This is a genomic window from Halomonas sp. BL6, assembly GCF_006228115.1.
In the GTDB taxonomy this organism is placed as follows: Bacteria; Pseudomonadota; Gammaproteobacteria; order Pseudomonadales; family Halomonadaceae; genus Vreelandella; species Vreelandella piezotolerans.
In genome coordinates, this window is the sequence record NZ_VDGL01000006.1 from 168,064 (window position 1) to 225,734 (window position 57,671).

The 57,671-nt window shown below is 59.3% G+C and carries 51 protein-coding genes, 1 tRNA gene and 1 other RNA gene (2 of these 53 only partly in view); 37 read left to right on the top strand and 16 right to left on the bottom strand.

Features of this window, described 5'->3' with window-relative positions; translation table 11 throughout:
- From FHJ80_RS13835 to FHJ80_RS17520, 8 genes are all read left to right on the top strand, one after another.
- Positions 1-892 carry the 3' portion of a tripartite tricarboxylate transporter substrate binding protein gene (locus FHJ80_RS13835; RefSeq protein ID WP_139527913.1) on the top strand. Its footprint begins 92 nt before the window's first position, so 892 of the gene's 984 nt are visible here — the last part of the coding sequence; its start codon lies beyond the left edge, outside the window; its stop codon occupies positions 890-892.
- Positions 893-925: 33 nt separating this feature from the next.
- Positions 926-4,417 carry a bifunctional diguanylate cyclase/phosphodiesterase gene (locus FHJ80_RS13840; protein ID WP_139527914.1) on the top strand — a complete coding sequence of 1,164 codons (3,492 nt, stop codon included), beginning with the start codon at positions 926-928 and terminating at the stop codon, positions 4,415-4,417.
- A gap of 6 nt (positions 4,418-4,423) precedes the next feature.
- Complete coding sequence (locus FHJ80_RS13845; RefSeq protein ID WP_139527915.1) at positions 4,424-4,702, top strand: GIY-YIG nuclease family protein; 279 nt, start codon at positions 4,424-4,426, stop codon at positions 4,700-4,702.
- Positions 4,703-4,711: 9 nt separating this feature from the next.
- Complete coding sequence (locus FHJ80_RS13850) at positions 4,712-5,755, top strand: histone deacetylase family protein (RefSeq protein ID WP_139527916.1); 1,044 nt, start codon at positions 4,712-4,714, stop codon at positions 5,753-5,755.
- Between the two features lie 110 nt (positions 5,756-5,865).
- A complete protein-coding gene (locus FHJ80_RS13855) occupies positions 5,866-6,222 on the top strand; it encodes a hypothetical protein (RefSeq protein ID WP_139527917.1) in 357 nt (118 codons plus the stop codon).
- A gap of 32 nt (positions 6,223-6,254) precedes the next feature.
- The gene (locus FHJ80_RS13860) at positions 6,255-7,934 is read left to right on the top strand and encodes a VRR-NUC domain-containing protein (protein WP_139527918.1); all 1,680 of its coding nucleotides are present in this window, start codon (positions 6,255-6,257) and stop codon (positions 7,932-7,934) included.
- On the top strand, positions 7,931-10,192 hold the full coding sequence (locus tag FHJ80_RS13865) for an ATP-dependent DNA helicase (RefSeq protein ID WP_139527919.1): 2,262 nt from the start codon (positions 7,931-7,933) through the stop codon (positions 10,190-10,192). Before FHJ80_RS13860 ends, FHJ80_RS13865 begins: the two co-directional genes overlap by 4 nt.
- Positions 10,193-10,490: 298 nt before the next feature.
- Positions 10,491-12,164: a methyl-accepting chemotaxis protein gene (locus FHJ80_RS17520; protein ID WP_304363361.1), complete on the top strand. Its 1,674-nt coding sequence runs from the start codon at positions 10,491-10,493 to the stop codon at positions 12,162-12,164.
- A 99-nt stretch (positions 12,165-12,263) separates the two neighbouring features.
- Here the strand turns inward: FHJ80_RS17520 and FHJ80_RS13875 are convergent.
- Together FHJ80_RS13875 and ispB are read right to left on the bottom strand one after the other, a co-directional pair.
- Positions 12,264-12,340, bottom strand: a tRNA-Pro gene (locus tag FHJ80_RS13875).
- 104 nt (positions 12,341-12,444) lie between these two features.
- Entirely contained in the window at positions 12,445-13,449 is a 1,005-nt protein-coding gene (gene ispB / locus FHJ80_RS13880) for an octaprenyl diphosphate synthase (protein WP_139527920.1), read from the bottom strand.
- Positions 13,450-13,733: 284 nt separating this feature from the next.
- Between ispB and rplU the strand changes: the two genes are divergently transcribed.
- From rplU to proB, 4 genes are all read left to right on the top strand, one after another.
- The gene (rplU, locus tag FHJ80_RS13885; RefSeq protein WP_139527921.1) at positions 13,734-14,045 is read left to right on the top strand and encodes a 50S ribosomal protein L21; all 312 of its coding nucleotides are present in this window, start codon (positions 13,734-13,736) and stop codon (positions 14,043-14,045) included.
- 30 nt (positions 14,046-14,075) lie between these two features.
- On the top strand, positions 14,076-14,333 hold the full coding sequence (gene rpmA / locus FHJ80_RS13890; protein WP_139527922.1) for a 50S ribosomal protein L27: 258 nt from the start codon (positions 14,076-14,078) through the stop codon (positions 14,331-14,333).
- Positions 14,334-14,507: 174 nt separating this feature from the next.
- Complete coding sequence (gene cgtA / locus FHJ80_RS13895; protein WP_139527923.1) at positions 14,508-15,698, top strand: Obg family GTPase CgtA; 1,191 nt, start codon at positions 14,508-14,510, stop codon at positions 15,696-15,698.
- Between the two features lie 39 nt (positions 15,699-15,737).
- Complete coding sequence (gene proB / locus FHJ80_RS13900) at positions 15,738-16,898, top strand: glutamate 5-kinase (RefSeq protein ID WP_231125607.1); 1,161 nt, start codon at positions 15,738-15,740, stop codon at positions 16,896-16,898.
- Between the two features lie 8 nt (positions 16,899-16,906).
- Here proB and FHJ80_RS13905 read toward each other — a convergent pair whose 3' ends face one another.
- A complete protein-coding gene (locus tag FHJ80_RS13905; RefSeq protein WP_369692954.1) occupies positions 16,907-17,902 on the bottom strand; it encodes a DUF1853 family protein in 996 nt (331 codons plus the stop codon).
- Positions 17,903-18,015: 113 nt separating this feature from the next.
- Between FHJ80_RS13905 and FHJ80_RS13910 the strand changes: the two genes are divergently transcribed.
- On the top strand, positions 18,016-19,365 hold the full coding sequence (locus FHJ80_RS13910) for a Glu/Leu/Phe/Val dehydrogenase (protein WP_139527924.1): 1,350 nt from the start codon (positions 18,016-18,018) through the stop codon (positions 19,363-19,365).
- Between the two features lie 103 nt (positions 19,366-19,468).
- Here the strand turns inward: FHJ80_RS13910 and FHJ80_RS13915 are convergent, their stop codons facing one another.
- A complete protein-coding gene (locus FHJ80_RS13915) occupies positions 19,469-19,945 on the bottom strand; it encodes a PepSY domain-containing protein (RefSeq protein WP_139527925.1) in 477 nt (158 codons plus the stop codon).
- 195 nt (positions 19,946-20,140) lie between these two features.
- On the opposite strand from FHJ80_RS13915, the gene FHJ80_RS13920 reads away from it, so the two are divergent.
- From FHJ80_RS13920 to FHJ80_RS13980, 13 genes are all read left to right on the top strand, one after another.
- Positions 20,141-20,467 carry a PepSY domain-containing protein gene (locus FHJ80_RS13920; protein WP_231125601.1) on the top strand — a complete coding sequence of 109 codons (327 nt, stop codon included), beginning with the start codon at positions 20,141-20,143 and terminating at the stop codon, positions 20,465-20,467.
- A gap of 26 nt (positions 20,468-20,493) precedes the next feature.
- The gene (locus FHJ80_RS13925) at positions 20,494-21,168 is read left to right on the top strand and encodes a response regulator transcription factor (protein WP_139527927.1); all 675 of its coding nucleotides are present in this window, start codon (positions 20,494-20,496) and stop codon (positions 21,166-21,168) included.
- Complete coding sequence (locus FHJ80_RS13930) at positions 21,165-22,529, top strand: HAMP domain-containing sensor histidine kinase (protein WP_139527928.1); 1,365 nt, start codon at positions 21,165-21,167, stop codon at positions 22,527-22,529. The genes FHJ80_RS13925 and FHJ80_RS13930 overlap by 4 nt, the downstream gene beginning before the upstream one ends.
- Positions 22,530-22,576: 47 nt before the next feature.
- Positions 22,577-24,499, top strand: a complete 1,923-nt coding sequence (locus FHJ80_RS13935) for an alkaline phosphatase D family protein (RefSeq protein ID WP_139527929.1) — start codon at positions 22,577-22,579, stop codon at positions 24,497-24,499.
- 119 nt (positions 24,500-24,618) lie between these two features.
- Positions 24,619-26,373: a bifunctional diguanylate cyclase/phosphodiesterase gene (locus FHJ80_RS13940; protein WP_139527930.1), complete on the top strand. Its 1,755-nt coding sequence runs from the start codon at positions 24,619-24,621 to the stop codon at positions 26,371-26,373.
- 109 nt (positions 26,374-26,482) lie between these two features.
- Positions 26,483-27,448 (top strand): phosphate/phosphite/phosphonate ABC transporter substrate-binding protein, encoded by a 966-nt coding sequence (phnD, locus tag FHJ80_RS13945; RefSeq protein ID WP_139528008.1) that lies wholly within the window; start codon positions 26,483-26,485, stop codon positions 27,446-27,448.
- 125 nt (positions 27,449-27,573) lie between these two features.
- Positions 27,574-28,449, top strand: coding sequence for a phosphonate ABC transporter ATP-binding protein (gene phnC / locus FHJ80_RS13950; RefSeq protein ID WP_239296783.1), 876 nt, complete (start codon positions 27,574-27,576; stop codon positions 28,447-28,449).
- Positions 28,446-29,273, top strand: a complete 828-nt coding sequence (phnE, locus tag FHJ80_RS13955; RefSeq protein ID WP_139527931.1) for a phosphonate ABC transporter, permease protein PhnE — start codon at positions 28,446-28,448, stop codon at positions 29,271-29,273. The genes phnC and phnE (FHJ80_RS13955) overlap by 4 nt, the downstream gene beginning before the upstream one ends.
- A 60-nt stretch (positions 29,274-29,333) precedes the next feature.
- Positions 29,334-30,149, top strand: a complete 816-nt coding sequence (phnE, locus tag FHJ80_RS13960; protein WP_139527932.1) for a phosphonate ABC transporter, permease protein PhnE — start codon at positions 29,334-29,336, stop codon at positions 30,147-30,149.
- 24 nt (positions 30,150-30,173) lie between these two features.
- Positions 30,174-30,803: a histidine phosphatase family protein gene (locus FHJ80_RS13965; protein WP_139527933.1), complete on the top strand. Its 630-nt coding sequence runs from the start codon at positions 30,174-30,176 to the stop codon at positions 30,801-30,803.
- A gap of 74 nt (positions 30,804-30,877) precedes the next feature.
- Entirely contained in the window at positions 30,878-31,357 is a 480-nt protein-coding gene (locus FHJ80_RS13970) for a C40 family peptidase (protein WP_139527934.1), read from the top strand.
- Between the two features lie 196 nt (positions 31,358-31,553).
- Positions 31,554-33,500: a methyl-accepting chemotaxis protein gene (locus FHJ80_RS13975; protein WP_176558248.1), complete on the top strand. Its 1,947-nt coding sequence runs from the start codon at positions 31,554-31,556 to the stop codon at positions 33,498-33,500.
- 191 nt (positions 33,501-33,691) lie between these two features.
- Entirely contained in the window at positions 33,692-35,494 is a 1,803-nt protein-coding gene (locus FHJ80_RS13980; protein ID WP_139527935.1) for a bifunctional diguanylate cyclase/phosphodiesterase, read from the top strand.
- Positions 35,495-35,506: 12 nt separating this feature from the next.
- Here the strand turns inward: FHJ80_RS13980 and FHJ80_RS13985 are convergent, their stop codons facing one another.
- Positions 35,507-36,142, bottom strand: a complete 636-nt coding sequence (locus tag FHJ80_RS13985; protein WP_139527936.1) for a putative metalloprotease CJM1_0395 family protein — start codon at positions 36,140-36,142, stop codon at positions 35,507-35,509.
- 73 nt (positions 36,143-36,215) lie between these two features.
- On the opposite strand from FHJ80_RS13985, the gene FHJ80_RS13990 reads away from it, so the two are divergent.
- The 5 genes from FHJ80_RS13990 (at position 36,216) to FHJ80_RS14010 (ending at position 41,053) form a co-directional block, all read left to right on the top strand.
- Complete coding sequence (locus FHJ80_RS13990) at positions 36,216-36,443, top strand: DUF2835 family protein (RefSeq protein WP_139527937.1); 228 nt, start codon at positions 36,216-36,218, stop codon at positions 36,441-36,443.
- Positions 36,444-36,473: 30 nt separating this feature from the next.
- Positions 36,474-36,836 carry a hypothetical protein gene (locus FHJ80_RS13995; RefSeq protein ID WP_255303964.1) on the top strand — a complete coding sequence of 121 codons (363 nt, stop codon included), beginning with the start codon at positions 36,474-36,476 and terminating at the stop codon, positions 36,834-36,836.
- Between the two features lie 114 nt (positions 36,837-36,950).
- Positions 36,951-37,529: an antibiotic biosynthesis monooxygenase gene (locus FHJ80_RS14000; protein WP_139527939.1), complete on the top strand. Its 579-nt coding sequence runs from the start codon at positions 36,951-36,953 to the stop codon at positions 37,527-37,529.
- A gap of 240 nt (positions 37,530-37,769) precedes the next feature.
- Positions 37,770-38,441 (top strand): glutathione S-transferase, encoded by a 672-nt coding sequence (locus FHJ80_RS14005; protein WP_139527940.1) that lies wholly within the window; start codon positions 37,770-37,772, stop codon positions 38,439-38,441.
- Between the two features lie 92 nt (positions 38,442-38,533).
- Positions 38,534-41,053, top strand: coding sequence for an EAL domain-containing protein (locus FHJ80_RS14010; RefSeq protein ID WP_139528010.1), 2,520 nt, complete (start codon positions 38,534-38,536; stop codon positions 41,051-41,053).
- 90 nt (positions 41,054-41,143) lie between these two features.
- Here FHJ80_RS14010 and nhaD read toward each other — a convergent pair whose 3' ends face one another.
- The 6 genes from nhaD to FHJ80_RS14040 form a co-directional block, all read right to left on the bottom strand.
- Positions 41,144-42,622, bottom strand: a complete 1,479-nt coding sequence (gene nhaD / locus FHJ80_RS14015) for a sodium:proton antiporter NhaD (protein ID WP_139527941.1) — start codon at positions 42,620-42,622, stop codon at positions 41,144-41,146.
- Positions 42,623-42,894: 272 nt separating this feature from the next.
- Positions 42,895-44,514: an ABC transporter ATP-binding protein gene (locus FHJ80_RS14020; protein ID WP_139527942.1), complete on the bottom strand. Its 1,620-nt coding sequence runs from the start codon at positions 44,512-44,514 to the stop codon at positions 42,895-42,897.
- Positions 44,507-45,346, bottom strand: coding sequence for an ABC transporter permease (locus FHJ80_RS14025; protein WP_139527943.1), 840 nt, complete (start codon positions 45,344-45,346; stop codon positions 44,507-44,509). The genes FHJ80_RS14020 and FHJ80_RS14025 overlap by 8 nt, the downstream gene beginning before the upstream one ends.
- A gap of 37 nt (positions 45,347-45,383) precedes the next feature.
- Positions 45,384-46,343: an ABC transporter permease gene (locus FHJ80_RS14030; protein ID WP_139527944.1), complete on the bottom strand. Its 960-nt coding sequence runs from the start codon at positions 46,341-46,343 to the stop codon at positions 45,384-45,386.
- A gap of 13 nt (positions 46,344-46,356) precedes the next feature.
- A complete protein-coding gene (locus FHJ80_RS14035) occupies positions 46,357-47,985 on the bottom strand; it encodes an ABC transporter substrate-binding protein (RefSeq protein ID WP_255303965.1) in 1,629 nt (542 codons plus the stop codon).
- A gap of 21 nt (positions 47,986-48,006) precedes the next feature.
- Positions 48,007-48,786: an HAD family phosphatase gene (locus FHJ80_RS14040; protein WP_176558249.1), complete on the bottom strand. Its 780-nt coding sequence runs from the start codon at positions 48,784-48,786 to the stop codon at positions 48,007-48,009.
- 303 nt (positions 48,787-49,089) lie between these two features.
- Between FHJ80_RS14040 and FHJ80_RS14045 the strand changes: the two genes are divergently transcribed.
- On the top strand, positions 49,090-50,067 hold the full coding sequence (locus tag FHJ80_RS14045) for a TAXI family TRAP transporter solute-binding subunit (protein WP_139527946.1): 978 nt from the start codon (positions 49,090-49,092) through the stop codon (positions 50,065-50,067).
- Here the strand turns inward: FHJ80_RS14045 and FHJ80_RS14050 are convergent.
- Complete coding sequence (locus FHJ80_RS14050; protein ID WP_139527947.1) at positions 50,064-51,020, bottom strand: calcium/sodium antiporter; 957 nt, start codon at positions 51,018-51,020, stop codon at positions 50,064-50,066. The two genes, FHJ80_RS14045 and FHJ80_RS14050, sit on opposite strands and share 4 nt — an antisense overlap.
- A gap of 316 nt (positions 51,021-51,336) precedes the next feature.
- Here FHJ80_RS14050 and FHJ80_RS14055 point away from each other — a divergent pair, with 316 nt between their 5' ends.
- Entirely contained in the window at positions 51,337-52,278 is a 942-nt protein-coding gene (locus FHJ80_RS14055; RefSeq protein ID WP_139527948.1) for a sodium-dependent bicarbonate transport family permease, read from the top strand.
- 82 nt (positions 52,279-52,360) lie between these two features.
- On the opposite strand, the gene ssrA is transcribed toward FHJ80_RS14055, so the two are convergent.
- Together ssrA and smpB are read right to left on the bottom strand one after the other, a co-directional pair.
- Positions 52,361-52,740, bottom strand: a transfer-messenger RNA (tmRNA) gene (gene ssrA / locus FHJ80_RS14060).
- 44 nt (positions 52,741-52,784) lie between these two features.
- A complete protein-coding gene (smpB, locus tag FHJ80_RS14065; RefSeq protein ID WP_139527949.1) occupies positions 52,785-53,276 on the bottom strand; it encodes an SsrA-binding protein SmpB in 492 nt (163 codons plus the stop codon).
- Between the two features lie 125 nt (positions 53,277-53,401).
- Between smpB and FHJ80_RS14070 the strand changes: the two genes are divergently transcribed.
- Both FHJ80_RS14070 and FHJ80_RS14075 read left to right on the top strand, forming a co-directional pair.
- On the top strand, positions 53,402-53,836 hold the full coding sequence (locus FHJ80_RS14070) for a type II toxin-antitoxin system RatA family toxin (RefSeq protein WP_139527950.1): 435 nt from the start codon (positions 53,402-53,404) through the stop codon (positions 53,834-53,836).
- Entirely contained in the window at positions 53,826-54,137 is a 312-nt protein-coding gene (locus tag FHJ80_RS14075) for an RnfH family protein (protein ID WP_139527951.1), read from the top strand. The genes FHJ80_RS14070 and FHJ80_RS14075 overlap by 11 nt, the downstream gene beginning before the upstream one ends.
- Positions 54,138-54,144: 7 nt before the next feature.
- Here FHJ80_RS14075 and bamE read toward each other — a convergent pair whose 3' ends face one another.
- Entirely contained in the window at positions 54,145-54,609 is a 465-nt protein-coding gene (bamE, locus tag FHJ80_RS14080) for an outer membrane protein assembly factor BamE (RefSeq protein ID WP_139527952.1), read from the bottom strand.
- A 72-nt stretch (positions 54,610-54,681) separates the two neighbouring features.
- On the opposite strand from bamE, the gene fur reads away from it, so the two are divergent.
- Entirely contained in the window at positions 54,682-55,134 is a 453-nt protein-coding gene (gene fur / locus FHJ80_RS14085; RefSeq protein ID WP_016915905.1) for a ferric iron uptake transcriptional regulator, read from the top strand.
- A gap of 130 nt (positions 55,135-55,264) precedes the next feature.
- Here fur and recN read toward each other — a convergent pair whose 3' ends face one another.
- A complete protein-coding gene (gene recN, locus FHJ80_RS14090; RefSeq protein WP_139527953.1) occupies positions 55,265-56,938 on the bottom strand; it encodes a DNA repair protein RecN in 1,674 nt (557 codons plus the stop codon).
- A gap of 199 nt (positions 56,939-57,137) precedes the next feature.
- On the opposite strand from recN, the gene grpE reads away from it, so the two are divergent.
- A protein-coding gene (gene grpE, locus FHJ80_RS14095) for a nucleotide exchange factor GrpE (RefSeq protein ID WP_139527954.1) crosses the window boundary here: on the top strand, positions 57,138-57,671 show its 5' portion. Its footprint extends 96 nt past the window's final position; only the first 534 of its 630 coding nucleotides appear in the window; its start codon is at positions 57,138-57,140; its stop codon lies off the right edge, out of view.

A 57,671-nucleotide genomic window follows, 5' to 3' on the forward strand; every position in this document is an offset into this window, starting at 1 on the left:
CTTTCCGTCATCGGACATCGCTTTGGTGGTGCCTTTTGGGCGGGGCGGCGCCACCGATACGCTATTTCGTGTGATTGCCGAGCAAGCGCAACGCCATTTGAACACGTCCATCATAACGATGAATATGGCAGGTAACGGTGCCACCCTAGGTTCGCAGTTCGTGAAGCAGGCCGACCCCGATGGCTATACGCTGCTGGGCAGTCATCAAACCATTGATCTTGCCTATATCGCCGGGCTGTCCGATTACTCACACGATGCATTCGCGCCCATCGCTCTGTTGACCCGTACCGTCAACATTCCGGCCACCACGCCTGGCCATACGCTGACCCAGGCCAGTGACATCGCGGCGTACGTCGAGCAGCATCCCGGTGAATTGCTGGTGGGCATTATCCCCAGCTCGACGGATCACTTTTTCTGGCTGCACTTTTTTGAACAGGCGGGTATTGCGCCTGCCAACATACAGTTCGTGCGCTACCCCGATACCGGCGCCCAAGTCGTTGCACTCCTGGGCGGCGAATTGGATCTTGCGATGCTGAATTTACCCTCTGCTGGGACGCTGTTCGAGCGTGGAGCACTGGTGCCCCTTGGCGTCGCCAACGATACGCGGCTATCGGCGTTGCCGGAAGTGCCGACACTCCGCGAGCAGGGTATCGCGCTCATCAATACGACGGATCGAGGCCTCTTTGCGCCGCGAGACACACCTCCCGAGCGGCTGGAGCGATTGGCCCAGGCATTCGAGCAGGCGCTCCAGCAGCCTGCGCTGGTGGAGACGCTGCAGCATGCCCATGGTTCCTACGTCGATTTCATGCCCCGCGAAGCGTATGGCCGCTATCTCGATGATCGGTACGACCAGCTACAGCGGCTGGCTGACACCATGGGGTTTGAGCGGTAGGCCAGGGGGCATAGGACGCAAAGGAGAGAGCGTGTGCCGTTAAATACTCGTGATCTTGCAGCCGAAACGCTGCTATTAATTGCCTCGGCCACGCTGCTGCTGATGGGAGGCGCTGGCCTGCTGGTAGGTCTTTGGCTGCCCGAAACACTGTTTGGTCCCATGCTGGTGCCTGATGCATCGCTAGCGACACTGTTGATTGGCATCAGCTTGCTGGCCACGCTCTGCCAGGTGCACTGGCTGCGGCGGCTGAGTGCCGCCGGGCTGGGTGCGCTGCTGCTCTACACGCTGGTGCATAACGCAGTGGATGGCGGCGTGGCGCCATCTTGGGTAACACACGAAGAGCGCATGACGAGTGTGGCGTCGTGGATGCTCGTCTGGATGACTCTCTGCCTGTGGATGGGCGTCGGTAGCAGGTGGCGCCGCTTGTTCTGGCGCGTCGCTGGCGTTGGCCTGCTACTGTTTGGTGGATTGGTGGTGGCCCGTTTATGGTCGAGCGATGTCGGTGGTCGAGCGCTCTTCAGCTCGTCGCCCATTGCCGTGCTGGCTTTTATCGTGCTACTTGGGATCGCGCTGCTGGTTGCGGGCTGGCGGCATCGTGCCGAGCGCTTGAGCCCGGGTAAGCTGACGGTCGCAGTAGGGCTGGCAGGGGTGCTGGTGAGCAGTCTCGCTTGGTTGTTACTAAGCATGAATCAGCGCGCCACCATCGAACAGCAGGCCAGTTATCTGTTGGATAACGTGCAACTCAACGCAGAGCAGGCCATGGCGGCACGCCTGCAGCTCATGCAACGCATGGCAGAGCGCCTCGGTACCTTGCCCGACGACCAGCGCCCGGCGCTACTGCAACAAGATACGCTGAGCTATTTCCGCGATACCTTGAGCTTGAATGCCATCACCCTCGTCGATGCTCAAGAGGGCGTGGTATGGAGCCAGGGGCGTCAGTTGGGGCGGGATAGCTGGCTAGAAGAGCAGTTGGATAAACCCAGTGTTCGGGCATGGCTAGCGGTGCCCTTTGGTCGCCCGCGGCTGCTGCTGCCCGACAGCGATCAGCGCAGCATGATGGTGATGGCGCTGCCCGTTCCCAACCGTACTCAGCAGCTCTTGGCAGCCGTCGATTTGGGGACGCTGCTCAATCATGAACTAAGCTTGGCGCTGGGGCCTTTTCAGGTAGGGGTGAGCCGGGGTGAGCAACGGCTGATGATGCTGCACCCATCAGGGTTCGCTGCGGAGAACGTAGAGTCACCCAGCAACGCCCTGGCAGCACGGCTTACCGGGCTACCGGGTGGTGTGAATTTAATGCTGCGTGCTTACCCAGGGCAGCACTACAACTGGTATCTGCTAGGGCTCATGCCTATCAGTGTCGCGATGGGCGGGTTGGTCATGAGTTGGCTGCTGGCCTTTAGTGTGGGTGTCGTAGGCGCCACCATTGCGCGCACACGAGAACTGGCGGCGGCCCGCCATTCGCTGGAAGAGAACGAGCAGCGCTACCGCTCGCTATTCGTGCATCACCCAGACGCCGTTTTTTCTCTGGACCAACACGGCTATTTTCAAACGGCCAATACGACCTGTGCCGATGTCACTGGCTATCCGCTAGACGAGGTCGTGGGGCGACACTTCAGCGATTTTATTGCGCCGCCTGAGCGAGAGCGTATCAAAGCGCACTTCAAGCATGTGCTGCAGGGGGGCATCAGTCGTTACGAGGTGACCATGACCGACCGAGAGGCACAGCACCGTATTCTAGACTTGATTAGCCTGCCCGTCTCGGTCAACGGTAGTATCGAAGGGGTCTACTGCATTGCGCAAGACGTCACCGACAAGCGGCGTCAGCAGACGCGGCTGCGCACTCTAGAGCGCAGCGTAGAGGCGAGCGTCAACGGCGTGCTAATTGCAGACGCGCGCCAGCCTGACCTACCCATCATCTATGCCAACCAGGCGTTCAGCACGATGACGGGCTATACGCAGAGCGACGTGATTGGGCAGAACTGCCGTTTCCTACAAGGGCCCGAGAGCGATCCTGCCATGATTGCCAAACTACGCCACGGTATTCAGGCGCAGCGCGAAACCCACGTTACGCTGTGCAATTACCGTAAAGATGGTACGCCGTTCTGGAACGATCTCCATATCGCCCCCGTGCGCGATAGCAAAGGACTCGTGACGCATTTCGTGGGGGTTCAGCACGATATCTCGCAGCATAAAGCCTATGAAGCGCGGCTCGCCTATCACGCGACCCACGACGACCTCACCCGCCTGCCCAATCGCATGATGTTCGAAGAGACGCTGCACAAGCAGTTTGCAGCGGCCCAGGGCAGCGGTGAACGAATCAGTGTACTGTTCGTCGACTTGGACGACTTCAAACCCATCAATGATACGTTAGGGCACGCCATAGGCGATCAGGTACTGATCGAAGTGGCGTCGCGGCTGCGCGCCGGGCTGCGCCAGGAAGATACGGTCGCCCGTCTAGGAGGCGATGAGTTCGTGCTGTTGATTACCGATATCGAGCAGGGCCAACAGGTCATCGACGTGGTCGAGCGGCTGCTCCCTGCACTGGCAAAGCCGTACTGTCTAGAAGGGCACGAGCTGTACTTGACCGCCAGTGTGGGCATTGCCATGAGCCAACCCGATACGCTGCTGCCACAAACGCTGATTCAGCAGGCCGATATGGCCATGTACAAGGCCAAGCAGCAGGGGCGCAATGCCTACGCTTGGTTCAGTAGCGACATCAATGACCTAGCCAGCGAAAGGGTAAGCCTGCGTAACGATCTGCAAGAAGCGATTGACCACCAAGGCTTCGAGCTTCACTACCAGCCGCTGATGGACCGGCATGACAAGATTGCCAGTGTGGAGGCGCTGCTACGCTGGCCGCACCCTAGCAAAGGCTATATTTCGCCAGCACGTTTCATTCCCCTGGCGGAAGCCACTGGGCAAATCATGCCGATCAGCGAATGGGTGCTGCAGCGTGCTTGCCAAGACATGCTGGCGCTACAGCGCGGCGGCTTTGGTACGCTGCGTGTGGCGGTCAACCTCTCGCCGCTACAGTTCCACCGAGACAACTTTTTGGCCACGCTTCGCCAAACACTCGCCGAGACTGGTCTACCCGCCGAGCAGTTGTCACTGGAGCTGACCGAGGGCATTTTGATGGATAACACAGCGTCCGCCATCGAGATATTACATGCCCTGCGCAACATGCGGGTCAGTGTCTCCATCGATGACTTTGGCACTGGCTACTCGAGCTTGAGTTACCTTAAACATCTACCTATCAGTACGGTAAAAATCGACCGCAGTTTCATTCACGAACTGACCAACAGCAGTGACGATGCCGCCATCGTGCAAGGGATCATCTCCATGGCCCACCACCTGGGGCTAAGCGTCGTGGCCGAGGGCGTCGAGACCCACGAGCAGCACCAGCGGCTGTTAAGCTATCACTGCGATGGTTTCCAAGGCTTTGGATTGGCCAAGCCCATGCCACTTGCCGAGCTCGAACGCTTGCTGGCTGCCCAGGAAAGGGCCACCACGCCCGTCAACCAATGAGTCGCCATGGATAAGAGTTCATCGCCGCAATGGTATCTCTACTTGCTAGAGTGTCAGCGTGGTACCTACGTAGGCATCACTAACGACCTCGCCAAGCGCTACCGCGCCCATGCCACGGGTAAGGGAGCGCGCTATACCCGAGCGAATCCGCCGCTGGCGCTGCTTGGCGCGCAGCCGTTTGCCGATCGGGCAGCGGCAAGCCAGGCAGAGTACCGGTTGAAGCAGCAGTCGCCGGACCAAAAACGCCGCTGGGCGGCGAAGTGGCCAGTGACGTATGAAGAGTAAGGAGCCCTGATGCTGACGTTTTTCTCCGAAGGTAGCCGCCTGCGCCAAGCGCAAAGCGAGCTGCACGATGGTGCCTTGGTCACCCCCTTTGAGTGCCCGGAACGCATCGACTTGGTGCTGGCCGCCCTGCGCCAAGCCGCGTTCGATGTCCGCGCGCCTAGCAATTACGGCTTGGCGCCCGTGCTGGCGGTGCACGATGCCGACTACGTCGCGTTCTTGGAACGCTGCTGGCCGGCGTGGCAAGCGGCGGGCCACGCTGGCGAGGCGATTCCCAACATTTGGCCCGCCCGAACGATGCGCGGCAATCGTATTCCCCAGTCGGTGAGCGGCCAGTTGGGCTACTACGCTCTGGCCGCCGAAACATCGATTACGGCAGGCACCTTTGCCGCGGCTCTGGCGAGTAAGGATACGGCCCTGGCAGCGGTCGATCACACCCTGGCGTCGGGCGAGCCGACCTTTGGACTGTGCCGCCCGCCAGGCCACCACGCGGCGATAGATCAGTTTGGCGGCTACTGCTTTTTCAACAATGCCGGCATCGCCGCCCAACGTGCGCTGGACGCTGGCAAGCGCCGCGTGGCAATTCTGGATGTGGACTTTCACCACGGTAACGGCACCCAACAGATCTTCTATCGCCGTGACGATGTGCTGTTCGCTTCCCTGCACGGCGATCCTGACGTGACCTTCCCCTACTTCTCTGGCTACGCCGATGAAACCGGTGAGGGAGCAGGCGACGGCTTCACGATCAATTACCCGTTGCCGCCGGGCACTTCCGTTGCCACCTGGATGGCCGCGTTGGATGAAGCGTTGGCGCGCATCCATCAAGCGGAGTGCGAGCTGCTGGTGGTGTCGCTGGGCGTGGACATTTTCGAAGGTGACCCGATCAGTGCCTTTACCTTTCAGCACGCCGACTTCATCGCCCTCGGTCAACGTCTCGCGGCCGCTGGCCTACCCTGCGTATTTCTAATGGAAGGGGGGTATGCCGTCGAAGATATCGGGATTAACGTGGTGAACGTATTGCAGGGTTTTGAAGAGGTCGCCCAGAGAGTGAAATGAGGCAGTAAAGTGACAGTTGCACGAAATTCGGGCAGTCTTATGCCTTTTTGGCCTATGCTATAGGTCGACATCTATTTTTTTAATTTGATCGTTCAAAGCGGGAGCGGCACGTGGCAGTTTACGGCGGTATTCAGGCACATGAAGTGGAGCGTTGGCTCAATGCCCTCACCAACGCGGCCTACGACCGACGCTGCCCGCTCTCCAAGGTGCACGGCGGTAATGCCCGTGCACGGACTGCCCGTCAGGATTTACTGCACTTTGCGACAGTGTTTCGCGGCGGCGAGTGTCCCCGGGAAGCCGTGGCCGATGGCCTCAGCCGCTGGTGCCAGCACTATCTCACGGAAGCGGAGTGGTACGTGTTGGTCGGCGGGCGCAGGCCGCAAGTGCCGCCCAATGAGACGGCATCCATCGATGAACAAGCCGCTGACGAGGCATTAGCAGTGCTTTACCAGCATCGCGTGGGTTAACCCACGACCGCTCGCACTGTTATAATGAATGAATGAACAGTGCTTCTGCCGCCCCGGCGACCGCCTCTCTCGATGATCCCTTCTACTACTTAGCGAATTTTCGCTTCGTGGTCGCGTGGGTGCAGGCGCGCCACGGTGATCTACTCAGCGCCGATGAGCACCACGCGCTCGAGCAGTGGTCGCAGTTGCCACGCGCTTCTCAAGCGCTGCTGGTACGCATGGTGATGCGTAAAGGCGAGCTGTTTCGCTTGGATAAGCTCAGCTATCCTGAAATTGGCGATACGCATCAGGCGTTGGCGCCACTGTTAGCCCTTGGCTGGGTGAGTGACGCACCGCTGTTAACCATTGAGGAGTTGTTTCGGCTGCTGCGCTTGAGCGAGCTACGCGACGCCTTGAGAGCCTCTATTCGTTCCGCCGGTCTGGCGTCTAATGCCACTAAAACCGCACTTCAGACGGCGTTAACGCCGGTACTCACCGATGCACTGCCGCTGCGCCAGTGGTGGCCAGAAGCGTCGACGCGTATCGTGCGACTCAACGTCATGGCGCTATGCGACCGCCTGCGGCTGATGTTCTTTGGCAACGTGCGCCAAGATTGGGCTGAGTTCGTGCTCACTGAGCTGGGCCTACAGCGTTTTGAACAGGTTCCGCTGACCGCAGAGTCTCGCGCGTTTCAGCGCCGGGAAGAGGTGGACACCTACCTCACGCTGCACCGCCTGCGCGAGCGTCTGGAAAATGGCGAATCTCCCGAGCAGCTGGCTGCAGAGGTGCCCGCCGCCTTTGGTAACCGCTGGCTAGACGCCCGCCGTTCGCGGCTGCTGTTGACCCTGGGCCGCACGGCAGAGCGCAGTGGCAACGTTGAGCAGGCGTTGTCGCTTTACGCCGAAGCGAATAACAGCGAGGCGCGTATACGTAGGCTGCGCGTACTGGAGCGCATTGGCCGTTACTCGGAAGCTTATGAACTCGCCCAGGTCGCGCTGGAGCAGGCAGGGGAGGGTGAGGCCCAAGCGCTGAGTCGCTTGCTACCGCGCTTGGCACGCAAGCTGGCGTTGCCCTCCCCACAGGCCGTCAAGGCGGCCGAGGCGCCGACCTATGTGTTGGAGCTTGCTGGTCCGCAACCAGTAGAACGCGCCGTTGCCGAGCACTTATCCACCGCCACTGCCCCGGTGTTCTATGTGGAAAATGGACTAATCACCGGGCTGTTTGGTCTGCTGCTCTGGCCTGTGATGTTCAAACCGCTACCGGGCGCGTTTTTTCATCCGTTCCACAGCGGCCCTGCGGATTTATACCGCGAGGATTTCGTCGTCCAGCGCCAAGCCGAGATCGACGCCTGCTTGGCGCAGTTAGACGACGGGCGTTACCGCGAGACGATTTGGGCCACCTGGCACGCCAAACAGGGCATTACCTCGCCCTTCGTGCACTGGGGACTCCTGAACGAGCCGCTGCTAACGGCGGCACTTGACTGTCTGCCCGCTGAACACCTGCGGGCCTGCTTTATCCGCTTGTTGAGTGATCTAAAGCACAACCGAGCGGGCCTGCCCGATCTCATTCAACTGATACCCGATGCGCCCGATGGGGAGCTTCGCTATCGCATGATCGAAGTGAAAGGCCCCGGCGACCGGCTACAGGATAACCAGCGCCGCTGGATCGACTTCTTCTGCCGCCACGACATACCCGTCGAAGTGTGCCACGTGCGCTGGCAGCCCGTGCCATGAGCCGCTATCGGGTGGCGGTGCGCACGCTGTGCGACTTCACCGCGCGCGAGGGTGATCTCGACCACCGCTTCACTCCCTCGCCCAGCGCCCAAGCGGGTATCGAGGGGCACGCTCTGGTGGCCAAACGGCGGGAAAACATAGCGGGTTACGAGGCCGAACTTCCTCTCTCCGGTGAGTATCAGGGGCTACACGTGTCTGGCCGCGCCGATGGTTTCGATGTGGCGGCCAACTGTGTCGAAGAGGTCAAGACCCATCGCGGTAGCCTAACGCGCATGGCCGATAACCAGCGGTCGCTCCACTGGGCGCAGGTAAAGATGTACGGGGCGCTGCTTTGCGCGGAGCGGGATTTGCCGCACATTACGTTGGCGCTGGTATACCTGAATATCGACAGTGGCCAGGAAACGCGGCTGACGCTCGAGGCTAGCAACGAGGAATTAACAGCGTTTTTTGTCGACCAGTGCCAACGCTTTTTAGCCTGGGCCGAGCAGGAGGCCGCCCACCGTGAGCGTCGCGATGGGTGGCTCACCACGCTGACCTTTCCTCACGCGGATTTTCGCCCCGGCCAGCGGGCACTGGCCGAGGATGTCTTCAAAGCCGCCAGCACCGGGCGCTGCCTGCTGGCCCAGGCGCCCACTGGTATCGGCAAAACCCTGGGCACGCTGTTCCCTATGCTCTCCGCGATGCCCCGTCAGCGGCTCGACCGCATCGCCTTTCTCACCATGAAAACCCCAGGCCGCCGCTTGGCGTTGGATGCTTTGGCGTGCTTGGATGCTCCCACGCAGCCGCTGCGTGTGCTGGAACTGGTAGCCCGTGAAAAAGCGTGTGAGTACCCGGGTACCGCCTGCCAGGGCGATACCTGCCCGTTGGCCAGGGGGTTTTACGATCGCTTGTCTGCCGCTCGCCAAGTCGCGGTAGAGAAAAGCTGGCTAGACCGCGAAGCACTGCGCGAGGTAGCGCTGGCACATCACGTCTGCCCCTACTATTTGGGCCAGGAGCTGGCCCGCTGGGCCGATGTGGTCGTGGGGGATGTCAATCACTGGTTCGATAGCCATGCGCTTCTGCACGGGCTTGCCCAGGCCAACGACTGGCGGGTGGGCCTACTGGTGGATGAGGCGCATAACCTGGTAGAGCGCGCTCGTGGCATGTACAGCGCCGCCCTCACCCAGCAGCGCTTGAGCTATCTGCGCCGCCAATCCCCACCCGCCTTAGCCAAGCCGTTGGCCCGAGTGGGCAGGCAGTGGCAGGCGCTCAACAAAGAGACGGCCGAGCACGCACCAGAGCGCCGCTACCATGTGTTGGAGGCGCTGCCCACCAAGCTGGTGGGGGCGCTGCATGCCTTGGCCGGGGCCATCACGGACTATCTCGTGGAGCATCCCGACGAAGTGAATCAGGCGCTTCAGGAACTGCTGTTCGAAGCACTGGCGTTCTGTCGCTTAGCGGAATCGTTCGGCGACCACTCGCTGTGCGATTTAGAGATTCAAGGTAAGGGACGTTCGGTGCTTGGGCTGCGCAATGTGATACCGGCGGATTTTCTTGCCCCCCGTTTTGAGCGTGCCCACTGTGCGGTGCTGTTTTCGGCCACGCTGACGCCTTTTCACTACTACCGGAACCTGCTGGGTCTTCCCGAACAGAGTGTTTGGCGTGAGGTAGACTCGCCGTTCGTGGCGTGCCAACTAGAGGTGCAGTTACGCACCGACATTTCCACGCGCTATCACCATCGTGTGGCGTCGGTAACGCCGATCGTGGCTACCCTGGCAGCGCAGTACCGGCGCACGCCGGGCCACTATTTGGCCTTTTTAAGCAGTTTTGCATACCTAGAACAGGTGATGCGTGCGTTCGAGTTGGCGCACCCTGAGATTCCGGCTTGGGCGCAAACACGCAGTATGCAGGAACCCGAGCGTGATGCGTTTCTAGCTCGCTTTGCACCGGGTGGGAAAGGGATTGGCTTTGCCGTATTGGGCGGCGCCTTTGCGGAGGGAATCGATTTGCCCGGTGACCGATTGATTGGTGCCTTTGTGGCGACGCTCGGCTTACCCCCCTTCAACGACTTCAACGAAGCGCTCAAGGCACGGCTGCAGGCGCGGTTCGGTCAAGGTGATGACTATACCTATCATATCCCCGGTATGATCAAAGTGGTGCAAGCCGCCGGGCGCGTGATCCGCAGCCCTGAAGATGAGGGGGTTGTTGTGTTAATGGATGATCGCTTCGCTCAGAACAAAGTGCGCGCCTTACTGCCGCGTTGGTGGCAGTTAAGCTGATCGTTACCTAAAGCACCATCAGGTTGCCTGATACGCTAATGAGCTAACCTATCATTAAATCGATAGAATATTGTTATTTATAATAAACGTGTATTGGGGCGTCGTGTGCGCCCGGCAATAAATATTGATCTATATCAATGTTTCGACACTTGCTCTAGCAATCTCTAAACGTCCAAGCGGGAGTGCCGATAAACACGTTAGTCACCCTATCGTCAGAACGCCCTTCTACTGATAGCAAGACATCTATCTAGGTCGCGCTTGTGGCCTGTTGTTCCGTACTCACGTGGAAGACGCTAACGTGCTGAAAAACATATCGATCAAGGCAAGTCTGATCACCATCTTAGGACTCTTCGCGGCTTTTATACTGCTGGTGGCCGGGCTGGGCTACCTCAGTAGTTCTAAAGCATCCGACGCACTCGAAGAGCTCAATAGAATCAACGTTAAACAGCTGAACGCGCTTAATCGAGCGCAGGTCAACGTGGCCGACACCCAGCTGTTTTTCTTGAATCATCTCGATGCCTTGAGCGAAGGAGAGACCGCGCTTGCCAGCGCCCACCTAGAAAAAGCCAATCAAACGCTTCAGATGGCTAAACAGTATTTCGAAGATTTCTTGGCCGTGCCGAAATCAGCACAGGGCCAACCCTATGCCGATGCTATCGAGGCAGCGTTTACACAGCTCGTTGCCAATGGTTTGGAGCCGCAATATACCGGACTCGACAATCGTAATGAAGCTGCGTTTCGTGCCGCTAAAACGACCGGCGATCAGCTCAACCTAGCGTACATGGCCGCAAATGAAGCCTTTATCGCCTATGCTCGTCAGCGCGGCCAGAACCTCATGGATGATTATCAACAGAGCAGAACCATCAATACGTATGTGGAGATCGCTGTGCTGCTGTTTGTGGCGCTGTGTATCGCGCTGGTGCTCATGGGCATGATGCGTGTCGTCCTGCGTCCGCTCAAAGAGGCGGGGCAGCATTTCGAGCGCATTGCGCAAGGCGATCTATCGCACAGCATTGCCGACCGTGGCCGTAACGAAATTGGCCAACTCTTTTCGGCGATGCGACACATGCAAACGGGACTGTCGCAAACGGTCTCTTCCGTACGTGATAGCAGTGGCTCGATCCACATTGGCGCACGCGAAATTGCCGGGGGTAACGCTGATCTGTCTTCCCGCACTGAGCAGCAGGCCGCTTCCCTCGAGGAGACCGCTGCCAGCATGGAGCAGCTAACGGCGACGGTGAAGCAAAACTCCGACAATGCGCGTCAAGGCAGTACGTTGGCAAGCGAAGCGTCGGCGACGGCTGCCCAGGGTGGCGAGGCCGTCGAGCAAGTGGTCGTGACCATGCACGGCATTGCCGACAGCTCCCGAAAAATCAGCGATATCATTGGCGTCATTGACTCTATTGCGTTCCAAACCAATATTTTGGCGCTCAATGCGTCGGTGGAAGCGGCGCGCGCAGGGGAGCAAGGCAGGGGGTTCGCGGTGGTCGCGACCGAAGTGCGTAATCTTGCCAGCCGCAGTGCCGATGCTGCCAAAGAGATCAGAGCACTGATCGAAACATCGGTAGGGCAGGTGGAGCAAGGGTCGCAGCTGGTAGAGGGCGCCGGGCAGACCATGGAGGCCATTATGGCGTCCGTGAAGCGCGTCGCCGATATCATGGACGAAATTTCCGCGGCCTCGACCGAACAAAGTGACGGCATCGAGCAGGTGAACCAAGCCATCGCACAAATGGATGAAGTCACCCAGCAAAACGCGGCGTTGGTTCAAGAGTCCGCCTCAGCGGCAGCGTCTTTAGAAGAGCAAGCTGCCCATTTGGAGCGCGCAGTCGCTACGTTCAAACTATCGGCCCACGAAGCTCGTCACCCGCTTCCCATCGCGCGCGCGCCAGCGCAGGCTCCGGCAAAGCCCACCGCTTCACCGGCCAAGAAAAACCGTGCCGATGTGGCCGAACCGGAGTGGGAGGCGTTCTAAGCACGCGCCTGCCGTCCCCCCTATCCGCGTGGCTGGGGGGATGCCAACAAAAACGGCCACTTGCTTAGAGAGCGAAGTGGCCGTTTTCATTGAATTCTTTGGTCGGAATAGCAGGATTCGAACCTACGACCTCTGCCTCCCGAAGGCAGCGCTCTACCAAGCTGAGCTATATTCCGAAGGTTGCTAAGACATGCTCAACAACGGGACGAATCATACGCAGGGAAGGGGCTTTTTTCAAGCCCCTTTTGCGTGGTTTGTGCCGTGAGGCCGATCTCGACGGTTAGGCTTGGCGGTCGACGGCCAAGCGGGCAAGCTGCGCCATACTATCGCGGTAGGCGCTGGGGGGTAAGGCGTCGAGCTCTGCTAGCGCTTTGTCCGCCATCTCTTCGGCCCGGGCGCGAGTATATTCGAGGGCGCCGGTGGCGTGAATGATCGCCAGCACCTCGTCCAGTTGCTCCAGGCCGCCTTTACGGATCACCTGGCGAATCAGCTTGGCTTGCTCAGGGGTGCCGCGCTCCATGGCATGAATGAGGGGCAGGGTAGGTTTACCTTCGGCGAGGTCGTCTCCCACGTTCTTGCCCATGGCATCAGCGTCGCCCTGGTAATCCAGCAGGTCGTCGATCAATTGGAAAGCGAGGCCCAGATAGCGGCCGTAGTGCTGCAGGGCGCGCTCTTGCTCGGACGTGGCGTCGGCGAGCACGGCGCCGCTATGAGAAGCGGCTTCAAACAGCATCGCGGTTTTGCCTTGTATCGTCTCGAAGTAGTCCGTCTCGGAAATGCTGGGATTACCGATGTTGGTCAACTGCAGCACCTCGCCTTCCGCGATGACGCAGGTCGCGCCCGATAGAATCGCCATGATGCGCATGGAACCGACGTCGACCATCATTTGAAACGAGCGGGAGTAGAGAAAGTCGCCTACCAGGACCGAGGGCGCATTACCCCAGGCGTCGTTGGCGGTTTTTTTGCCTCGACGCATGTGCGACTCATCCACCACGTCGTCATGCAGTAGCGTCGAGGTATGCATGAACTCGATGAGGGTGGCGAGGGTAATGTGTTTGTCACCCTCATAGCCTAACGCACGTGCCGCCAGCAGGACCAACAGCGGACGCAGGCGCTTGCCGCCGCTGTCGATGATGTACTGGCCGATGGTTTCGACCAGCGGCACTTTAGAGTTGAGCTGCGCCACGATGGTGCGGTTGACGGCATCAAAGTCATCCGCCACCACGGCGTGCAGCGGTGAAGGCGAAGGGCTGGCAGGCGAGGTGGGGGAGACGTTGGCTGTCATGGGTTCCGTTCATTGCGGCGGGTAAAAGGTTGAAGCCATGCTATGGGGCTGCCTGTAAGGCGTCAAGGCATAGCGCGGCGGGGAGGGCGCATGAGCGATTGACAAACCCCAGTGGCCTTGTGGTATGCAGCGATAGTCGTTATAATCCGCGACCCACTCATCATGCTCCCTGTCAGATGGTTGCCAAAAGGGGCGCCACTCGCAGCAGGTCGATAAGAGCGGAAGGCGATGAGCGTTGGTTACGCGGGGCGTAACCGGCATTAACGACAAGTCCGGAGAGCGACATGTACGCAGTTATCAAAAGCGGTGGCAAACAGTACCGCGTTCAAGAAGGTCAGACCCTCAAACTCGAGAAAATCGAAGTCGCTACCGGCGAAACGATTGAGTTTGATGAAGTGCTGCTGGTTGCAGACGGCGACGACGTCAACGTTGGCGCTCCGCTGGTAAGCGGTGCCAAGGTGTCCGCCGAAGTCGTTTCCCACGGCCGTGGCGACAAAGTCACCATCATCAAGTTCCGCCGCCGGAAGCACCACATGAAGCGTCAGGGCCACCGTCAGTGGTTCACTGAAGTCAAAATTACCGGAATTTCTGCGTAAGCAGTCACTTCCCTTTAGGAGGATTTTGCAATGGCACATAAAAAGGCAGCCGGCTCCACGCGTAACGGTCGCGATTCCGAATCCAAACGCCTTGGTGTGAAACTGTACGGTGGCCAAGCGGCAACCGCCGGTAACATCATCGTTCGTCAGCGCGGCACGCGTTTCCATGCTGGCACGGGCGTTGGCGTTGGTCGCGACTACACGCTGTTCGCGCTGAACGATGGCGTCGTGAAGTTCGAGACCAAAGGTCCGAAGAACCGTAAATTCGTCAGCATCGTGTCTGCCTAAGCAGCTACGATCGCGGTGTGTAAGTTATCTTGGGTAATTTACGCAGTGTGAAGATGACGAAAAAAAGCCCCGCCATGGCGGGGCTTTTTTGTCTTTTCGATCCCTTTGGCCCGCATGAAGCGGGAGGGATAGTGTAGTGGTAGTCAGGGCGGCGGAAGCGGCCGGGAGAATCCAATGCAGTTCGTCGATGAAGCCTCGATCATTGTTGAGGCAGGTAAAGGCGGCAATGGCTGTCTGAGCTTTCGCCGCGAGAAATATGTGCCCAAAGGGGGCCCTGATGGTGGCGATGGCGGCCACGGAGGCAGCGTCTATCTGATTGGTGATGATGCGCTCAACACCTTGATTGATTTCAAGTTTCAGCGTTTCTACAAAGCTGAAAACGGTCAGGGCGGTATGGGTCGCCAGATGAGCGGTAAAGCCGGGGAAGATCTGCACGTCAAAGTGCCGGTGGGCACCACGGTGATCGATGAAGATACCCTCGAGGTGATTGCCGACGTGACGGAAATCGGTCAGGTCGTGCTGGTGGCCGAAGGTGGTCGCCGTGGGTTGGGTAACATTCACTTCAAGTCTTCTACCAATCGCGCACCGCGTCGTACCACGCCAGGCACCGAAGGTGATCGCCGCAATTTGCGCCTGGAAATGAAGGTAATGGCGGACGTGGGCCTGCTCGGCATGCCCAACGCCGGTAAGTCGACGCTGATTCGGTCGGTGTCGGCGGCCAAGCCGAAGGTGGCCAACTACCCGTTCACCACGCTGGTGCCGAACCTGGGCGTGGTCAAGCTGGGGATGCACGAGCACTTCGTGATGGCCGACGTTCCGGGACTGATCGAAGGAGCTTCCGATGGCGCGGGTCTGGGGCTGCGCTTCTTGAAGCACCTGACCCGTACGCGGCTGCTGTTCCACGTGGTGGATGTGGCGCCGTTCGACGAGTCCGATCCGGTCGAGGCTGCCCAGGCCATCGTGCACGAGCTGGGCCAGTTCTCCCCGGCGCTCTCCGAGCGGCCGCGCTGGCTGGTGTTGAACAAGTTCGACCTGCTGCCGGAAGAGGAGCGCGAAGCGCGGGCCCAGGCGATCATCGAGGCGTTGAACTGGGACGGTCCGGTGTTCCGTATTTCGGCGATCAGCAGCGAAGGCACTGACAAGCTGGTGCAGGCGGCGTACCGCTGGCTCACCGAGCAGCAGCGTCTGGAAAACGAAGACGAAGAGGCCCATGCCCGCGAGCAGGAGATGCGTCGCCGCATGGAAGAGGAGTCGGTGGCCCGCACCGAAGCTCGCCTTGGCCGTCGCCGCAAGCGCGATGACGACGAAGACGATGACGATTTCGACGACGATGATTACGATGTCGAAGTAGAGTACGCCCCGTAAACGGCAGGCATGCCGACCAGGATGAATCGCGTGAGCGCAATGGCGTGGGAGAGTCGCGACGTGGAACACAACGAGCAGTTGCCGGGCCGTGAGGCGCTGAGTAGTGCCCGCCGGATAGTGGTCAAGATTGGCAGCGCGCTGCTCACCAACGATGGCCGCGGGCTGGACGAAGCGGCCATCGGCGGGTGGGTGGATCAAATTGCTGCCTTGCATCAGCAGGGTATCGATGTGGTGTTGGTCTCTTCGGGAGCCGTGGCGGCAGGCATGGTGCGCCTAGGCTGGCAGGCGCGCCCCAGCGCCGTGCACGAGCTTCAGGCGGCGGCAGCCGTAGGGCAGAACGGGCTCACCCAGTGCTACGAGCAGCACTTTGCTCGCCACGGCATGCTCACTGCGCAAATTCTGCTTACCCACGACGATCTCTCTAACCGTAAGCGCTATCTCAATGCGCTCTCGGCGCTGCGTACCCTGGTGGAGATGCGCGTGGTGCCGGTGATCAACGAAAACGATACCGTCGTCACCGACGAGATCCGCTTCGGCGATAACGACACACTGGGCGCGCTAGTGGCCAACCTCCTGGAGGCCGATGCGCTGCTGCTACTCACCGACCAGGAAGGCCTGTTCGATGCCGACCCGCGCCATGATCCGTCGGCCACGCTGATTGCCGAAGGGCGAGCCGACGACCCGCGTTTGGCCGCCGTCGCGGGCAGCGGTGGCGCGCTGGGGCGCGGGGGAATGAGCACCAAGGTGCGTGCAGCGCAGCTCGCGGCGCGCTCCGGCGCGGTGACCGTGATTGCCAGCGGCCGCCAGCCAGACGTCATCACCCGCCTCATGGGCGGCGAAGCGTTGGGTACGCTGCTGCGCCCGGATCAGGCGCCGATGGCCGCGCGTAAGCGCTGGCTAGCAGGGCAGCTACAGGTGCGCGGTACTCTGGTGCTGGATGCGGGCGCGGTCAACGTGCTGCGCGACAAAGGCTCCAGTCTGCTAGCCGTGGGTGTACGGGACGTTCAGGGCAGTTTCAAGCGTGGCGACATGGTGCTCTGTGTGGATGAACAAGGTGCCCGCGTGGCCAAGGGCTTGATCAACTACGGTGCCGATGAGGCGCGCCAGCTAGCAGGCCAACCCAGCCATCAGATCGAAGCCATTCTCGGCTACGTGGAAGCCCACGAGCTCATCCATCGCGACAATCTCGTGGTGATCTAAACGTTAGGTTAACCGCGCCGTTTGGGCGGCAGCGGTATTTGGTGCGGCCAGTCGTCGGGCACCACCATCAGCCGCGTTAGCGGCCTCTCTTCGTAATGCGCTCCCTCCTGCTCTTTCTGCGGATCGTACAGCATCACTTGCTGCGGTCCGTAGCGGTCGACCTGTGCCATCACGTCTGGCATCCGCTGTTTGGCAGCGCCAAAGGCGTCAAGGGGGGGAGGGGCTAACCAGTGGGGCTTGGTAAGTCTGGCGAGCTGCAGCGCCGTGCTGTAATGCTCGGCGACACTGGGCCAAGCATGCTGATGGCACCACCATCCACGCCGATGCTCGGCCGTGGCGCCCGCGGGGGGCGGCAGCGTTGCGTGCCAGGGGTAAAACAGCACGCCAGGAAGGGCTAGCCGTTGAGTGAGCCGTGCGCTGAGCGTTGTCGGCTCTGCGATGTCACGGGGCGCTAGCCAGTGCGCCATGGCAGCCTTTGCCTGAGGCGTACGGGAGAGCGGTAGCTGATGATGTAAAAGATGGCTGTACTTCAGTGCTAAGCTGTCCAAGCCCCCGGGGCCAATCCAACGACTTTGGCACGCGGCGTCTCCTGGCCCTTCAGGCAGGCCGAGATAGAACTTGATCGCCACTTCCAAATGCACCGGAGCCGGGTTTTCCCGAGTACGGTAGAGCATGTCCAGCTCACCCAGGGTGTTTCGTCGATGGGTAATGCGCAGGTTGCGGGCCAGCAGGCGAGTGTTGGGCGCGTTATCCAGCAGCAAATGCCAAAGCCGCTCATGGTAGTGCCCCATGCGGGTGGCGAGCTGGCCATCGAGCGCGGCGACGTTGGGCGCTAGTGTTTGCAACCACGCCTGCTGCCCGCCATCGAGACCCAATGTGGCATTGCTGGGGCGGCCGGGGTAGTTGCCCAGCGCCACGAGGTCCGGTGTTGCCAGCAGCCACGCCATATCGCGCAGTACGGCGTGGTGAATCCTATCGCTGACACCTTCGGCAGAGGTCGTCAAACGTCTCTCCTATCAAGGGGGCTCGAGAGGCGACTGAGTCAGCCGCTTGCTGCTACGCTAAACACAATACCTCGTGATGCCAATAAAATCCCTACCGAGCAAAGGAGTGTTGCATGGGCAGTCGCAAGTCGAAAAAGAAAACGTCTAAAACGCACAAGTCCTCGGCGATAACGTCCGCCAATCATGCGCCACAGCAGCTAACCCCTGAGACGGGCGCCGCGCTATTCGAGGATGCTCGCTCGCGGCTTGAAACGGTGTTTGAAGCGCTGGAAATTCATCCCGATGCCCAGGCCCGGCTGATGCAGCCTAGCCTCTCGCTGCAAGTGAGCGTGCCGGTCCGTATGGACGACGGTAGCTTGAAGGCGTTTCCCGCTTGGCGGGTGCAGTACGACACCAGCCTCGGCCCGGCCAAGGGCGGCGTGCGCTTCCACCCGGATGTGAATCAGCATGAAGTGACTACGCTGAGCTTTTGGATGGCCGTCAAGTGCGCCGTAGTGGGGCTGCCCTATGGCGGGGGTAAAGGTGGCGTGCAGGTGGATGCCAAGGCGCTATCGTCATTGGAGCGTGAGCGATTGGCGCGCGGCTATATCCGCGCTATTGCCGATATCATGGGGCCCGACCGTGACATTCCCGCTCCGGACGTAAACACCGATGCCACCGTCATGGGCTGGATGATCGATGAGTACGAGCAGATTCGACGTGCCCAGGCGCCCGCAGCGATCACCGGAAAACCGCTCTCACTGGGTGGCTCGCCGGGGCGCGTCGAAGCCACGGGGCGCGGAGCGCTCACCGTACTGGACCTATGGGCTGAGCGCGAGGAGCGCACGCCCGAAGAGACCACCCTCGCCGTGCAAGGATTTGGTAATGCGGCTTTCCATTTTGCGCGTCTGGCAAGCCAGCGTGGCTATAAGGTGGTCGCGGTCTCCGATTCGAGTGGCGCGATCTACCATGCCGACGGGCTGGATATCGACGCGGCGAAAGAGGATAAGCAACAGCACGGCAAGCTGTCCAAAAGCCAGCAGGGCAAAGCCATGTCGGGGGATGAGTTACTGGGGCTGGAGGTCGATGTGCTGGTGCTCGCCGCGCTGGAAAATCAGCTGCACCGCGACAATGTCGACGAGGTGAAGGCTGGCGCGGTGCTTGAAATTGCCAACGGGCCGCTCACTAGCGAAGCGGATACCGCACTGGAAAAACGGAACATTCCGGTGCTGCCTGACGTGCTGGCGAATACCGGCGGCGTCATCGTGAGCTACTTCGAGTGGCTGCAAAACCGCGCTGGTGAAAAGTGGCACGAGAGCGAGGTCAATCAGCGCTTGGATGACCGACTTGGCGATGAAGCCAAGCGAGTGCTGCTCAGGGCGGAAAAAGAGCAGGTGACGTATCGACAAGCCGCCTATCGCCAGGGCATCGAGCGGATTGCGGAAGCCATCATGGCGCGAGGTAACTGCCAGGACTGCCGCTAGTCAGCGAAGCGACATAGCGCAACGTCAGCGGCGGGCCCAAAGGCCCGCCGCTGATGGAGTGTTAGCCCCGGGGTGCTAACGAGAACGTGTATTACTCGAGCGATCAGTCGCGATCCATCTGGGTCACTTCAAAGGAGCCCTGGCGGAGGCTCAACTCTAGTTCGCGACCGTTCTGCTCTCGGCCTTCGACGTCGATGATACCGCTTTTATCGATATCGATGCTTTCGAATTCGGTCATGCCTTCTTGACTCGCGGCATTGAGTGCTTGGCGAACGTCCTCTTCGCTCATGCCCCAAGCACCGGTAATCAAGCGCTTACGTTCTTCCTGCAGGGTGTCGCCGTTATCGATGGAGAAATCCACCTCGGCGTACCACTCGTCATCCAGCCAGCCCTCCACTTCGACACGGCCGCGGTCGTCGGCGTTGATCTCCTCGATATGGGTGAACCCGTAGTCGGCAGCGTAGGTTAGAATGTCATCGATCCGGTCCATCGGCTGCGTGTCTGCTTGGGCGCTACCCGCTGCGGCGGTAAGTAGAAGAGCAGAGGTCGGGATCAGCAGCATTTTTTTCATCGCGTTCATGTCAAATTCCTTCTTTGCTTGGTGAATGCATTGCTGGATGATGCCTAACGAGGTCAGTCAGCGAATGCGACAGGGTAGTTATATCATCGGGGTTCTTTCCTAAACCTGACAAAGCCGTTCATCTGGCGTTCATGTTGCCTTTGGCATTCTAGCGACATGAAAATGACCTCTCTTTTTTCGCTTAAGCAGTCCCCTATGCGGCGGCTCCCGTTGAAGGGGAGTGCGGCGCTGGTGCTGGTACTCTTGTTGATGAGTAGCGCGACCGGGGACCAGCACTGGAAAGACCTGCATAGCGAAGTGCAGCGAGGCGACGTGGTGCCGCTGGAGACCATTCTCGACTGGCTCGACGCCCATTACATGGGTGACGTGTTGGAGATCGAGGTCGAGCGCGATGATGGGCTGGTCGAGTATGAAATCAAGCTGCTAGGACCCCAAGGCCAAGTCGTGGAGTTCGAGTTCGATGGCCAAAGTGGCCAGCTCATGCAAATCGAGGGTGTGCGCATTCGCGAGATGCAGCGTTAAGTCGTTTTTCCATTAAGGGTGTGTTGATGAAGTGTTTACTGGTAGAGGATGACCAGGCGCTTGCCCGTGAGCTGAGCCAAGCGCTGCAGGATGGCGATTGGATCGTCGAGCGGGCTGAGAACGGCCAGGAAGCGGACTTTTTGGTGCGAACAGAGGCGTACGATACGGTCATTTTGGATATTGGCTTGCCCGATGGCGACGGTACCCGCTGGCTCTCTTCCTGGCGTGAAGACGGTATCGATCTTCCCGTACTGATTTTGACTGCACGAGAACGCTGGGCCGACAAAGCCGCTGGCTTCACCGCCGGTGCCGACGATTACGTCACCAAGCCTTTCGAGCCTGCTGAAGTGCTCTTTCGCCTGCGGGCGCTGGTGCGCCGCACTCACGGTCACGCGCACCCGGTCCTCAAGGTTGGCGAGCTCTGCTTGGATACGCATACCCAGCACGTCACGTTGGTGGGCAGACCGGTGAGCTTGACCGCCCAGGAAACCCGCCTATTGAGTTATTTGATGCACGCCGCTCCCCGAGTCGTTAGCCGTAGTGAGCTCTCAGAGCATGTCTACGACCGCGATCACGAGCCTGATTCCAACGTGATCGACGTGCAGGTTAGCCGTCTGCGTCGCAAGCTGGGCGCATGGCGCATTGCGACGCTGCGTGGCCAAGGCTATCGCTTACTGGCTGACGAACCGAGCGACACATGAGTGCTGGTGTCGTTTCTTGGAGTCAGCGCTGGGCCGGGCGGTCGATCACTTTCCGCCTGCTGCTGGCGGTGCTATTGATGGTGCTACTGGCGCTGCCCATCGCTGGATGGCTACTGGCGCATCACTACCGCACCGCGGCCGTCGGCGCCTTCGACGAGCGGCTGGAAGCGACGCTCAACGTGGTGATCGCCGGGGTGACCTACGATTCTTTGAGCGAGCAGCTCAGCTACGAGCGCGCGCTAGGGGACCCTCGCTTCGACCACGTGTACTCCGGCTGGTACTGGCAAATTACCGATGAGGCGAACCACACGGTCACGTCGCGGTCGTTATGGGATCAGCGCTTACCGGTGCTAGAAAGCGAGCGATTGACTGCCCGCACTCTGTTGGGCCCACGTGGTCAGCAACTGCGCGTGGTAGAGCGAGATATCTACCTGGGCGCGCTGGAAGCGCCGCTACACGTGAGCGTTGCCGCGCGAGACGATGACTTGCGCGAAGACATCAAGGCCTTCCAGCAGGTGTTATGGCTAGGACTGTTGGGCCTTGGGGTGATGCTGTTGGGCGTGTTGGCGCTGCAGGTGCGGTGGGGGCTCGCGCCGCTGCGGCGTATGAATGCCAACCTGCGCGACGTAGAGCAGGGGCGAGCAGAGCAACTGGATACCCGGCTGCCCGAGGAGTTAGCGACCCTCGCTGCTTCCATGAACGCGGTGCTGGCCCGCGATCAGCGGCTCATCGAGCGCGGCCGCCACACGGCGGGCAATTTGGCCCATGCCCTCAAAACGCCGATCAGCGTCATGCGGCTACTGGCCAAACAGCTCCCTGGCGAGAGCCGCAGTGCCTGGGAGGCCGAGCTGGCGCGTATCGATAGCGCCGTGCGTCACCATCTGGCGCGGGCCTCTGCCGCCGGTGAGGGCGTGCGCTTTGCCCCGGTGGCGCTACACGAGACGCTCTCGCCGCTCATCACTGGGCTCGCCCGGCTAGCGCAGCGCCGCCATATTACGTTGCGCCAAACCGTCGATAGCGGCGTGGAGGTGCATATGGATAGTCAAGATTTACAAGAGATGGCGGGTAACGTGCTCGACAATGCGCTGCGCTGGGCCAATAGCGATGTGCACATTCGTCTGCAGGCCGACCACAAGACGCTACGGTTGGTGGTGAGCGACGATGGTCCTGGCATGACGGCCCAGGAGTGCCAAGCGGCGGTGCGGCGCGGCAAGCGGCTGGACGAGCAGCGCTCGGGCAGCGGGTTGGGCTTGGCCATCGTGACGGACCTCGTCACGCTTTATCATGGCCAGATGCGCCTACAGCGCGCAGCGTCTGGCGGTTTAGAGGTGGTCATTGAACTGCCTGTGGTCGCTGTTTGAATCGACCCGTCAAGCAGCGATGCAACACACAGCACAGAGGGTGTGAAATGACGCGAATCGCTACGACGTTACCCGACGTTCTGGTTGGGCCTTTGCTGAGGCGGCTGTCGCCGTCCCGGCTCGTTTTATGGCTGGTAGCGACCCGGCCGCTCACCATGCAGCTCGTGTTGAATTCCGGGCAAGACGCCCAGCAGACCTACGCACTCGATAATGCCCATCAATGCGTAGCGATTGGGCGGCATGCCTATATTCATGCGATTGACCTAAGGCTGCCCGTCGCGCTACCCACTGATACCCGTATTGCCTACGATCTTCAGGTGAAAAGCCAGGAAGGGCAGTGGCGGCCTCTGCCGGAATGGGCGCCGTGGCTATGCCACGATGGCTACGACTCTCCGGGCTTTGTGTTGGCCTCTCGCCACCACCGCTTGATGCACGGCTCTTGCCGTAAACCCCACCACGAGAGCGCCGACGGCTTAGTAAGGGCCGATAGCTGGCTGGCCGAGCGTCAGGAGACGCCCTCCGAGTGGCCCGCATGGCTGCTGATGACCGGTGATCAGGTGTACGTCGACGACGTGGCGGGCCCTATGCTGCGCGCCGTACATGCGTTGATTGCCCGATTGGGGCTGGTCGATGAGTGGCTGGAAGGTGCGACCGTCGAGGATAGCCAGGCACTCTACAATGCCCCGGAGAGCTACTACCATCGAGAAGCACTGCTGCCGGATGTCACCAGTAATGCTGCCTTGCGTGAGCGCTTTTTTGGGGGCGTGAAAAAACCCGTCTTTACATCAGCCAACGCCCAGAATCATCTCATGACCCTGGCCGAGATGCTCGCCATGTACTGCCTGGTATGGTCGCCGACCCCGTGGCAAGTGATCGCCTATGAGGCACCGGCGCTAGGCGAAAAAGAGGCCGAGGCTTATCGCGAAGAGCAGGCAATCATCGAAGCGTTCGTAGAGGGGCTGCCCCAGTGCGCTCGGTTAATGGCCCACGTGCCCAGCCTGATGATTTTCGATGATCATGATGTCACCGATGACTGGAACCTGACCGCCGACTGGGAGCGCTGCGCCTATGGGCATCCGTTCTCCAAGCGCATTATTGGTAACGCGCTGGTGGCGTATTTGCTTTGCCAGGGGTGGGGGAATGCGCCCGATAAACTTAATCCGTTGCTTCACCAAGCGATCACGCTGTTCGACGATGTCGGCCCGCTGAAGCCTGACCACCAGGACGCGTTTATCGAGCAGCTGCTGCGCTTTCAGGGCTGGGAGTTTCAGGTGCCGGGCACGCCCACGCTTATCGTACTGGATACCCGCACGCGGCGCTGGCGCAGCGAGCGCAGCCCCAACCGCCCGTCTGGCTTGATGGATTGGGAAGCGCTGATGGAGATGCAGCAGGCGCTGCTGGGCACCCAAAGCGCGGTCATCGTTTCGCCTGCGCCGATGTTTGGCGTCAAACTGATCGAAGGCATTCAAAAGCTCTTTACCCTGGCGGGCAAGCCGTTGGTGGTCGATGCCGAGAACTGGATGGCGCACCGCGGCGCGGCTAACGTGCTGCTGCATATCTGGCGGCACTCCAAAACGCCCGGTAACTACGTGATTCTCTCGGGAGATGTGCACTACTCCTTTGCCTACGACATCGTCGTGCGCCGTCAGAAGCGCGCTCCCCAGCTATGGCAGATCACCTCCAGCGGAGTGAAAAATACCTTTCCCAAGCAGCTGCTGAATACCTTTGACCGCTTGAACCGCTGGCTCTACGCACCGCTGTCGCCGCTGAACTGGTTCACCAAGCGGCGTAAGCTTAGCATCTACCCCCGCGACCCTGACCAAGCCAGCGCCGGAGAGCGACTGTGGAACGCCAGTGGCATTGGTTTGGTGAGCCTGGATGAGCAGGGCAAGCCAACGGACATTCGCCAGCTCGATGCCAGCGGTGGCGAGGCAGTGTTTCCACCGCCGGCGATCCCTACCGACACGTAAAGAACCGCTGGTTGTCATACAAATGTCATCACAATGACGCACCCTTGCTGCCCTAGTACCTTCCTCATGGAGCGTTACGAATCATAGGGATAGTCGACGTTTGATAGGGCAGCAGGCATATGACCGCACAAGAAGCGCAGTGGCTAAATCACATTATTGCGGCAGAAGAGCTGCACGTGCTGTTCCAACCGATCGTGGACGCCAATCAGCAGGCTATTTACGGCTATGAAGCGCTGATTCGCGGGCCAAAAACGTCTCCGCTTCACTCTCCGCTGCGGTTATTCGATGTGGCGACCCAGGCGGGATTGCTGGTCGAGCTGGACCTGCTTTGCCGGCGTCTTGCCATACGCCGCTTTGCCGAGCTCGACCTGCCGGGACTGCTGTTTCTCAATGTCATGCCGCTGACCATTGTGGAGCGGGATTTTCGTGAAGGGCTGACGCTCAGTTTTATCCAAGAGAGCGGCTTGCCACCCGAGCGGGTGGTCATCGAGCTGACCGAGCATGTGCCGATTCACGACTACGAGTTGATGCGCCAAGCGGTAGATCACTACCGCGACATGGGGTTTCAGGTGGCATTGGACGATTTGGGGGCTGGTCACTCGAGTCTTCGCCACTGGTCGGAGCTACGGCCCGATTTCGTCAAGCTTGACCGTCATTTTATTTCTGGGATCGATCAGGAACCCGCCAAGCGCGAGTTTCTGCGCTCGATTTTGGATGTCGCCCGCAGCCTCGATTGCCAGCTCATTGCCGAGGGGGTCGAAACGGCGGCCGAGCATCTCTGCCTATGGGAACTCGATCGCGGGCTGGCACTGCTGCAAGGGTTCTATTTTGCTCGGCCGAGCCCTCAGCCACCCATGCAGCTTAATACGCTATTGCCCGCCACCACCCAGCTCAAAGGCCCGGCGGGACGCACGGCGCACTCCATCTTGCGTCCCATCGAGAGCATCCCGGCAAGTTGTTTAGTGCCCGCGCTGGCTGAACGCTTTCGCGAAGACCCTAAGCTGCGCTGCGTGGCGGTGGTGGAAGAGAGGGTCCCTGTGGCAGTGGTCCGCCGCAACGCTTTTTTGACGCTGTTTGCCAATCAGTACGGCCACGCGCTGTATGCTAAACGTCGCGTGTTAGATATCGCCGATCCTAAAATGATCGTCGCGGACGCAGAGCTCTCTTTAGAAGCCCTGAGTCAACAGCTCACCGACAGCCGCGATATCGAACAGGAAGATTTCGTCATCGTCGGCGGTGACGGTCACTACCTGGGCATGGGCAATATCGTCGATCTGCTGCGGGAGATTACCGCGATTCAAGTGCGTCAAGCGCGCCATGCCAACCCTCTTACCGGGCTGCCCGGCAATATTTTGATCAACGAAACCCTGGCGGCGTATTTATCCGAAGAGCGTGGGTTCGCGGCGGCATACGTCGATCTGGACAACTTCAAAGCGTTTAACGATGCCTATGGCTATGCTCGCGGTGACCACGTGATCATTTCGCTCTCACGGCTGCTCCAGGCTCAAGTGGAGAGCGCGGGGGGCTTTATTGGGCATATCGGTGGCGACGATTTCATGATGCTGCTGCCGTTAGAGCACTGGCAAAACGTCTGCGAGCAAATTCTCCACTCTTTCGAAGTGCTGGCGCCGGGATTTTATGAGGAGAGTGATCGGCTGCAGGGGGGAATTTCCATTGAAAGCCGACAAGGGGGCGTGACGTTCTTCCCCTTTGTCAGCGTCTCGATTGCGGTCAAGCCAATTACTGACCCAGCGCCCTGCAAGGCGCTGGATATCGCCGCGCAGCTATCAGAGCTAAAGCATCAGGCCAAAAAAATCGCGGGCAACAGTCTGTTCGTCGAGCGGCGGGGCTGCTGCACCGGAGAAGCCCAGTAGGTCGTCATGTCGTCGTCATCCAAGCGTCACGGGAGTGTCCCGCTGCTGTCATATTGGCCCGCCACTATGGCATGAACACTTCATAACTCGCTTAGGTGATGCCATGCACATGCACTCTGTCTCTTTCTCTCGTACGCTGTTGAGCGCCGCTGTCGTAGGCGCTTTTTCACTGGCAGCGGTGTCTGCCTCGGCTGACCTCTCTTCACGCTACACGGACAGCGACGGCGACATGATCGCCGACGTGCCCAGCGACGAGTCGCAGTGGGTCGATCCCGATACGCTGGTATTTGCTTATACGCCGGTGGAAGATCCCGCTGTTTATGCCGATGTTTGGGCCGATTTTCTGGACCATCTGAGCGACGCTACCGGTAAAAACGTCCAGTTCTTCCCCGTGCAGTCCAACGCTGCCCAGCAGGAAGCCCTGCGCGCAGGACGCTTGCACGTGGCGGGCTTCAACACTGGCGGTGTGCCGGTGGCGGTCAACTGCGGTGGCTTCCGTCCCTTTGCCATGATGGCGGCAGAAGACGGTAGCTTCGGCTACGAGATGGAAATCATCACCTACCCCGATAGCGGCATCGAGACGGTGGAAGACTTGGCCGGTCGTCAACTGGCGTTTACCTCCGAAACGTCCAACTCCGGTTTTCGCGCTCCCTCCGCGCTGCTGCGCTCCGAGTACGGCCTGGAAGCGGGTGAAGACTTCGAAACCGCCTTTTCGGGCTCTCACGACAACTCCATCCTAGGCGTCGTGAACAAAGATTACGACGCGGCCGCCATTGCCAACTCCGTCGCCAAACGCATGCTGTCGCGCGACGTGGTGAGCGAAGATGATTACAACGTCATCTATACCTCTGAAACCTTCCCCACGACGGCCTACGGTCTGGCGCACAATCTGAACCCTGAACTTGCCGAGCAGATTCAGGATGCATTCTTTAGCTACGACTGGGAAGGCACACCGCTGGAAGCCGAGTTTGCCAACTCCGGTGAAGCACAGTTCATTCCGATCACCTACCAAGAGAACTGGTCCGTGATCCGTACCATCGCCGATGCCAACGGCGTGACGTACGACTGCGATTGATCGATCCGTCATTCCGTGCGTTTTCTCGGCCAGGAGGGCGACCTTCTGGCCGAGCCGCTATGTAGCTAATGACATAAGCCCTTATTCATATAAGCACTTGAGTATCAGACACTGAGGCACTTCCCATGTTGACACTCACCGGCGTTGGCAAACGCTACCCAACCGGCGATCGCGCGCTGACCGATATTCAGCTGTCGCTGCCCAAAGGGCAGGTCATGGCGCTGATTGGCCCATCTGGCGCGGGAAAGAGCACTCTGATTCGCTGCGTGAACCGACTAGTAGAACCCTCGCAAGGCAGCATTCGATTAGACGATGTGGAGCTGACGACACTCTCGGGTAGTCGTCTGCGCCACGCTCGCCGCGCCATGGGGATGATCTTCCAGGAGTATGCGCTGGTGGACCGCCTGAGCGTGATGGAAAACGTCCTGTCGGGCCAATTGGGGTATGTGGGGTTCTGGCGTAGTTTCTTGCGCCGCTATCCCCAGGAGGCCGTGGCAGAAGCGTTTCGACTGCTGGAGCGAGTTGGCTTGCCCCACGCGATCGATAAACGCGCCGATGCCCTCTCCGGCGGCCAGCGCCAGCGGGTGGGCATCGCCCGGGCGCTGTTGCAAAGCCCCAAACTGCTGTTGGTGGATGAGCCCACAGCCAGTCTAGACCCGAAAACTTCCCGCCAAATCATGCGTTTGATTCGTGAATTGTGCGCCGAGCGCGAGCTGGCCGCTATCATCAACATTCATGACGTAGCGTTGGCCCAGCAGTTTGCCGACCGTATCGTTGGGCTGCGTGCCGGGCAGATCGTCTTCGACGGCAAGCCGAGCGAGCTGACCAGCGAGATGCTGACCACCATTTACGGTGAAGAGGAGTGGGACACCACACCAGAGCCTGCCGATGACGACGAAGAAGAGCACCAGAAGGTGACACCGCGTACCGCGCCGTCACCCTCGGCCAGCGCGCCTCAAACACCGCAACAGGGCCGCTTGGCGAGTGGAGGCGCTCAATGAGCACGATAGACACGCGAGCCCGCCAGCAGGCGGCCCGGCAGGGCCAATGGCGGCGGCTGCCGCTGATCGAGAGCCGCCGCCTGCGTTGGGCGTTGGTGCTGGGGGGAGTGGTCTACCTTGTACTGGCGCTCGCTTCGGTGGAGGTGAATTGGGCGCGGGTGGCGGAAGGGGCCGGGCGCGCGTTGAACTTCCTCGGAGCGTTTTTGCAGCCCGATTTCGTCAGCCGTCAAAGCGACATTCTGGCAGGCCTGCTGGAAAGCCTCACCATGACGCTGACCTCGACGGTGATCGGCGTTCTACTCGCCATTCCCGTCGGCTTAGGCGCGGCCAAAAATATTGCGCCGTTACCGGTGTATGCGGTGTGTCGGGCAATTATCGCGATTTCGCGCACCTTTCAGGAGGTCATCATTGCCATCCTGTTCGTGGTGATGTTCGGCTTTGGTCCTTTTGCAGGCATGCTCACCTTGGCCTTTGCCACCATCGGCTTCATGGCCAAGCTGCTGGCGGAAGATATCGAAGACCTCGACTGGAAACAGGTAGAAGCCGTGCGCGCCACCGGTGCCAGCTGGTGGCAAACCATGAACCACGCCGTACAGCCGCAGGTGATGCCGCGCTTGATCGGGCTCTCGATGTACCGGCTGGATATCAACTTCCGCGAGTCGTCGGTGATTGGCATCGTCGGTGCCGGGGGGATTGGCGCGACACTCAATACGTCGCTTAGCCGCTACGAGTACGGCACCTCGGCCGCCATCCTGCTGATCATCATCGCCATCGTACTCATGAGCGAATATGCCTCTAGCCATGTGCGTCGTTGGACGCAGTAGCATGGCGTTAGGCGTGTGGGCTATCCCTTTATCCAATCTGAAAGGCAAGAGGAATCCTCCATGCCGGTAACCACTTCTTCTCAAGGCGTGCCGCAGTGGCAGCGGCGCACCAGCCGCGCCCAGTGGCTGCAGTACGTCGCTTGGCTGGCGGGCATTAGCCTGTTCTTACTCTGCTGGAAAGTGATCTCCGACAACACCATGTGGGTGTTCGTAGAGGACGCGGGCCGCCAGGGCAGCGACTTGATCAGTCGTATGGTGCCGCCGCGCTGGGAGTATGCTAGCCAGCTCTGGCAGCCCATGTGGGACACGATCAACATCGCTACCTTGGGCACTGCGCTGGGGATCATGATGGCATTTCCCGTCGCGTTTTTGGCCGCCCGCAATACCACGCCGCATCCTCTCGTGCGCAGCGTGGCGCTGACGATCATCGTCGCTTCGCGCTCGATCAACTCGCTGATTTGGGCCATGCTGCTGGTCACCATTCTAGGCCCCGGCGTACTGGCGGGCATCATCGCGATTGCCCTGCGGTCGATTGGCTTTGTGGGCAAGCTGCTCTATGAGGCCATCGAGGAGATTCATCCCACGCCGGTGGAAGCCATCAGTGCCACCGGCGCGAGTCGCTTGCAGGTCATGAGTTATGGCGTACTGCCGCAAATCATGCCCGCCTTTGCAGGCATCAGCGTGTATCGCTGGGACATCAATATCCGCGAGTCCACAGTGCTCGGGCTCGTCGGTGCGGGCGGCATTGGCTTACAGCTCAATGCGTCGATCAACAGTTTAGCGTGGAATCAGGTGAGCGTGATTTTCGTGCTCATCTTTGCCACGGTGCTGGTATCGGAATGGGTCTCGGCTCGCGTACGTCACGCCATCATTTAATCCGTACCCGTTAGGAGAATCGCCATGCGCTTTCCCCATGCCGAGATCACGACGATCGATCTGATGCGCCACGGTGAACCCCAAGGTGGGCGAATGCTACGGGGCAGTACCGACCACCCTCTCAGCGAAACAGGCTGGCAGCAGGTGACCGATGCCGTCATGCGTCACACGAGGGAGGGTCGGCCGCCCTATGATGCCATTGTGAGCTCGCCGTTGGCCCGTTGCCGCGAATTTGCGCTCTGGTTAGGGGAGGAGTTCGACCTACCGGTACAGGTGGATGAGGACTTGGCCGAGCTGTACCTGGGCGAGTGGGAAGGTAAAACGTACGCCGAGGTGTACGCCCAAGAGGGCACGGAGCAGATGAGTGCTTTCTGGTTCGACCCCGCCCGCGCCGCACCGCCTGGCGGAGAAACCTACGCCGAGCTGGATGCTCGGGTCAGCGAAGCGTGGCGGCGGCTGTTGGCGAATCCTCCTGGTCGACATGTGCTCGTGGTAGCCCATCTGTTCGTCTGCAATGCCCTGTTCCGTCAAGTGTTAGAGCAGCCGCTCAGCCATGGTCTAGTGATGGATCTGCCCTATGCCGCCATGAGCCGCCTACGTCACGAACGCCATGCTATGGGCGAGAGCACGTTTATCGAGTGGGTCGGCCGGTAAGCGCGCGTGAAGCAGTAGCGGGTCAACGGCGCTTAGGCCATGATAAGAGCAACACGTTTTTTTGGAGCGTTGCCATGCCGTTGACTCGCTGTTCATCTCTTTTTGCGCTGCTCATGCTGCTGCTCTTGGCAGGGTGTGCCAGTAACGACGTGGCGATGGCCCCCGCGCCCAGCTCGCCAGCGGGTATGTCGATGGAGCGCGCGTTGATACTCTCCCATGCCCAGCAGGCGATCGGCACGCCTTATCGCTTGGGTGGCAACTCCCCCGACGGTTTGGACTGCTCCGGCCTCGTCGAGATGACCTACCGCGCCGCAGGTATTCGCGTGCCACGCACCGCCGACGGCCAGTTTCGTGCGCTTCCCCAAGTCGACGCTCCCCGCCCTGGCGACCTGCTCTTTTTCGGCGATGGCAATAAAGCCACCCATGTGGGCATCTACGGCGGTAACCGCCAGATGATTCACGCTCCCGGTAGCGGCCGCGCCGTGGTAAGCGTACCGCTGGATATCGACTATTGGCAGCAACGCTTTTTAGGCGCGGCATCGGTGGCGCCCTAAGACGTGAGACAAGCCTGACTTAGGTCAATAACCTTTCGTGAGCACACGATACACTCGCATTATTTTGCTGGCCGACCCCTTGTCCCTCTGCCGCAAAACGCGGCAAGCTTGAAGAATAATGTGCCAATAAGCACTGATAACAAACGAGTACGCCGCTTACCTCCCCGAACGATACGAAACGAGGCTAAGCAACGCGATGAAAGAGCTGCTCCACCGTTTATCCATGCGGTATAAATTTGCCCTGGTATTGGTCTTGCCTTTGCTGGCCCTTGTCTGGTTTGCGATTAGCGGTATCGTCGAGCGGCAAGCCGCCGTGACGGAGCTATCACGCATGCAGGCCCTGACGGCGCTGGCGCAACGATCAGGCAATTGGGTCCATCAGGTACAGTTAGAGCGGGGCATGACGGCTGGCTTCATTGGCAGTCAGGGCAGCGCATTTGGTAACCGTCTGAACCAGCAGCGTCCTAGCACCGAAGCCGCTGCGGAGGCGTTTTTCCACCAGCAACGAGCGCTATCATCGACGCTACTGAGTGCAAGATTGAACGCACTGCTGACGGAAATCGGACAGCGCTGGCAGGGCGTTCGAGCACTGCGCGGCCAAGTCGACCAACTCAGCGTATCCACCCCCGATGCGCTTGCCCACTATACGCAGCTGAACGGTGCGCTCATGACGTTGGTGGGTGAATTGGCTCAGCTGACAAGCCAGGGGAGCATCACGCGCCAACTGGCGGCGTACTACAACCTTCTCGAAGCGAAAGATTTGGCGGGCATCGAGCGGGCGCTACTCTCAGGCGTCTTTGCGGCCGATGCGATGCCCGATAGCACGCTTCAGCGTCTGCTTTCTCTGGTGGGTGCCGAAGCTTCCTTTTTAGAAGCCTACCGCGTGCTCTCCGACGACACCCAACGTGACGCACTCAGCCAAGCGCTCAGTGGTCCCGAGATCGAGCGCGTGCTGGCGCGACGGTCGCTGGCCATCGCACAGCGCAGTGATTACGGGGTTGATCCCGAGGAGTGGTTCGACTGGCAAACCGTCAAAATTGGCCGTTTGAAAGGCCTGGAAGATAGTGCCGCAACGGCCATCATGACGACGACCGAGACATTGAAGCAGCAGGCCCAGCAGGCGCTGTGGTGGTACTTGGGGGTTGCCGTGCTGAGCACGGCGGTTGCGGTGGGGATAGCCGTGCTCATCGTGCGTACCATCACGCAGCCGCTGAAGCAGGCCTTGGCGAGTATTGCCGACCGTGGCGATGACTTGACCCAACGTTTACCCGTGCCTGGTAGCGATGAGCTGTCCAGGCTCTATCGAGCCGTGAACGACGCGTCTTCACAAACCGAGCAGTTGATCGCAGAAATGAAGCGCAATGCGCACTCGGTTGCCTTGGCTAGCAATGAAATCGCTCAAGGAAATCAGGACTTGGCGCAGCGTACCGAAGAGCAGTCGGCTTCGCTTGTGCAAACCGCATCGAGCATGGAGCAAATGACCGCTACCGTGCGCCAAAATGCGGAGAATGCTCATCAAGCCCAACGGATGACCGGCGAGGTCGCGGTGCAGGCAAAAGAGGCCACCGCCGTGGCGATGCAGGCACGCCAAGCCATGCAGCAGATTCATCAGGCCAACGAACAGGTCACATCGATCGTGGCTGCTATCGACAACATCGCGTTTCAAACCAACTTACTGGCCCTGAATGCGTCCGTTGAAGCCGCGCGCGCCGGTGAGCACGGCCGAGGGTTTGCCGTCGTGGCCGATGAAGTTCGTAAACTGGCCAGTCGTAGCGCCGAAGAGGCCAACCAAATTCGCCACTTGATCGACAACAACGTGGCACGCATCAGCGAAGGTGAATCACTCGTGTCCACGACGAGCACCACGCTTGCCAATATTGCTGACCGTGTGCAGCAAGTGGCTACGTTGGTCGATGAGATTGCCACGGCGAGCCAAGAGCAGTCTTCCGGGGTCGAGCAAATTAGCCATGCGATGGCTCAGCTAGAGGACGTCACGCAACAGAATGCGTCATTGGTAGAGCAGGTGGCCACGGCCAGTCGTTCGCTGGATGAGCAGGCCGACGAGATGTCGGCACTTGTGAGCCGGTTTCAAGTGACAGAGCCCGTTATGAGCGATCATCGCCAGCTTGCTTATAATCGATAGCGCGACGATGCGCGTACCAGAGAGCCTCCTACTGCCTGGTACGCGCTAGGCAATGGATGCAGACGCGAAACGAGGGCAATAAAAGCGCGTTGATTCAGCGCTGTTGAATCTAAAACACGGGTCAAAAGACGGTGTTAATATGACCGAAAGACATTAAATCAACAACGCTTATAAGAGGAGAGCAGAGACGCATGAGCCCGCCCTTGAATGACATAAAGGAGCAGTCTTTGCCTCAGCCAAACCCTCGCCCGGCGTCCATATCTGCCGACGCTGTGGCGATCTCGATCTTCGATTCCCATACATCTCTGACACCCGCCGAGTCGGCCTTTCGCTACGCCAACGAAGCCATCATCATTACCAATGCCGACAACGCCGTCGTCGATGTCAACCCTGCTTTTAGTGAGCTGACGGGGTTGGCGTTGAGCGAGGTAGAAGGAAAAACCCCCGAGGCGTTTAGCATTCTGCCCTTGGATGACAGCCGTACGACGCGTTTGATGCGTGAAGAGCTGCAGCTTCGCGATCGTAGCAAAGGGCAGATTCGCTATCGTAGCCATGACGGTCAGTATTATCCGGGCATGATGTCGATCAACCGTGTACGCGACGAGCGGGGGCAGGTGAATCATCACGTGATCGTACTGGCGGACTTATCCGCCATTCCCTCACACGCGCGCCATCTGAATCGTGAAGTCTATTTTGACGCCTTGACCGGCCTGCCCAACTTACAGCTATTGACCCAACTGATTCAGGAGTCGATTCAGCATGCCGAGCAGCGTCAGCTATCGCTGGCCGTGTGCGCGCTGGACATCGACCATTTTCAGCGCATCAACGATCGTTTGGGCCCTCACATAGGAGATGCGCTGCTGGCAGCATTTGCACAGCGTATCAGCCACCTGCTTTTTGGGGATGACGTGCTGGCCCGAATTGGTGGGGACGAGTTCGTTTTGCTACTGCATCACGGTGTCGAGGAAGCCTTTTTCGAGAAGCTACTCGCCTCATTGCGTCAGCCGCTACTGATCGAAGGGCAGACGATTTATCTCACCGCCAGCCTGGGCATTACTCGCTACCCTGACGATCACGTCCAGGGCGACGTGTTGCTGCGCCACGCCAATCAGGCGATGTACCGGGCCAAGCAGCGCGGGCGGGATACCTACCACTTTTTCGACTCTCAGCAGGACCGTCGATTGCAGGTGCGTCACGAGCAGCGTCAGCGTTTCATGGATGCGATTCACTATGACGAACTTCGCCTGTTCTATCAACCGCAGGTCGATATGCGCAGCGGCCGCGTGGTAGGTGTCGAGGCGCTTATCCGCTGGCAGCATCCCGAGCTTGGGCTTCTCTCCCCCGGTGACTTTTTACCGATCATCGATGGTACGCCTTTAGAGGTGGACTTGGGGGAGTGGGTGCTGGAGCGCGCGCTGCGTCAGCTCACGCTGTGGCAGAGCGAAGGGATGGCGCTGCCGGTTAACGTCAACATTAGTCCTTCACATCTGTTGGTGAATACGTTTAGCCAGCGTCTAGCAGAGCTGTTGGCACGTTACCCCAACGTGTCACCGTCGCTGCTCAAGCTCGAAGTGCTCGAAAGTGCGGCGATGCACGACGTGAAGGCGGCACTGAAAAACATGGCGCGCTGTCAGGCATTGGGCGTCGGGTTTGCCATCGATGACTTTGGCACGGGGTTCTCGTCGCTGACGCATCTACGCCAGCTCCCCGTCAATCTGATCAAGATCGACCAGAGTTTCGTGCGTGACATGCTCATCGATCAAGATGATATGGCGATCGTGGAAAGCGTGATTTACATGGCCAACCGGTTTCAGCGGCCCATGCTGGCAGAAGGCGTTGAAACGTTAGACCATGCCAGGGCGCTCATGTCGCTGGGTTGCGAGCTAGCTCAAGGCTATGGCATTGCGCGCCCCATGCCACCGGAGGCGATGGCTGAGTGGCTGTCCCACTGGCCCACACGGCAAGATTGGAGAGGGCTGGCAACCTTACAATGAGGCATCAAGCCGCTAGGCGGCCTGCTCGGGTGGCTGGGGTTCGTCATTGACGGCGACGTCGTCTGGCTGCTCGGTGCGGGCTTGGTTCATTTCGCTCTGCTCACGCGCGGCTTCTAACTTGGCTTCTAGTAGATATTGCCGGGCTTGAGCCGCCACTTGCAGATCTTTCGGTGAAGGGTCAGCAGGGGCGAGCGCTGCTGCAATCACGGTTTGCATTTTCTCTACCGTGGCTTGGGGGTCGCCCGGTACGGGGCCATAATCGATCGATACCTCACCGGCGACGGCGTAGCGTTTACCGTCCGGGCCCACTTCGTACTCATAGGTCGCGCCGCCGGTGTAGGGAGCGCCGACGGTTTGGTGGGCCATTTCGTGCTGGCGTACTTCGCGATCGGTTTGCTTGAGCTGTTCGAGCTGCTGAATCTCCTCCGGTGCCAGCGGCGTGCCATCGGGCCGGGTGGGGCCGGTAGGGGCATCGCTTGCACGGCTCTCTTCACGTTGGCTCACATCGTCCGAGGATTGAGCGCTCTGCGAACGTTCGGCACCAGCGTCACGCTCGATACCACTGCGCGTGACACGTGCCGCAGGCAGCGTCGAGGACGTCAAGCCTGCAGATGAGGCGTGATAGGCGTTGATCGAGGAAAGATCCATGAGCGATTACCGATATTTGCGGCCAATTCAGTTAGTATAGAGTATCCGTGAGCCAGCCGAATTGCGCAACGTTATGCACTCGATCGATGTCATTCTTCATCTAAGTGTCACCGACTGTTTGGCTTACTATGAAGGCCGCTACGACAACGTGCGGGCGCGCAGTGTGGATGGCCGTTGGGTGGTGTTTCCGGCTCATGCCTTACAGCGGGTAGTAGGACAAGAGGGGGTGCATGGTGTGTTTCGGATACTGTTTACCGATCAAGGCCGCTTTCACCATATTGTTCCAATCAACCGCAGTTGAGCCTGCTTTATGCACCAGCATGACGCCACGATGACGCTTTACGAATTGATGTACGCGGTGATCCCCAACTTAAACACTGCTGAGCGTTTAGTGTGCAACACCCTAGATAGTTTGATTAACGCGTCAGAGAACCCGCTCGATATCGTTAAACGTACCGAGCAGCGTCAAGCGTTTAATTTAGAAGTTCACCGCGTTCGTATGAATATCGAGCATCTCCTCTCGCGTTATCGCACCGATGTGGACGAAGTGTTACGTACGCAAGGAGGTGTTAAAGGACCACGGATTCAGCCAGATGCCTTAGAGGCCGATGCCATTCAAAGCGCGATCGATATTTATCAACATGTCCGTGCGTTTCAACGTGGAGAGCGTCGTCATCCGGTGCCGCGTCGATAGATCTACCTGGCATTAATATTGCCTGTATAATGGGGACGCGTATCAGGATTACCCGCCTGATCGTCTGCAGCTTGCCTACCCGGCGATGGCTGCTCACCCACTAGGAGATCACCCATGTCTACCTTGCCGGTCACACTTATGGTGGCTCGCCGTGTCGCGAAGGGCCGCTACCAAGATTTCAATCGTTGGCTCAACGAAGGGCGTGAGTTGGCGGCGGACTTTCCTGGCTACCTTGGCTCAGGCGTCCTAGCCCCTCCTCAAGAAGACGATGAGTTTCAGATTATCTTTCGTTTCGAAAACCAAGCCTCGCTGGCCGCTTGGGAGCACTCGGCATCGCGTCATGCGTGGCTGGTGCGTGGCAAAGGGCTATACGATGCACCCCACGAGCACCGCGCGACGGGACTGGACACGTGGTTCAACGTAGGGCCGGGTGTTACACCGCCCCGCTGGAAGCAAGCCGTGGCCGTATGGCTGGCTTTTTTCCCGATTTCACTGCTGTTTCAGTGGCTCTTCGGCGGCGTACTCGCCGATTGGGCGTTAGTGCCCCGCGTTCTCGTCAGCACCTTAATGCTAACGCCAGTCATGGTGTTCGTATTCATTCCACTCTCGACGCGTTTATTGGCCCCTTGGTTACAGGGTAAATGGTCACCACTGGATCTTTTGGCCCGTTTGAAACAGCAATATAGGGCATAGGGCGTGATCATCGCACTGAGACGCTCTTTTAATATTAAAATATCAATAAAACAAGGGCTTATCACGTTATGCCTACAAGAGGCGAAAAGAGATTTTCGCCTCTTGTTGCATTTGCACAGTGGCTTCCGCTTTCTCCATGAGGTTCAACGCCGTAATAGTGCTAAGCTGAGATGGCTTGCAGTCAATGGATAACTGACATTCACTTATAGTGAGTGAATCAAGTCGCCTTATGGAGCCGTTATGATCCGCGTTCACCATCTTGAAAAGTCTCGCTCGCATCGAATTTTATGGCTTTTGGAGTCATTAAATCTCGATTATGAGTTAGAAGTGTATCAACGGGATAGTAAGACGCAGCAGGCGCCGGAGGCGTTAAAAAAAGTGCATCCGTTGGGAAAGTCGCCGGTCCTTACCGATGGCGAGTTAACGATTGCGGAGTCGGGAGCCATCATCGATTACGTGGTGAACCGTTACGATGACGGCCAGCGTCAGCCGACCGCCGATGCGGGCGAGGAGTGGGTCAACTATCGTTATTGGCTACACTACGCGGAAGGCTCGTTAATGCCGTTATTGGTCATGGGGCTGGTGTTCAGTCAAGTGCCCAAACAGTCGCCTTGGTTCGTCAAGCCACTGGCCAAAGGTATTAGCGATACGGTGCGTAAGCGTTTCATTCAGCCTCAGCTAACGCAGCATATGGACATGATCGAGCAGCATCTTACAACCCGAGGCCATTTTGCAGGCGAGTGGCCCAGTGGGGCCGATATTCAAATGAGTTTTCCGCTGCAGGCGTTAAAAGCGACGCAGTCGCTGTCCGCTTATCCCTCTATCGCGGCGTTCGTGGATCGAGTAGAGAGCGATCCTGCATGGAAGCGCGTGGTGGAGCGTGCGGGACCGTTAACCATGCCGGGTGAGTAACGCCTACTATGCGGCACAAGGGAGTGTTCGCGGTGAACCGGATGCCAAGCAACCGTTCTGCCAAGCGCTTGATGGGCGCTACCTTCGGGTCTATGGCACTGCTTGTGTGTCTAGGGTGGAGCGTTGCGGCGCAGGCAGATATTCCGTTGCGAGTCGGGGTTTACCATAATCCGCCTAAACTGTTTGTGGGTGAGCAGGGCCAACTGCGTGGCGTGTTGGGTGAGCTGTTGGACGCTATGGCCCAGCAGGAGCAGTGGCAGCTCGAGAGCCACCTGTGTGATTTTCAGCAATGTTTGACGCTGCTGGAGCAGGGCGAGATCGATCTATTGCCCGACGTGGCCTGGAGCGAAGAGCGAGCAGGGCGTTTTGCGTTTCACCATGAGCCCGTCATGCATAGTTGGTCCCAGCTCTATCAAGCCAATAATCCTCGTGTGGAAGCCATCCTCGATTTAGAGCAGCAGCGCGTCGCCGTGGTGGATGGATCGATCCAGCAGAGCTACCTGGCTGCTGTGACCGAGCGCTTCGGTATTAACGTCATCTGGATGCCGGTGGATAGCTTCGCTGCGGGATTTCAAGCCGTGGCCAACGGCGAGGCGGACTTGGTGGCTTCCAACCACCTTTTTGGCGACTGGCGGGCGAGAGATTATGGTCTGCGCGAAACGCCGATCATTTTCCAGCCTTCTCGGCTATTTTATGCCGCCTCGCCCTCCTTTGCCGTTGATAGGTTAGAGCGCATCGATGCCACGTTGCTCGCCTGGAAAGACGATATGAACTCGGTGTATTACGACATCCTGAGTGCTTGGCGCTCGGGCAGTCGAGTCGATACGCTGGTCCCAACGTGGCTTTGGTGGGTCTTGGGTGGGTTACTCATCGTACTAGTGGCCGCGGTGGTGGCGACGTTAACGCTCAAACGACGTGTGACGATCAATCGCGCCAAGCTTTCCACCAACGAACACCTATTGGCGACGATACTCGACAGCGTCGATGCCTACATCTATATCAAAACGCCGTCGCTCGAATATCGTTACGTCAACCGGCAAATCAGTGAGCTGTTCCAACGTTCTCCCCAAGAGATACTCGGTAAGCGTGATGATGCTTTTTTCGATTCTGGCAGCGCGGCCGAAATGGCCGAAAACGATCGACAAGTGCTGTCGTCGGGCAAAAAAATAACGGTCGAAGAGCATAACGTCCTGCAAGGTGAAGAGCGGGTGCGCACCTTCTTATCGATCAAGATGCCTTTGGAGATGTCTCCCGGCGAAGCGCCGTGCCTGTGCGGGATCTCCACCGAGCTGACCGAGTACTTGGAGATGCAGTCGCGCACCCATCACCTAGCGTTTTACGATGCGCTGACGGGACTCCCCAATCGGCGTTTGTTGATCGAGTCGCTGGCAAAGGCCACCGACCCGGAAGAGGAGGGTGGCGGTTACAGCGCCGTGCTGATCGTAGACCTGGATAACTTCCGTCTGGTCAATGACATCCAAGGCCACGAAAGTGGCGATCAGCTGCTGGTCAATGTGGCGCAGCATCTCAAACAGCGCTTGAGTGACGATGCGACGCTGGCACGTTTTAGTAGCGATGAGTTCGTCGTGCAGGTCAACGGGCTGGGGGAGCGGCAAAGTGAGGCCGCTGCCCACGCCGAGCGACTGGCCCGCCAGCTGCTGGAAACGGTGTCGCAGCTGCGCAACGACCGTGCCCTGCCGATTAGCGCCAGTATTGGTATTACGCTTTTCGACGGCGCAGGACAGGGCGTCAATAGCGTGTTGCAGCAGGCCGACATGGCACTGCAGCAGGCCAAGGCCGCAGGGGGGAATACGCTACGCTTCTTCAATGTCGACATGCAGACCAGCGTGCTGGAGCGGGCAAGTCTCGAAGGTGATTTGCACCAAGCCCTGTCGCGTAACGAGCTGGCGCTGCATTATCAAGTGCAGGTCGACCATCAAGGCGCCACTATCGGTGTAGAGGCGCTATTGCGCTGGTACCATCCGCAGCGCGGTTGGGTATCGCCAGGCACGTTTATTCCGTTGGCGGAAGAGAACGGTTTGATCGTGCCCATCGGCTATTGGGTGCTGCAGTGCGCCTGCGAGCAACTGGCCAAGTGGTCGCATCAGCCTGCCTATGCAGGGTTGACCATTTCGGTGAACGTCAGTTCGGTACAGTTCCAGCAACCTGAATTCGTGCGTAACCTCGAAGGGTTGCTGGCACAAACCCAAGCACCGCCGGGTCGGCTGGTGTTAGAAGTGACCGAAAGCCTATTGATGCGGGAGCCCACGCGCGTCCGCAATACCATGCTCAAACTGCGCGCGCAGGGCATTCGTTTTGCGTTGGACGATTTTGGCACCGGCTATTCTTCGTTGAGTTATCTAAAGCGCCTGCCCTTGGACGAGCTGAAGATTGACCAATCCTTCATTCGCGAACTGCTCACAGACAAGGCCGATGCCGCCATCGTGGATACTACCATCCTATTGGCGGTCAGCCTTGGACTGACGGTGGTCGCGGAAGGCGTCGAGAAAAAAGAGCAGTTAGACTGGCTGAAAGGCCACGGCTGCTATCGCTATCAGGGCTACCTGTTTGGTCGCCCTACGCCCATCGAGTACCTGTTCGAGAGCTATTGAGACAAACCATTTGTCGAACCATGAGGCCCCTACAACAAAATGCCCACCTAGGTGACCTGGGTGGGCACTACGCGAACACTCAGAAGGACGCTAGCCAAAAACGCCGAAGCTTCCCGCGTTGAGCCACATGTGTACCGCGATACTGGCGATGTAGCCAAGCAAGATCACCGGCGACCAGCGCAGGTGGCCCAAAAAGGTATAGGAGCCGCGCGCTTGCCCCATGACCGCCACCCCGGCGGCGGAACCAATCGACAGCAGGCTACCGCCGACCCCTGCCGTAAGGGTGATCAATAGCCAGTGACCGTGGGACATGTCCGGCTCCATGGTGAGCACCGCAAACATCACTGGGATGTTATCGACCACGGCCGAGACCACCCCTAGGGCAATGTTGGCCCAAGTAGCGTTCCAGCCGGTATAGAGTGCTTCCGAGAGCAGACCCAGGTAGCCCATGAACCCCAGGCCACCGACGCACATCACCACTCCGTAGAAGAACAGCAGCGTGTCCCACTCGGCACGTGCCACACGGCTGAATACATCGAAAGGCACTACGCCGCCAAGCTGCTCCAACTTCTTGTTGTCGCCCAGGCGGCTGTAGCGTTCACGTTTGCGTTCCAACGAGCGGGGCAGACTTTGGCGCAGGTAGTAGCCAAAGAACTGCAAATAGCCCAGCCCTGTCATCATGCCCAAAACCGGCGGCAGGTGGAGCAGCGTATGGCAGAGAACGGCCGTGACGATGGTGAGCAAAAAGAGCGCGATGATACGCCGCGCGCCGCGCTTCAGTTGAACGTCCTCATACACGCTGCTGGGCTTTTGATCCTTGATGAACAGACTCATTACCGCCGCAGGAATCAGGAAGTTCACTAGCGAGGGGATGAACAGGATAAAGAACTCCTGGAACTGGATGATACCGGCCTGCCAGACCATCAGTGTGGTGATATCGCCAAAGGGACTAAAGGCGCCACCCGCATTCGCCGCGACGACGATGTTAATGCACGCCAAGTTGATAAAGCGTTTATCACCTTCGGCCACTTTGGTAATGACCGCGCACATCAAAAGAGCCGTGGTCAAGTTATCGGCGATGGGCGAAAGAATGAACGCCAATCCCCCGGTCAGCCAAAACAGCGTACGATAGTTGAACCCTTTGCGTAGCATCCAAGAGCGCAACGCATCGAAGACACGTCGCTCTTCCATGGCGTTGATATAGGTCATCGCCACCAACAGGAACAGCATTAGCTCGGTAAACTCCAGAAGCGTCACGCGAAACGCGTACTCGGACGTCTCAGACATCCCGTTCTGAACGTATACCCAGCCAATGAGTCCCCAGATGATGCCCGCGGCCACCAACACCGGCTTGGATTTGCGCATGTGAATCTTCTCTTCGGCCATCACGAGCGCATAGGCCAGTACGAAGACCACCACGGCAATATAGCCGACGGCTGATGTGGTCAAATCCACATCACCGGTGACCGCAAAGGCCGCTGGAGTGAACAGTAATAGTAAGGTCGCTAACAAAAAAGGCCAGCAACGAGAGTATCGAGGCTGGCCTGGGTCATGATGTAGCGTCAACATGGCGTGTTTATCCTTATAATGGGTTAAAAGAAAGGGGAATAAGCGCCGCCAGTTTAACAAGCTATATTGCGCCGCAATACGGAATTAAACCGAATGAATACGGCGTATCGCTTAGTAATGACGTCTTTTTTTAGGAAATTAACCGTTCTGCTAATAGTAAATTATGCTCAGTAGTGTAAGAAATTTAGCGGATTAAACCAAAGACGAAGATAGTGCATCGACCGAGTAGACGAAAGCGCGCTGCCTGGGTCGATGCGTGGTTCGATGAGTGGTTAATCGTGGTGGGTCGTGAGTGCCTCTTCAAGCCACCCTTGCTTCATTTGGGGCACCGACGCCAACAGCTTTTGCGTGTACGCATCGAACGGTGGGCTCAATACGGTGTCACGCTCGCCGTAACGCACCACCTGGCCTTGATGCATGACTGCAATGCTATCGGCAATCGCCTTGACGGTCGCTAGGTCGTGAGTGATGAACAGATAGGCCACGTTCTCCTGCGCCTGCAGCCGTAGCAGCAGCTTGAGAATGCCATCGGCCACTAGCGGGTCGAGCGCGCTGGTGACCTCATCGCAAATGATCAGCTTGGGTTTGGCGGCCAGCGCACGGGCAATGCACACACGCTGCTTCTGCCCGCCCGAGAGCTCGGCCGGATAGCGGTCGATGAACGCTTCTCCTAACTCGATGGCGTCGAGCAACTCGATGACGCGTTCACGGCGTGCTTTGCCTTTCAATCCAAAATAGAACGTGAGCGGGCGGCCAATGATGGTTTCCACCGTGTGGCGCGGGTTCATGGCTACGTCCGCCATTTGGTAGATCATCTGCAGCTCGCGCAGTGTCTCTTTGCTGCGCTCGGCGAGGGTGTGGGGCAGCGGCGTCTCTGCAAAGTGCAGCTGGCCCCGATTGGGGGGCAGCAGCCCGGTGATGACCCGCGCCAAGGTCGATTTACCCGACCCGGACTCGCCCACGATGGCCAGCGTCTGGCCGGCGCTCACCGACAGAGAGATCGTCTCCAACACATTGTGGCCGCTCTGATGATAGGCCGCGCTGACATCCTCGACCGCTAGCAGCGGCGTAGGTGAAGGCGGTTTTGGCGTATGCGCGATGGAACGTACCGCGACCAGCGCTTGTGTATAGGCTTCCTGGGGCGACTCGATGATCTGTGCCGTGCTGCCCATTTCGACTTTCTCGCCCTGGCGCAGCACGAGAATGTCGTCCGCGACTTGTGCGACCACGGCGAGATCGTGAGTAATGTAGAGCGCGCCAACCCCCGTGGTGTGGATGGCCCGCTTGATGGCCGCCAGCACGTCGATTTGCGTGGTGACGTCGAGTGCCGTCGTGGGTTCGTCAAAAATGATCAGGTCGGGTTTTGGGCAGAGCGCCATGGCGGTCATGGCGCGCTGTAGCTGCCCGCCCGATACCTGGTGGGGGTAGCGGCTGCCAAAGTGTTCCGGGTCGGGTAAGCCGAGTTGGCCGAACAGCTCTACGGCGCGCGCTTCGGCCTCTTGGCGTGTCGCCAGGCCATGCAGCAACGTGGTTTCGATGACCTGCTCCATCAGCGTGTGGGCGGGGTTGAACGCCGCCGCCGCTGACTGCGCCACATAGCACACCGTTTTGCCGCGCAGCTGGCGCAGCGCTTTGGGAGTGTCTTGCAGAATATCCCGGCCGTTGACCCACACTTCGCCGCTCAAGCGAATGCCGCCACGCCCGTAGCCCGCGGGTGACAAGCCAATGGTCGATTTACCCGCACCCGACTCACCGATCAGGCCCAGTACTTTGCCGCGCTCCAGGGTGAAACTGATGTCGTCGACGATGGTGATCTCCTGCGGCGCCTCACCGGGTGGATAGGCCGTGGCGTCGATGGTCAAATGGCGAATGTCTAACAGCGTATCAGCCACGGCGGCCTCCTTTTAGATCGGTGGTATGGCGTAGCACCCAGTCCGCGACCAAATTCACGGAGATGGCCAGTAGCGCGATGGCCGCCGCAGGAATCAGCGCGGCGGGTACGCCGAACACGATGCCCTGGCGGTTTTCACGCACCATACTGCCCCAGTCGGCTTCCGGTGGCTGAACGCCCAGACCCAGAAACGATAGCGAGGAGAGAAACAGCACCGCAAAAATGAACCGCAGCCCCAGTTCGGCCACCAGTGGTGTGAGGGCGTTGGGCAGTATTTCGCGGAAGATGATCCAGCTTTTACCCTCGCCGCGTAGGCGCGCGGCTTCTACGAAGTCCATCACGTTGATGTTTACGGCCACCGCCCGGGAAATACGGAACACGCGGGTCGAGTCGAGCACGCCCATGATGACGATCAGCATGAGCACGGTGCTGGGCATCACCGACAAAATGACCAGGGCAAAAATAAGCGTCGGTATCGACATGACGATATCGACGCCGCGCGAAATGAGCTGGTCCACCCAGCCCCCGTAGACCGCCGCCAGGATGCCCAGCACCGAGCCAATGGAGAACGCCAGTGCCGTGGCGAGGGCCGCAATGGTCATGGTGGTGCGCGCGCCATGTATGAGGCGTGAGAGCAGGTCGCGGCCCAGATTATCGGTGCCTAGCCAGAACTCGGCTGATGGCCCCATCCACATATCGCCCACGCTTTCGGACATGGGGTAAGGCGCGAGCCAAGGGGCAAAAAGCGCCATCACTAAAAAGCCGAACGTGAGCAGCAGGCCGATCAGCGCGGTCACTGGCATCCGTTTCAGCAGCGTTAAACATATCGACATGGTGTTGCGTTCCTGTCTGGTGACGGTGTTCAGCGGTTTATTTGGGGTGGCGCAGTCGCGGGTTGGTGACGATGGCAATGATGTCCGCCAGCATGTTGAGCCCGATGTAAACCGCCGCGAAGAGGAGCCCGACCGCCTGCACCACCGGCACATCGCGTTTGGACACATGGTCGATCAAATACTGCCCCATGCCCGGGTAAACGAAGATGACTTCGACCACGACGACGCCCACGATCAAGAAGGCGAGGTTCAGCATGACCACGTTGACCACCGGGGCAATGGCGTTGGGAAAAGCGTGTCGCGCGATGATGCGAAACAGCCCCAGGCCTTTGAGCTCCGCCGTTTCGATGTAAGGTGACTGCATCACGCTTAAAATGGCCGCCCGCGTCATCCGCATCATATGGGCGAGAATCACCAGCGTTAATGTCGCAGCAGGTAGGGCGATGGCATGTAGGCGCTCGCCCAGGCTCATGCCGCTATATACGGTGGAGACGCTGGGGAACCAGTTGAACTTCACGGCAAATAGGTAGATCAGCAGGTAACCGATGAAAAACTCCGGCAGCGAAATGGCCGTCAGCGTGGTGCCTGAAATCACCCGATCTGGCCAGCGGTTTTGGTAGCGCACCGCCACGAGCCCTAACAAAATCGCCAGCGGCACGGCGACCACCGCCGTCCAAAAGGCCAGAAATAGCGTATTGCCCGCACGGCCCCAAAGCGACTCGCCAATATCCTGACGATTGGAGAGCGCCGTGCCCAAGTCGCCTTGCAGTATGCCGCCGAGCCAGTCGAGGTAACGTAGCCAAGCGGGCTGGTCGAGACCCAGCTCGCGGCGCAGGTTGTCCACGGCTTCGGGTGTGGCGCTCTGGCCGAGAATGGACTGTGCCACGTCGCCTGGCAGCAGCTGCGTGCCGACGAAGATCAGCACCGATACGGCCAGCAGCAGTAACAGGCCCAGCGCCAAGCGCTGGGCAATCAGTTTGATGACAAAGGTGTTCATAGCAAGGTCCGGTTTAGGAAGCCAACCAGCACTTCGAGAGTGCAAAGCCCGCCATCATCTCGCCCATGGGGTGCGCTGACCAGCCCCCGACGCTATTTAATGTCGCTTCGATGTAGTCGTTGAACATCGGCAATATCAAGCCACCCTCATCGCGCACCATCATCGCCATGTCGTGGTAAAGCTCGGCACGGCGGGCGGTGTCTAGCTCGCCGCGGGCTTCACGCGCCAGGGCATCGAAGTCATCGCGAAAGAAGCGCGTATCGTTCCAGTCGGCGCTGGAGATATACGCCGTCGAGTACATCTGGTCTTGGGTGGGGCGGCCGCTCCAGTAAGAGGCGCAGAAGGGCTGTTTATTCCACACCTCTGACCAGTAACCGTCGCCGGGCTCGCGGCGAATCTCCATATTGATGCCTGCCTGGGCGCAGCTTTGCTGGAACAGCTGTGCCGCATCGACGGCGCCAGGGAAGGCAACGTCCGAGGTGCGCAGGATGATGGGGCTACTGTGGCCCGATTTTTTGTAGTGATAGTTGGCGCGTTCGGGGTCGAATTCGCGCTGAGGAATGCTATCGGGGAAGAGCGGGTAGGCGGCATTGATCGGAAAGTCGTTCCCCACGCTGCCATAGCCGCGCAGAATGCGCTCGACCATGTCGTCACGGTTGATCGCATACTTGAGTGCCAGGCGGAGATCGTTGTTATCGAACGGCGCCGTATCGCAGTGCATCGGAAACACGTACTGCGCGCGTCCCGACGTATTGTTGATGACGATGTTGGGCAGGCGCTGCACCATCTCCACGACGCGGGGCTCGACGCGGTTGATCATGTGAACCTGGCCACTCTGCAGGGCAGAAATGCGCGCGGTGGGGTCGTTGATGACGGTGATCTCGATCTGATCGGCAAAGCCGTACTCGTCGGGGTTCCAGTAGCCCTCGAAGCGCTCCGCGATCTGGCGCACGCCGGGTTGGAACTCCACGACCTTGTAAGGGCCGGTGCCGATACCCGCTGCCGGGTCGTCGATGCCGCCACCGGGCTGGATCATCAGGTGGTAGTCAGACAGCAGAAACGGCAGGTCGGCGTTGGGTTCGAGCGTCACGATCGTGACTTCATAGGTGTCGGTGGCCTGGATCGATTCGATGCCCCGCATGATGCCGAGCGCACCCGATTGCGAGTCCTCGTTCGAGTGGCGCTGCAGCGTGGCGACGACGTCTGCAGAGGTCATCTCCTGGCCGTTGTGGAACGGCACGCCGCGACGCAGTTTGAAGACCCAGGTACGCGCATCCGACGAGGACTCGACGCTTTCCGCAAGGCGGGGCGTTAGCTCGCCCTCTGGTGAAACGTTGGTCAGGGCCTCGCCCCACGATTGGCCAAACGAGTGCTGCACTTGGCTGGTCCAGCTCGCCGGGTCGAGGCTATCGGTCGATTCGCCGCCCTGCATACCGGCCTTCAAAATGCCGCCGCGCTGAGGCGTACCGGTGTTGGCAAACGCCTGGCCTGACAGCAGCGAGGCGGCAAAGGGGGCGGCCATGCCAAGGGCCATGGCGCGGCGCATGAAGTCACGCCGCGACAGCTGGCCTTGGGTGGCCTGTCGAGCTAAAGCGGCCATCGATGGGTGCATGTGGGTGGGTGCGTTGTGTTCTTTTTTCATGCGTTGATTCCCTAGGTTGGTTTAACGAGGCGAGGTGCCAAAGGCCAGTGTGTCGTAATCGCGAATCACGTGAGCGGCGAGTGTCAGGTGCTCGCCGCTCAAATGGGGCGCCGCACAGATGCCGATACCGGCCCGAAGGCCTGCGGCTTTTCCCATCGCCATATCGCCATTGGAGTCGCCAATGATGAGCGTACGCTCGGGTGTGACGCCAAGCTGCTGACAGGCAGCGAGCGCCATGTCGGGGAAGGGCTTGCCACGTGGCACTTGGTCGTGCCCCAGCACCACGGAAAAGTGGTCCGCAAGCGAAAGAAGGGAGAGATGACGCAGGGCGTTGCGATGATCATCTGATGTCACCACCGCCAATTGAACGCCTGCATGGCGAGCGCGAGCGACGAAGCCGAGAAGTCCCGCCACGGGGGTGACGCAGCGCGACCAATCGAGCGATGCATCGAGCGACTGGAGCGCGTCGTGAGTGATTTCCGTTGCGTCGTTCCACGCCAAGCCGCCCTCGAACAGGCTGAGCGCCACGATGGTGACAATGTCGTCCAGCGAGCCAATGGTGAGCGGCCCGGTCGGGTCCCACAACCGGGAGTCGGGGTAGATCCCCACGCGACGATAAAGCTCGGCAAAAGCGAGGGGCGCGGGCGGTGACGAAAACGTAGAGAGGCGGCGGTTGACCGTGGTGATGAGCTGATCGAACCAGCCAATCCAGAGGTCACCAAAATTGAGTAGCGTGCCATCCTTATCGAATAAAATGGCATCGATGGGGTAGGTAACACCTTGTACGTTGAGTTGGGGCATGTGGTTTGATGACGTTGAAACGCCTTCTCTTTTAGTGGCGGGCGCACTGAGCCATCGCCAAGATTTTTTTTGAACGTTCAATCGAAAAAGTGATTTAGCCTGGGTAATCCCACCGTTGATGTCAAGTTGATGACAGCCGATGCACAGCGCACAAAAGACGCCCATTTGGGCGAGCGCCATCTAGCGCTAAGGGCGACTAACGCAAGGGAGAATATGCCGCTATGCTAACGGTGTTGTGTGTCACGCGAAGGGTGACGAGTCGATCCATCAGGCCGAGAAGGCCATGATTGCAAAGGACGTTGAATGCGTGCCCGTATATGCTCTTTTTTTCGCACTGGTAGTGTACTGGCGCTCGCGCTGACGATGGCGAGCCTGGGGCCCGTGGCCCAGGCGCAAACACGGATGACTTACAAGTCGGCGCTCGCAGGGACGGCCTACCATCAAATGGGGAGCGAGCTTGCCCAGGCCATTCGACAGGGAAGCGACGAGACGCTCTTGCTGACCAATGAAGAGAGCCAGGGCTCGGTACAAAACATTCAAGAAGTGATGAATCGGCAGGAGCGCTATGTGTTTACCGCGCCCCCTGCGCTCGTCGCTCAAGCACAGGCGGGCGAAGGTGTCTTTGCGAGTCATGATCGCGAACGGTTCGGTGCCATTCGCGGACTGTTTCCCGTGCCATCGTTGACCATGCATTTCGTGATGGCAGGCGATGACGGTACGACCTCGATCGATGCGCTGAGCGGTAAACACGTGCTGATCGGGCGGGGCACCTTCAGCGCAGGTGAAGCCGCACGCTACTTCCGGTTGTTCGGTTTGGAAGACAGCGTGCGCCTAGCGGATGCGTCGATCACCAATGGCCCTGAAGCGCTTCGGGAAGGTCGAATCGATGCGTTCGTCACGGCTAGCTCCTACCCCACGCCGAATGTCATCGAAACGGCCTCGCTCGTGCCCATTACCCTGGTGAGCTTTACCGCTGAACAAATCGCTCAGACGGGCGCCGTGCCTCAGGTGATTCCCGGCGGCACCTACCCCGGCATCGCTCAGCCCACGCACACGACGTCGATGCCGGTAGTTGCCTACACCACCGAGCAGATGGATGTAGAGACGGCCTACCGCCTCACGAAGCTCTTCTGGGAGCAGCAGCCTTGGCTTGCAGAGCAGTCCGCTTGGTGGGGAAGCGTCACACCGGATCTGCTCACCCACCTGACGACCCCGCTTCACCCAGGCGCGCGACGCTACTACGAAGAAGCGGGTATGGAGCTGCCTGCCCATGTGCGTTAAAAAATCGTAAAGCTCAGCGCAATATAGGCTGCATAGCCGCCCAGCAGCGCTGCGCCTTCCCAGCGTGACAGGCGCATGCCGGTATAAAGAAACAGCAGGAGAAGAGCGGCCGAGCCGAGCATGACCCATTGATCGAACTGGCTGACTCGCTCGGCAATGGGCAGTGGCTGCAAACAGGCAGAGATCCCCAATATCCCCAGGACGTTGAAGATATTGCTGCCCAGGATATTCCCGACGGCGACATCGGCATGACGGCGGAGGGCCGCAATCACCGAGACGGCCATCTCCGGCAGCGACGTGCCGACCGCAACGATGGTCAAGCCGATGACCGCCTCGGAAATGCCCATGGCCTGGGCGAGACCAATCGCACCATAGAGCAGTAGCTGCGAACCGCCAATCAACATGCCAAGGCCCACGACCAGCGCGACGCTGATCATGACGGTCGACGTAGGAATGGCCGTGACTTCCTCCGCTTCGGCGGCGTGCATCTCGCCTTCGGGCAGCGGCTGTTGTCGCTCGGTGCGGTAAGCCCATACCAAATAGGCGGCGAGGGCCAGTAGCAGCAGTGCAGCCTCCCAGCGGGCCAGTTCACCGCTCCAGGCAAGTACGATGAATAGCACGCTGGCGCCGACGACCACGACGCCATCTCGCCTTAGCGCCAGAGGTTGAACCGTCATGGGGCAAATGGCGGCACATAGCCCTAAAATCAGTAAAATATTGCCGATATTGCTGCCGACGATATTGCCCACGGCGATATCGGGCTGCTCGCGTATCGCGGCATCGATCGAGACCACCAGTTCCGGGGCCGAAGTACCGAACCCCACGACCACCAGCCCCGTCAGCAACGGCGATACCCCCATACGCTTGGCACCGGCGACGGCGCCGCGTATCAATGCTTCTCCTCCGCCAAACAGCAGCACGATACCGGCCAGTAAGCTCAACCCATACAGCATGTGTCATCTTCCTTTTGATACGCTTGGTCGTTTGCCAAGCTTAGGCTTATGACATTAGCTCAGTTCGTTAGGCCTGCAAGCCCCCATGGGCAACGCATCATAAAAGAATTAAACGCAGCAGGCACGGTAGGCGGTTGCCAATCAACTCGATAGCATAGTGCGTGACGGGGAGTGACACCGCAGTGAGCGCCGAGCAAACCATGCGAGGGTGGGAATTATGCGTGAGCAGCGTATGATGCGCGCGGTACAGTCGCCAGAGCGCGCCTCGCCCGAAGCTCAGTGAGCTGACTCTTTTACCTATGACGGAGCATGAAAAATGCCAGATATCGTGGTGATGTTTTTCTTACTGGGACTGCTGGCGGGGGCGGTGAAATCGGACCTGCAAGTGCCCAAGGCCACTTACGATACGCTAAGCCTGTTGTTGATGCTGACGATTGGCTTGAAAGGCGGGATGGCGCTCTACGGCAATTTGCACTGGGGGCTAGTGCCCGAGCTGCTGGGCGTCGCGCTACTCTCTGCGCTGATTCCTTTGATGCTGATGCCTCTGCTGCGCCGTTTCGTGCGCCTCTCCGCCGCCGATAGTGCCAGTATCGCCGCTCACTACGGCTCGGTCAGTGCGGGGACCTTTGCCGTGGCGCTTGCCTACGTCGAAGCGCGCCAGCTAGCGGTGGGCAGTGAAGTCACGCTCTACTTGGTGGCGATGGAGCTACCGGCCATCATGATCGCCATCGCGCTGTTTCGGCGTCATCAGGGCGCGGCGGTCAAAGAGAGCACGAGCAAGCTGTGGCATGAAACGCTGACCAACCGAGGGGTGATTCTCCTCGCCGGTGGCGTGGCCATTGGCGCGCTGTACGGGCCGGTTCAAGGGTCGGAAGTCACCGCGCTCTTTACCGGGGCGTTCAAAGGCGTGCTGGCGCTCTTCCTACTAGAAATGGGGTTGACCGCCGCGCAAACGCTGCGCCCCATGCCTTGGCACCACTGGCGGCTCGTCACCTTCGCTCTCGTGACACCGCTTTGCCTATCGCTGCTGGGGATACTGGTCGGCGCGCTGGTGGGCCTACCCCTGGGCTCGGTGGTGATTCTCGCAGCGCTCGCGGCCAGTGCCTCCTACATTGCCGCGCCTGCGGCCATGCGCGCGGCCATACCGGAAGCCAACATCGGCCTAGCGATGCTGGCATCCCTGGGGGTGACGTTCCCGCTGAACGTCATGATCGGCATCCCGCTGTACCACCAGCTGATCGACTGGCTGCTGGTGTAAGCCAGCGTATGCTAAGTGTTCGTCGTCACTTGACGATGAGCCACAAAAAAAGCACCCGAAGGTGCTTTTTTTGTGGGGTGTCTGGTGGAGGCGGCGGGAATTGAACCCGCGTCCGCCAGCACGCGCCCATTGGCTCTACATGCTTAGATTCCGTCATTTGCTTTAGCGCGACTGACTCCGACGGTCAGGATTCAGCCACGCGAGCCTTCTAAAGTTTAACGGTTGACGAGAAGACACCGCCAACCGCGGTCCTATCAGCTTTAGCTCATATCCCCGCAGTGATGAATAGGCACATCACCTTGGGGCCAGACAAGAAGCTAGCAGGGTTTAAGCTGCCAGCGCGCCTTGAGCGTAGTTTTCGTCGTTTGCGACTATTTTTCGTGATGTGGTATTTACGAGATACATCACGCTCTCGGCATGCACCGCAGGGTTTGTCACCGGCGTCGAAACCATGTCGCCCCCTAAGTCAGAGCCGTAGTCTAACGTGCTCACAACGAATTGACCAGTTATGCCTTGTTATGTTCCCGCATAATCCGACCTTTTTGGCGGTTCCAGTCGCGGTCTTTCTCGGTAGCTCGCTTGTCGTGGATTTTCTTACCGGTCACCAGCGCTAGCTCGCACTTCACCTTGTTACGCTTCCAGTAGAGCTTGAGCGGCACGCAGGTGTGGCCTTTGTCCTGTGTGACCGAGAAAATCTTGGCAATCTCTTTACGGTGCAGCAGCAGTTTGCGCGTGCGAGTGGGGTCGGCGATTTCATGAGTGCTGGCCGTGTTTAGCGGCATGATATGACTTCCCAGCAGGAAGGCTTCGCCGTTGCGAATCAAAATGTAGGTGTCGGTGAGCTGCGCTTTACCCGCGCGCAGGCTTTTGACTTCCCAGCCTGCCAGCGCCAAGCCCGCTTCGAAGGTTTCGTCGATATGGTACTCAAACCGTGCCTTCTTGTTCTGGGCGATGACACTGCTGCTGGGGCCCTTGCTGTTACCTTTTTTCGTGGCCATGGAACCTCATCGTTGATCTGTCAGTAGCACCCCTTCGTTATGTGGGGAGGCGTGATACCATTCAAGGTCTGAAAAAATGTTTCCCATGATACGCTCTGGGCACTGTGAAGTCAGCGGAGAGGTCAATGCCAACCGTCAATCGTACCGCCTTGGTGCGGCACACCCCCCAGCAAATGTTCGATTTGGTCAATGACTTCGAACGCTACCCCGAGTTCCTGCCGGGGTGCCGTCGAGCGCGTTTGCTCGAGCACGACGCCGATCACCTGATTGGCGAAATGACGCTAGGACGCGCAGGCGTGGAACAAACCATTACCACGCGTAATGACTTGTATGCGCCCGAGCGGATCGAGCTGTCGCTGGTGAAAGGGCCGTTCAAGCAGCTAAAAGGGCGCTGGTTATTCACGCCCATGGGTGCGGACGCCTGCAAGGTGAGTCTGGAGATGGAGTTCGTATTTGCCAACAAGCTACTCAGTATGGCGTTTGGCAAGCTATTCCAACAAATTGCCGGGCAGTTGGTCGACGCGTTCACCAAGCGTGCTGACGAGATGTATGGCCGTTAAACAGCTAAACGTTGAAGTTGCCTTCGCGTTGCCGCACAAGCAGCGTATCGTCGCGCTGACGGTGCCGGAAGGGACCACCGCACGGCAAGCAGTGTCATTGGCCGATTTGCCTAGCCTGTTCCAAGAAGTGCCCAGCGATACCTTTACACAGGCGCCGCTGGGTATTTTTGGTAAGGCGATTCGCCACCCAGAGAAAGAGGCGTTACGCGAGGGCGATCGTGTCGAGGTCTACCGCCCACTGCAGATCGATCCAAAAGCGGCCCGATTAGAGCGGGCCAAACGTCAGGCCAAAGGACAATAGTCCTGCCTCACTCGCCGGTAATGATCGGCTGCGGTTCGGGGGCCGTCTCCGGTGTGGGCGTGCGTTGGATGGGCAGCGCATCCAACGGGTCAGCGCCTTCAACGGCGGGGCCCATACCCCGGTCGGTGCTGATCGGCAGGTCGCGCGAAAAATCACCGTCTCGTTCGATGTTCATCAAGCGGCCTGCATTATCGAACGTCAGCGTCACGCGGCGCTGTTCCACGCCTTCGTACGCTTTATCGATGCGATACACGTAGTCCCACTCGCGAGAATTGAAGGGCGCTTCCAGCAGCGGACGTCCCATGACATAGGTCACCTGCTCTTGGGTCATGCCTGGTTGAAGCTGGCTGACCATCTCTTGAGTAACCAGGTTGCCCTGAGGAATGTCGCGCTTGTAAACGCCAACGTAGCTGCAGCCACTAACGACGGTCAGGGCAACGGAAAGGGTAATGATACGAGTCAATTTTTGCATTTGAGCCTGTTCTTCACTATCGTGGTTTCGGTCGATGATACCCGACCTAACCTGTTACTGCGAAGAGCAACCATGGCCGATCAGAACCATGAACTACGCAAAGCCGGGCTAAAAGTGACCCTGCCGCGCGTCAAGATCCTGCAGATTCTCGAAAATGCTTCGGGCCAACACCACCTTAGCGCAGAAGAAGTGTATAAAACACTGATCGATGCGGGCGAGGATGTTGGCTTGGCGACCGTCTACCGCGTATTGACTCAATTCGAGTCGGCGGGCCTTGTGATTCGTCACAATTTCGACGGTGGTCACGCGGTTTTCGAGATGACCCAAGAGGACCACCATGACCATATGGTGTGTCTGGAAAGCGGTGAGATCATCGAATTCGTCGATGACATCATCGAGCGTCGCCAGCAAGAGATCGCCGAAGAGCACGGCTACGAACTCGTGGACCATGCGTTGGTGCTGTACGTTCGCCCTCGTGGGTCTGACGTAACACGCCAAGATAGCGGCCCGACGAATCGCAAATAGTGGCTCATCAGGCGCGGGTTTGCTAAGTCTCGCGCCGTGAAATAAATGCCCCCAGAGTGCACGTGATGTTTCACTGGTGCTCTGGGGGCGTTTTGTATTCGGTGAGTCGTTGAAGAGAAAACCGTCAGGTTCAGTGCGGCGGGCGCTGGCTGGCGTGGAGCATTTCCCGCGCATGGGCCAGGGTTTGGTCGGACAGGGTCACGCCGCCCAGCATACGCGCCAGCTCGCTGATGCGGCCGCGTTCGTCCAGCAGCGCCATGTGGGTGAGTGTGGTGTCTCGGTTGGCGCGCTTTTCGATGTGCAGGTGCTGGTGCGCCTGGGCGGCCACTTGAGGCAGGTGGGTCACGGTCATCACCTGGCCGTTTTCGCCTAGTTTACGTAGCAGTTGGCCGACGATTTCCGCCGTTGCCCCAGAAATACCCACGTCCACTTCATCGAAGACCAAGCTCGGAATCGTCGAATGCGACGCCGCCACCACCTGAATGGCCAGGCTGATGCGCGACAGCTCGCCGCCGGAAGCGACTTTGGTGAGCGGCCGGGCGGGTTGGCCCGGGTTGGCGCTGATCAGGAATTGCACATGGTCCAAGCCCTCGGGGGAAGGCGTTTCGCGCGGGGTTACGTCCACGTCGAAACGTGCTTTGCCCATGGCCAAGAAGGCCAACTGCTGCTGCACCTCTTTGCCCAGACGCACGGCGGCCTTCTGACGTGCTTCGGTGAGCTGCTTGGCCTCGCTGCGGTAACGCTCGCGGTACTCGGCCACTTGACTGCTGAGGGCTTCTAGATCGTCGTCGCTGGCTTCGAGCTGCGCCACCTCTTGTTTGAGTTGGGCATGCAGCGCGCAAATCTCTTCGGGAGCGACGTGGTGCTTACGGGCAATGCGGTGTACGTCGCCCATGCGCTCCTCGACCCACGCCAGTCGCTCTGGGTCCAGTTCGGTGGTGCTGGCCAATCGGTGCAGCTCGCTAGCGGCTTCTTCGACTTGAATTCGGGCATCGCTCAACATGGTGAGCGTATTGGCCAGCGTGCCTTTGTCGCTGCCGGGCAGCGCGCTCAAGTGGGCGTAGGCTTGGTTGAGAAGCGACAGCGCGCCCCCTTCATCGCTTTCGCAGCAGTCGGCGGCAAACTGGGTTTCACGTAGGGTCTCTTCGGCGTGGGCCAGGGTGTGCTGCTCCTCTTCCAAGGTTTGCAGCTCGCCTTCGGCAAGGCCTAGCTGGTCCAGCTCCTCGACTTGATAGCGCAGCAGTTGGCGTTTGGCCTCGACTTCGCTGCCCTCTTCACTGAGTTTTTTCAGCCGACGGCGGGCACTGCGCCACTCGCGGAACGTCTCGGCGAGCTGCTGGCTGCGTTCGCGAAGCCCGGCGTAGTCATCCAGTAGCGCCAAGTGCGTCTCTTCCCGCATCAAGGCTTGGTGGGCATGCTGGCCATGAATCTGAATCAGCTGTTCACCCAGAGATTTCAAATCGGCAATGGTCGCTGGGTGGCCATTGATCCACGCCTTGGAGCGGCCGTTGGCAGTAACCACGCGACGCAAGAGACACTCATCGGCAGGCAGCTCGCGGGCGTCGAGCCACTCGGCTGCTGCGGGCAGGTGCTGGATGTCGAAACGGGCGGAGAGGTCGGTTCGCTCGCAGCCGTGGCGCACGCTACCCGCATCGGCGCGCTCGCCCAGGCAGAGCCCCAGGGCACCCAGCAGAATGGATTTACCCGCCCCGGTTTCCCCCGTAATGGCGGTCATGCCACGGGTGAGGTCGAGTTCGAGACGATCAACGATCGCATAGTCTTGGATCGCTAGCTGCGTAAGCATAAGGCCTCCTGAGGCGGTGCGGCACAGAAGCTGGATACTTATCCAATAATTGTTGTTTTATACAGTAGTCGATAACTCACTTCAATGCCCCTCTTGAGATGGCTTTGATGGCCCCCATATAGGCTGCATACGTGGTTAACACCCGCTACTTACCTCAGGTGGCCGCCACCGGCACCGTTACTTATTTCAGGAGCAAGGCATGGCAAAAGAACCGCAAACCCCGTTGGAAGATGAGCTGGCACGCCAAGAGCAGGAAGCAGAGGTCACCGACCAATCTGCCGAAGAGCGGTTGGTGGAAGGCGAACTGGAAGGGCTGATCGATGACGATGCACCGCTGGAAGATAGCGCTGGCAGCCCCGAAGCCGACGTGCTGGCCGCTCAGGTAGAAGAGCTCGAGCAGAGCCTGGCGGAGGCCAAAGACCAAGCGCTGCGGGCTGCTGCCGAAGCTCAGAACGTTCGCCGCCGGGCGGAGCAAGAAGCCGAAAAGGCGCGCAAGTTTGCCCTGGAGAAGTTCGTCAAAGAGCTGCTGCCCGTGGTGGATAGCTTGGAGAAAGCGCTGGAAAGCATGCAGGACGATGCGTCCGAGGCGCATCGCGAAGGTGTCTCCATGACCCTCAAGATGCAGCTCGACGTGCTGAGCAAGTTTGGCGTCGAAAGCATCGAGCCTCAGGGCGAGCCCTTCGATCCACAGGTGCATGAAGCCATGGCGATGGTGCCGAACCCAGAGCTCGAC

Bases quoted from the DNA above. Each gene is read 5' to 3' on its own strand.
- FHJ80_RS13845 (WP_139527915.1), top strand. From the start codon at position 4,424: ATGGATAAGAGTTCATCGCCGCAATGGTATCTCTACTTGCTAGAGTGT.
- FHJ80_RS13850 (WP_139527916.1), top strand. From the start codon at position 4,712: ATGCTGACGTTTTTCTCCGAAGGTAGCCGCCTGCGCCAAGCGCAAAGC.
- FHJ80_RS13860 (WP_139527918.1), top strand. From the start codon at position 6,255: ATGAACAGTGCTTCTGCCGCCCCGGCGACCGCCTCTCTCGATGATCCC.
- FHJ80_RS13865 (WP_139527919.1), top strand. From the start codon at position 7,931: ATGAGCCGCTATCGGGTGGCGGTGCGCACGCTGTGCGACTTCACCGCG.
- ispB (WP_139527920.1), bottom strand. From the start codon at position 13,449: ATGACAGCCAACGTCTCCCCCACCTCGCCTGCCAGCCCTTCGCCTTCA.
- rplU (WP_139527921.1), top strand. From the start codon at position 13,734: ATGTACGCAGTTATCAAAAGCGGTGGCAAACAGTACCGCGTTCAAGAA.
- rpmA (WP_139527922.1), top strand. From the start codon at position 14,076: ATGGCACATAAAAAGGCAGCCGGCTCCACGCGTAACGGTCGCGATTCC.
- cgtA (WP_139527923.1), top strand. From the start codon at position 14,508: ATGCAGTTCGTCGATGAAGCCTCGATCATTGTTGAGGCAGGTAAAGGC.
- proB (WP_231125607.1), top strand. From the start codon at position 15,738: ATGGCGTGGGAGAGTCGCGACGTGGAACACAACGAGCAGTTGCCGGGC.
- FHJ80_RS13910 (WP_139527924.1), top strand. From the start codon at position 18,016: ATGGGCAGTCGCAAGTCGAAAAAGAAAACGTCTAAAACGCACAAGTCC.
- FHJ80_RS13915 (WP_139527925.1), bottom strand. From the start codon at position 19,945: ATGAACGCGATGAAAAAAATGCTGCTGATCCCGACCTCTGCTCTTCTA.
- FHJ80_RS13920 (WP_231125601.1), top strand. From the start codon at position 20,141: ATGCGGCGGCTCCCGTTGAAGGGGAGTGCGGCGCTGGTGCTGGTACTC.
- FHJ80_RS13925 (WP_139527927.1), top strand. From the start codon at position 20,494: ATGAAGTGTTTACTGGTAGAGGATGACCAGGCGCTTGCCCGTGAGCTG.
- FHJ80_RS13930 (WP_139527928.1), top strand. From the start codon at position 21,165: ATGAGTGCTGGTGTCGTTTCTTGGAGTCAGCGCTGGGCCGGGCGGTCG.
- FHJ80_RS13935 (WP_139527929.1), top strand. From the start codon at position 22,577: ATGACGCGAATCGCTACGACGTTACCCGACGTTCTGGTTGGGCCTTTG.
- FHJ80_RS13940 (WP_139527930.1), top strand. From the start codon at position 24,619: ATGACCGCACAAGAAGCGCAGTGGCTAAATCACATTATTGCGGCAGAA.
- phnD (WP_139528008.1), top strand. From the start codon at position 26,483: ATGCACTCTGTCTCTTTCTCTCGTACGCTGTTGAGCGCCGCTGTCGTA.
- phnC (WP_239296783.1), top strand. From the start codon at position 27,574: ATGTTGACACTCACCGGCGTTGGCAAACGCTACCCAACCGGCGATCGC.
- phnE (WP_139527931.1), top strand. From the start codon at position 28,446: ATGAGCACGATAGACACGCGAGCCCGCCAGCAGGCGGCCCGGCAGGGC.
- phnE (WP_139527932.1), top strand. From the start codon at position 29,334: ATGCCGGTAACCACTTCTTCTCAAGGCGTGCCGCAGTGGCAGCGGCGC.
- FHJ80_RS13965 (WP_139527933.1), top strand. From the start codon at position 30,174: ATGCGCTTTCCCCATGCCGAGATCACGACGATCGATCTGATGCGCCAC.
- FHJ80_RS13970 (WP_139527934.1), top strand. From the start codon at position 30,878: ATGCCGTTGACTCGCTGTTCATCTCTTTTTGCGCTGCTCATGCTGCTG.
- FHJ80_RS13975 (WP_176558248.1), top strand. From the start codon at position 31,554: ATGAAAGAGCTGCTCCACCGTTTATCCATGCGGTATAAATTTGCCCTG.
- FHJ80_RS13980 (WP_139527935.1), top strand. From the start codon at position 33,692: ATGAGCCCGCCCTTGAATGACATAAAGGAGCAGTCTTTGCCTCAGCCA.
- FHJ80_RS13985 (WP_139527936.1), bottom strand. From the start codon at position 36,142: ATGGATCTTTCCTCGATCAACGCCTATCACGCCTCATCTGCAGGCTTG.
- FHJ80_RS13990 (WP_139527937.1), top strand. From the start codon at position 36,216: ATGCACTCGATCGATGTCATTCTTCATCTAAGTGTCACCGACTGTTTG.
- FHJ80_RS13995 (WP_255303964.1), top strand. From the start codon at position 36,474: ATGACGCTTTACGAATTGATGTACGCGGTGATCCCCAACTTAAACACT.
- FHJ80_RS14000 (WP_139527939.1), top strand. From the start codon at position 36,951: ATGTCTACCTTGCCGGTCACACTTATGGTGGCTCGCCGTGTCGCGAAG.
- FHJ80_RS14005 (WP_139527940.1), top strand. From the start codon at position 37,770: ATGATCCGCGTTCACCATCTTGAAAAGTCTCGCTCGCATCGAATTTTA.
- FHJ80_RS14010 (WP_139528010.1), top strand. From the start codon at position 38,534: ATGGCACTGCTTGTGTGTCTAGGGTGGAGCGTTGCGGCGCAGGCAGAT.
- nhaD (WP_139527941.1), bottom strand. From the start codon at position 42,622: ATGTTGACGCTACATCATGACCCAGGCCAGCCTCGATACTCTCGTTGC.
- FHJ80_RS14025 (WP_139527943.1), bottom strand. From the start codon at position 45,346: ATGTCGATATGTTTAACGCTGCTGAAACGGATGCCAGTGACCGCGCTG.
- FHJ80_RS14030 (WP_139527944.1), bottom strand. From the start codon at position 46,343: ATGAACACCTTTGTCATCAAACTGATTGCCCAGCGCTTGGCGCTGGGC.
- FHJ80_RS14035 (WP_255303965.1), bottom strand. From the start codon at position 47,985: ATGAAAAAAGAACACAACGCACCCACCCACATGCACCCATCGATGGCC.
- FHJ80_RS14040 (WP_176558249.1), bottom strand. From the start codon at position 48,786: ATGCCCCAACTCAACGTACAAGGTGTTACCTACCCCATCGATGCCATT.
- FHJ80_RS14045 (WP_139527946.1), top strand. From the start codon at position 49,090: ATGCGTGCCCGTATATGCTCTTTTTTTCGCACTGGTAGTGTACTGGCG.
- FHJ80_RS14050 (WP_139527947.1), bottom strand. From the start codon at position 51,020: ATGCTGTATGGGTTGAGCTTACTGGCCGGTATCGTGCTGCTGTTTGGC.
- FHJ80_RS14055 (WP_139527948.1), top strand. From the start codon at position 51,337: ATGCCAGATATCGTGGTGATGTTTTTCTTACTGGGACTGCTGGCGGGG.
- smpB (WP_139527949.1), bottom strand. From the start codon at position 53,276: ATGGCCACGAAAAAAGGTAACAGCAAGGGCCCCAGCAGCAGTGTCATC.
- FHJ80_RS14070 (WP_139527950.1), top strand. From the start codon at position 53,402: ATGCCAACCGTCAATCGTACCGCCTTGGTGCGGCACACCCCCCAGCAA.
- FHJ80_RS14075 (WP_139527951.1), top strand. From the start codon at position 53,826: ATGGCCGTTAAACAGCTAAACGTTGAAGTTGCCTTCGCGTTGCCGCAC.
- bamE (WP_139527952.1), bottom strand. From the start codon at position 54,609: ATGCAAAAATTGACTCGTATCATTACCCTTTCCGTTGCCCTGACCGTC.
- fur (WP_016915905.1), top strand. From the start codon at position 54,682: ATGGCCGATCAGAACCATGAACTACGCAAAGCCGGGCTAAAAGTGACC.
- recN (WP_139527953.1), bottom strand. From the start codon at position 56,938: ATGCTTACGCAGCTAGCGATCCAAGACTATGCGATCGTTGATCGTCTC.